Consider the following 56,886-nt stretch of genomic DNA (forward strand, 5'->3'; position numbering starts at 1 on the left):
TTCTTGGGAAGGTGTATGCACAGATTTGACAAGAGCAGTCTCCCCCACCACCTGGCAGTGATTATGGATGGTAATGGACGCTGGGCAAAGCAACAGATGTTGAAAAGAATCGTTGGACATCAGAAGGGCGTGGAAACCGTCCGCCTGATAGTGGAAGAATGCTCCAAGTTGGAAATCGCCTATCTGACGCTGTTCGCCTTCTCAGCCGAGAACTGGTTGAGGCCGAAAACAGAAGTAAAAGCCTCATGGCCCTGCTGAAGAAATTTGTCCGATCCGAACTCGGCCGCATGATGAGCAACAACATCCGTTTCAATGTCATCGGCAACCGGGCCGAACTGCCCGCCGACATCAACGCGGAGATCAGTGCGGCCATCGCCAAGACCGAGACCAACACTGGTATGCTCCTGACTCTTGCCCTCTCCTATGGGGGGCGCCAGGAAATAGCCGGTGCTGCCAGGAAGATTGCCTGTGACGTTGCTGCAGGCAACATCAAGCCCGAGGAAATCGACGAGAATACCTTCAACAATTACCTTTACACTGCAGCCATGCCGGAACCCGATTTTCTTATCAGAACAAGTGGAGAGATGCGGATCAGCAATTTTCTCCTCTGGCAGTTGGCCTATACCGAGCTTTACTTCAGCGATGTGAACTGGCCCGATTTCGACAAAAAGGAGTTGTATAAGGCCTTCCGTCATTATCAATCGCGGGAACGCAGGTTCGGCAAAACCAGCGACCAGCTGCAGACCGGAATGCCTACCGCCTGACAGGCCACAGTAAGGAAGAGGAGTGACATATCAAACGGCTAGCCACTGCAATAGTTCTTTTGCCCCTGCTCATACTGCTCATCGTCAAGGGGACTCCATTCGCCTTCTCCTGTTTCATTATCATTGTCTCCCTCCTGGGCCTTGTTGAATTTTATCAGATGGCACTGCCCGACAGAAAGACGGAGGGACGAGTGGCAGCAATTGCCGGCGCATTGGTCCTGACATCCTTTTTCCCTGCCGATCGCATCGTTATTCTTACCGCCATATCAGCCTTTGTTCTCTGCTTTTCACTTGTCCTTCTCTTCAGGTTCCGGGACATCAGGCAAGCCGCCCAGGAATCGGCGCTGCTGATGATGGGGTTGCTATATGTTCCACTGCTTCTGGGGCATCTCATCCTGCTGCGCAATCTCCAGTTCGGCACACAGTGGATTCTGCTCTTGCTCGTCATCGTCATGAGCGGCGATAGCGCCGCCTACTACTGCGGTTCGACCTGGGGCCGGACCAGGCTCTACCCCGAAGTAAGCCCGAAAAAAAGCGTCGAAGGCTCCCTTGGCGGCCTCTTCGGCAGCATTTTCGGAGCAGTGGCAACAAAACTGATTTTTTTTCCCCAACTCTCGTTTTTGGACTGCATCCTGACCGCCATTCTCCTTGGCGTGCTCGGGCAGTTGGGCGATCTTTTCGAATCCCTTCTCAAGAGGAGCTGCGGGGTCAAGGATTCGGGAACCATTATCCCCGGCCACGGCGGAATACTTGATCGCCTCGACAGCATACTTTTTGCTGCCCCGGCGGCTTTCTTCTACGCCTATTTCATTTTCAGACCATGATTCGTATTCTTCAAAGTGAGGCGCAATGAAAAATCTTACCATCCTCGGTTCCACCGGATCGATCGGCGTCAGCACGCTGGAAATAGTCGCGGCACACCCGGAAAAATTCAAGGTCATTGCTCTTACAGCCGGAGAAAATCTTGATTTGCTGAAGGAGCAGATCAATGCATTTGCGCCGCAGCTGGTTGCCGTCAAGAATGAAGAACTTGCCTTGAAACTGGAAAGAATGCTTTCCGGCAGAAAGACCGCAGTCATGCACGGTGTAGCGGGAATGATCGCTGCTGCAACGGCCTCGGATACTCACATGGTTGTCGCAGCCATCGTCGGTGCGGCCGGATTGCTTCCCACAGCTGCCGCCATCGAGGCCGGCAAGGATATCGCTCTTGCCAATAAAGAGACTCTCGTCACGGCTGGCCGCCTCATCATGGACATGGTCAAGGCCCGTGGCGTCAAGCTCTATCCTGTCGATAGCGAGCACAGCGCCGTCTTTCAGTCGCTGCAGGGGCATCGCAAGGAGGACGTAAGACGGATCATTCTCACCGCTTCCGGCGGCCCGTTCCTCAACCTCTCAGGAGAAAAACTGGCACAGGTGACGGTAAAGGACGCCCTCAATCATCCCAACTGGAGCATGGGACAGAAGATCACCATCGATTCAGCCTCCATGATGAACAAGGGACTTGAAGTCATCGAAGCCCGTTGCTGTTCCACATGCCGGCAGAGAAAATTTCGGTTAATATCCATCCGCAAAGTATCATTCATTCCATGGTAGAATATAATGATGGATGCGTCATGGCCCAGATGGGCATTCCAGACATGAAGGCACCGATCGCCTACGCCCTCACCTATCCCGGCAGGTGCCGACTGGGGTAAAGCCGCTGGATCTTACCATGCTTTCCGGACTTACCTTCTTCAATCCGGATATAGTACGCTTCCCGGCGCTGCAACTGGCTTACCGAGCAATGGAAGATGGGGAGAGCATGCCGACCGTCATGAATGCCGCCAACGAAGTGGCTGTAGCTGCGTTTTTATCCGGCAGAATAAAGTTCACTGACATCGCCCGTTCAATTGAAAAAACCATGGATCTTCATCATCCCCGCACCCTTTCCAGCATCGAAGATGTAATTGAAATCGATCAATGGGGCCGCGAGAGATGTTCGGAGCTTCTCCAATCCTTTTGATTCGCATGTTTGAAAACATGAATTCTACTCCAGCAACATTTTACAGGGGAAACGAATGCAGAGCGTGATATCGGCAATCATCGCCCTTGGGGCTCTTATCTTCATCCACGAACTGGGGCATTTCATCTTTGCCAAATGGTTCGGCGTCGGCGTCGACAAGTTTTCCCTCGGTTTCGGTCCCAAGATAATCGGCAAAAAACTTGGCGAAACTGAGTACCTTCTTTCCGCATTTCCCCTTGGCGGCTATGTGAAAATGGTCGGCGAGGGAGAAGACGCCGAGCTTACCGAAGAGGACAAAGCCCGCTCCTTTGCAGCCAAACCTCCCTTGCAGAGAATAGTCATTGTTGCCGCGGGACCTTTGTTTAACCTTCTTTTTGCCTATCTCATCTTCATCATCGTCTATATGGTCGGTGTACCGGCAGCAACCACCAAAATCGGCGAAGTCGTCAAGGACAAGCCTGCAGCCCGCGCCGGAGTGCAGGCTAAAGACATGGTTACCGCCATTAACGGCAAGGTGGTCAATCGCTGGGAAGAACTTTCCTCCACCATTATCGAAGGAAAGGGACAGCCGGTGGAACTGCAGGTGCAGAGGGAGGGCAAGACTCTCACCTTCCACATAACACCTGAAAAACGAACAGCAAAGAACCTTCTGGGAGACACTGTTACTACGCCGGTTTTGGGAATCGTTTCGGCTGGGGAAATCGTCATCGACCACTTCGGTCCGATTGATGCGTTTACCAAAGGTAGCGCCCAGACATGGAATGTCATCAAGATAACTGTCCTGTCCCTGGTAAAGCTGGTGGAAAGAGCAATTCCGCTGGACACCATCGGCGGACCGATCATGATCGTCAAGATGGCCGGCCAGCAGGCCGCTGAAGGAAGTGCCAGTTTTCTCGCCTTCGTCGCACTTCTTTCGGTCAACCTTGGAATTTTAAACCTGCTTCCTGTGCCGATTCTGGATGGGGGTCATCTTTTTTTCTACCTCTGGGAAATAGTATTCCGGAAACCGGTCAGTCCAAAAGCGCGGGAAATCGCCCAGCAGATTGGCCTGGTATTGTTGATAAGCCTGATGGTCCTTGCTTTCTATAACGATATTGCCAGATACTTCATCGGACAAAATCAATAACTACCGTAACGACCTTTGCAAGGAAGCCACCCATTGAAGCTTCTCACCATCGACACCTCCACCAGCACCTGCAGTGTAGCACTGACCATTGATCAGCGTCTGGCGGGAGAGTACCTGCTCCAGCTTGACAGAACACTGACCAACCGGCTTCTGTCCTGCGTCGATACCCTGCTCAGCGATGCCGGGATTCGGACCTGCGATCTGGACGGATTTGCCGTCGCCCTTGGACCCGGCTCATTCACCGGGGTAAGAGTCGGAGTGGCAACGGTAAAAGGCCTGGCACTGGCCGTAGACAAACCGGTCGTCGGCTTTTCCTCACTGGCCATGTTAGCCGGAAATCTCCCGTGGAGCTCCTTTCCGGTCTGTCCCATGTTCGACGCCCGGAAGAAAGAGGTTTATGCCGGTATATACCGCTGCAAAGAAGTGCCCCATCCACTGGCTGCGGATTGTGTCCTTCCTCCGGCCGATTTTCTGAAAAAGATCAATGGCCCAGCCGTATTCATTGGGGAAGGGTCTGAGAAATATCGCGATCTGATCACCTCATCCATGGGAGCCGATGCCTTCTTCGCCCCCTGGAATGTCCATCAGCCCCGCGCCTCGGCCGGAGCTCTCCTTGCAGCCGACTTGTTCTCCAAAGGCAAATCGGTTCCACTTGCCGAACTTAATCCCATCTATATCAGGCCGTCCGAAGCCGAACTGGCCAAACTTCACAGACACCCCTGAACCCCTGCGCCACCCCACAACGTGTCTTAATTAATACAATTTGGTTGTATATTTGCATTATTTTTACACCTTGAGCCCCTGCCACGGTAATTTTTAGTTATTTTAAGTACTTACTGCCTCCCAGCGACAGTTGAGGCCGCCAATAAGCCATTGTTCCGGCTGATCTTGCCTGTATTTCAGCGGGAATTTTCTATTTAAAAGGTACATGCCGATAGCTCACTCGCGAGATTAAGAATTCATTATAAAGAAATAACATTAAAAGCCCACCTATAGGACAAACTGGCCGTACGGCAACAGCTTTGGCCTGTCAGGCTTGCAGGAGGCAACATGTACGGCACCGTTATAAGGCGGATGACAAGCTGCTTGTGGACATTGATGTTGCTGACTTTGTTATCCGGAACTGCGGCAGCCTCCATTTCCTGTTACGACTGTCACGGCTCTCGCAGTACGCATGATTACCGGCCGTTGATGACACCTACCGCAATATCACCACCGGCGGCTTTCAGGGCAAACACAGGCACATCTTCCCCTGACAGCCGGACCGGCAAGCTGCAGCATCTGCCACCGCGGCAGCCAGGACTATACGTCCTCCCACCGCGATGGGCTGATCAGCCTCACCCCGAATATAAATAATTCCCCTTCGCCAGAACCGGCGCTTTACAGGAACCACACCTCGGCATTCCGCAACTGGACAACACCGTTCCCCCAGACGGCAGAACCTGTCCTCGGCAAGTGCACCAACGTCAATTGCCACTTCGAGGCCGATACTCCCCTATGGGGAAACCCGTTTCCTCAGAATCAGCCTGCCTGCGGCAACTGCCATGGCCTCCCTCCCGCCAACGGCAGTCACCCTGCCACCACTGGTTCCGGGAAGAAACATGGCGACTACTACGGTACTGACGAGAACAGCTGCAGCAAGTGCCATCCCGGCCACAACACCTTTTCCCATGCAACTAGCGCCGGACATCGGCCCATCCTACTTCAATTTACAACGCACCCAAACGGTGGCGGCTCATATTCAGGTGTCATGACGAACATTAATTATCTGCCTTCGCAAAATAAGGACAGAAATGGCACCTGCAGCGGCATCTACTGCCATTCCAACGGCAGTCCTGACGGCAGGGGTACCGTCTCCGGCACCCCCACCTGGGGAGGAAGCGTCACCTGTACCGGCTGCCATGGCGGAAACAGCGATACCTCCTCCATGAGTCCTCGTCACGACAAGCATGCTGGTGATTACCAGTACCAGTGCGACAAATGCCACAGCGCCACCGTCACCGGCTCGACAGCCATTAGTGATCGGAACAGGCATGTTGACGGGCAGAAGGATGTTGCATTAAAAGAGGGTGGCAGTTTCGGTGATTCGACAAAGCAGTGCACCAACACCTACTGCCATTCCAACGCCCTTGGCCGGCAGGGTTTCAGGACACCGGCATGGAACGAAGCTGGACCGTATAAATGCTTTTACTGTCACAAGGGGCTCACCTCCGACTCTACTGCAGCCAATTGCGCCGAGATCGGCGGGGTCTGGGACAGCGAACACGGCGCCTGTACCCCCTTCGTCAATATCTCCACCAATGCCCATGCCAAGCATGTGGGACCCCAGTGGATCCGCAAGTATCCCTGCAGCTACTGCCATAACCAGACAGTGGATGCAACAGGGAGTATCAAGGACATGACCAGACATGCCGATGGTTCGAAGCAGGTGGTAATCGATTCTCAATGGGCAATAGATGGGCGCCCTGCGCCCTCATATAATTCGGATTCCAAGATCTGCAGCAACGTCTACTGCCACTCCGACGGTACGGCCAACCCCCTGGACGAGGAAGTTAAGCAGCCCAATTGGCCCAACAAGGATGGTCACGTTGCAATGCCTGCCATGGCCACCCCATTACCGGAACATGCAACGCCTCCGGCTGTCACGACGGTACTACCCACGACGGCAGAACCTGGGCGGTCTATACCGGCTGGACCACAGGTTCGGAATGGCGTGCTGCGATGCCCATATTCCGCAATGAAGGACCTGGTGAAGTAAGGGCAAACTCCCACCCCCGCCATACCGGAACATCATTCACATGCGGTAACTGCCATACAGCCACTGTCGTCAATGGTGATTGCGAGACCTGCCATGCTGGAGGACTCCCTGCCGGCAACATGGGCGAAATCGCCCATATCAACCCGGCCTATCACGTCAACAAGATCAGCGACGTCTTGTTCAGGCAGGAGGTTCATACAACAGGAGCAGCAAGACGTGCTCGAACACCCGTTGCCATACGGGTACTTCCAATCCGCAGTGGGGGGCATCCATAGATTCCAGCATCATCTGCCTGAACTGTCACGGGACCATGGATACCGATGTCGACACCTTTACCGCCTTCAATAACGGCACCATGGCAAAAGTTAACCTGAGCCAGTGGGTGACCACCGGACATGGCCGTTATTCCACAGCAGGCCGCTATCCCTGGTCCAATAATCCTGCTGCCAATTTCCCCAGTAACCCCTGCTGGTATTGCCACGACAACACCGTCGTCCACGGGGGCGAGGAAAACTATTTCCGACTGAAAAAGCACCCCCAGTACGAGCAGCGCTTCGACAAGGAATGCGCATACTGCCACATGGAACACAAGGATTATGAATGTATCCAGTGCCATGTGAGCCAGACTGAGAGTCTTGCCCCCCAGGCAACCATGAGCGGCATCACGGTAAAACTGAGAACGGGGGAGACGCGCACGGACTGGCCGGATCATGCTGGCTGAATGGCTGCACCACTACCGGCTGCCACGACAGCGACGACGGTCTTTTCTCTTCAGGCGGACACAAAGGGCATTCCACTGGTGCCGGAACATGGACCACCGCCCAGAAAGCGGACATAAAGAATCAGTACGTAATGATGGGTGTCTGCCTGCAGTGCCACGACGACGATTCGGTCGGACAGTGTACATTCTGCCACGCGCCCCCGCCAAGCAACCCCGGCAAATACTCCCTGGGCTACAATCCGGGAACAGGGTTCATCAAACCGAAGCAGGCACGTGCCTCGGCCGCACACTTCGGCAAAAAGCACTGGAATTCCTACCAGACAAACGGCGTCTGGAAAGGGGGCAAATTCTGCTGGGACTGCCATGATCCCCACGGCGACAGCAATATTTACATGATCCAAAGCCAGGTAGCCACCACCACCGATGGCAAGTATGGACGCCCGATTACCAGGGCCGCAGTATCCTTTACCCAAAAGACGAGGGGCCTCGATTATGCCGGGACTCAACCAGACTCTGCAATGTCTGCCACGGACCGGATTCGAAACATTATCTGAGCAATTTCAGTGACGGCCACAATTCCAACAAGATCTGCACCACCTGCCACATGCACCGCTTCGCCGACGGGCACGCCGATTCCCAGCCCTGCAACTCCTGTCACAGCAATGCCAAGCCGGTACCCAAGCACGTGGCCTTCGGTTTGCCGGTTGTCTGCGTCAAATGTCATGCGGGATCCATCGGTAACCGGGGAGATGTGATAGGCCAATTCAACAGCAATTCCCATCATGTACAGGGAGTAACGCTGACCGGCCGCCAGTGCTATGCCTGTCACTGGGAGGCAACCGAGTTCGGCACCATCGATGCCACCTACCATGAAGGTTTCAACTTCAATTCCTACTCCGGAGTGAAAGATGCAAAGGTCGACCTGGTCGTCTGGCAGAAGGAACGGCGTCCCACCTTCTACAGCGCCACTTCAGCCATCCAGTTTATCGCCAACCGCATTGCCACGGTCAATGAGCGAGAGGAGGTGGGTAAACTCAACAACCACTGCATCTCCTGCCATTCAGATCAGAATAATTCCGCTACCCCTTTCAATGACTGCAAGACTCCGCGCCAGTATGCGTGGGATGGGCAATCCATCGCCTCACGCTATCAGCAGAAGGGAACCACCACCTGGGGCAAGGTCAATTCCGGCAGCTGGCCCGACGCCAACCGCAAGGATACCGTCGTCAAGGCATTATCAGCTCACGGCAATGCAACCGCCAACCAGGGGGGATGGGATGCGGCAAACGGCTATGACGCCGCTCCCCCCAATACCAGAGCAAGTTCAATAAATGTTCAGTGTTATGACTGCCACAACTCTCACGGCTCAAAGGTCAACGGAACCACCACCAGCTACGTGACCTTCAACAACACCCGTAACGGGGGAAATCTCAAGGAAACACAGAACGGCAAGGGTGGATATGCCACGACGTACATGGCGCAGAAGAATGCAACGGGCAAGAATGCCTATGAAGCCGGGGCCGGTCAATGCTTCGACTGCCATGAAACCCAGAATGCTTCCTTAACCAGGCCCTGGGGGTATCAGTCCACCTTCAGCGCCAGCCAGCCGATCATGGGCTACGATGACAGCCCCAAATTCGGTGGCGGTACCAAGGGACGCTACACCCGGTTCCCCTACCGCAGCAAGACAACCGTTGCCGGCACCCACTTTTCCGCCTCCAGCTTGCTCAACTATACGACCCATGAGCGCATCAACGGCCTCTGTACACCCTGCCACGATCCCCATGGCGTATCGCTGACAATGGGAGAGCAGATGCCCTATGCTGTGCCGCTGTTAAAGGGAACCTGGATGACCAACCCCTATAAGGAGGATGCACCACCTCCAAATGCCAGCGGTGGCAGGGCAACTCCGCCCAACAGCTGGGGTGGGCCACCTGCCCGGGATTACAGTGTCCCCACAGGTTGGGACGCCAGAAGGCCGACGGTTCCCGTGCTGCTCGGCTGGAACAGTGACCGCAACGCCTTCAATACAAATCGTATTAATGAAACGCCAAAGCAGTTCGCCGGATTGTGCACGCGCTGCCACCAGCAGGAAAAACTTACCGACGGCATCAACAAGAACACCCCCTGGAAATCCCGTGACCGGATCCATGAAACAGTCAAAGGCTGGGGAGCCAATACCGAGCATTCTTTCACCTGCTCAAAATGTCACCAGCCACACTCATCGGGATTGCCACGGTTGATGGTCACCAACTGCCTGGACTATCAGCACCGGGGCAGAGTCTCGTCAGGAGGAAAGGTCGCTGCCACGGACCTGAGTGCCACATACGGGGGAGATGTGAGTGGTGGCCACTGGGGTTATCCCATTGGAGGAAGCATCAACGACAAGATGTTGCCGAGCGATGCCGCCTACAAGGCTGATCCTTATAAATATGAAGCCTTCACCCAATGTCATTTGAGGCGGTCTGATATTATCATTACGCCTCCGTACCCAACCCTTGTAGATGAATTCCAGACAGTCCCGGACCAATGGCCCCAGGAAAACATGTGGAACAATGTAACGCCATGGCCGAGCAGCGTGCCACCCCGCAGCTACAGCAAGTGATGGAGAAATGACATGAAAAAGACCATTCTATCCATAGCCATGCTCCTTTCTTTAGCCTCGACTGTTTTCGGCAGTGGCGGCAGCGATTTGCCCGGTCACCCTCTTCTGGACCAGCGCAAAGGTAAACAGGAAGGGAAGGCATCAGCGTCATTCCTTCCACCGGGGCAATGGTTGTCACCGGATTCCAGAGCCTTGCCAGTGACGGCAATGACGATCTCTATACCGTCAAGTACGCCGCCGACGGCTCAATTATCTGGCGTGCAGGCAAAGATTTTTCAGGAGGAAGTGATCAGGGCACTGCAGTGGTCATCGATAAGTGGGGGGATGCCATTGTCGCCGCCACCGTTATGAATGGCGGCGGTTATGATGTTCATGTGACCAGGTACCATGATAACGGCACAAACATCCCTGCCGAGGTCTGGAGCAAAACATGGTCCGGGTCCGGCGCCATGGCGGATGTTGCCCAGACACTGGCATATGATCCGGTCATGGACCGGGTTTATCTGGGAGGGTACAGCAGCAACGGCAATGATGATGACTATCTGCTTCTCGCTTTCGACAACAACAGAACCGGTGACAATACCCCGCTGTGGACACGTACCCATAACGGCACCGGTAAGGACCGCGCCTACGCCGTGGCCGTCTCCGCCGATGGTGCGACCATTGCCCTCACTGGTGAAACATTCAACGGTACCGATCTGGACATGGCAACGGTCATGTGGCAGGCGGATGGCACCCCCATCGGCGTCTGGCCCAAGGGAGGACTGACTTCATTTAACGATCGTGGGACCGCTCTGGCATTTTCTGCGACAGGAAACGTGGTGGTCACCGGCTACCTTACCAATGGCCGTGGCGGCGATCTCTACACCGCCGAACTTACGTCTGCATCGGCAACACCTGTCTGGGAAGCAAGTCACGATGCCGGTTTCGATGATCAACCGGTAGCGATTGCCATGGATTCGTCGGGTGATGTTTATGTTGCGGCAACCATCGGCACCTTGCCTGCATTTTCGAAGCTCCATGCCATCAAGTATCACAAGAACGGCACACCTGTTCCCGATACCGTATGGAGCACGACCTTCGATACAGGTTCGGCCAATGCCGCCGGCGCAACCTCCCTTACGGTGGACTCTTCCAGCGGCATATTCATTGCCGGGTGGCGCGATTATGCCGGAATCAAAAAAATCGTGACCATGAAATTGAGCCGAAAAAACGGTCGCATCCTCTGGGACAAGGAATGGAGCGGGATAATCGGCAACAGCTCTTTGCCGGTGGGCATAGGTCTTGCCGGACAAGGAGTTGCTGCCGCTGCCTGGACAGACCGTACGCAACCCCTCGACGGAGGCACCCAGGCAGCAACCGGCGGTTCAAAAACGGACCTCCGGAACAGCAGCAAATCCTGGACGCCGAACCAGTGGCTGGATACTCCCTCTACATGGTCAGCAGCCAGAACAAGGACGTTTTCCGCCGCATTCAAGGCAACGACGCCACCACCCTGTTCCTTGCTTCCGCCGAAGCGCTCCCCTATGCGGTTGCTGCAGGAGACCTGTACTACATTTACGACAAGGACGACATCGACCTGCTCATACTGCGCCAGGAAAAAGGACTTCTCGATCCCCCGACAGGTCTGTCCACCGAGGTGCTGAGCAATGCTTCGGTGCGGCTGACCTTTCAGGACAACTCGGAAACGGAAACCAGCTTTCTGGTGGATATCAAGATCGGAGTAAACGGCGCCTGGACCAACAATGCCTATACCATTGCCGCTCCGGACCAGGCAGGGATGAATGCCGTTTCCTATGAAATTTCCGACCTCCTTGCCGATACTGAATACTATTTCAGAGTCAGGGCCTTCGACAACACTACTTACAGCGACTATTCCCCAGAGGCCGCCGCCCTGACGAGAATTGTCAATTTCTCTGCACCTGCGCTGACATATTCCTATGGAGATCCGGCAAACGGGGACGATATGGCCACTGACGCTGCCTGTTACTGGGGAGGAAACGTGGTAGTTACCGGCACGGTATTCTCCGATCAGAACGGTATCAGCACCCCGTCAAAGGACTATTACACAATCAAGCTCAATCGCACTGATTTTGCTCTGAATTGGAAAGATCAGCGTGATGGGGGCTATGACGAGGATGATGAGATCGTAGCCCTGGCCGTAGACCAGAACCGGGAAACGATAGTTACCGGCACATCCATGCAGAATGTGACTGGAGTCGGCAACATCCCTTCCGTCTGGACCCTCAAGTATGCACTTTCACCGGTACTCGACGGCCTGGGTGAAGCTGAGCCTGTGTGGGCAGACCAGTTGAACAGCAGCGGCAGACTCGCCGATCAGTCGGATGTGGTGGCCGTGCAGGGGGTAGCTCCCTACTGGATTGCCGTTGCCGGTCATGGCAACGCCGATCTTACCAACATAAATCTTTTTGTCAGGAAGCTCTCCGCCACCGGTACAGTTCAATTCACCGCCGAAAAGGATCTGGGGGGCAACGAATACCCGGCCGCCGTGGCGGTCGACAGCGTGGGCAATGTCATTGTCGCCGGGCGGGTGGAAAAACCCGGCAACAACAGCTGGTTTACGGCAAAGTTCGACGGAGTGAGCGGTTCAATGGTCTGGAGTGACACCTATGGCGATACGGGAGACAACCGTGCCCTGTCCCTGACTATTGACGCCAATAATGATGTGTATGTAACCGGCTATATCACCGACAGTGCATCAGGGTATACCAGAATGACCACCATCAAATACTGGGGAGAAGCAAACGGCACGGCCGATCGCAGATGGACCAGGACCTATCCCCTCGATGCATCGGCAACCAGTTTCGCTTCCCGCAAAATAGCCTATGATCTTTGCCAATGAAGTAGTCGTGGCCGGAGATGGCTATTCCCATGTCACAGACCGCGATCTTACGCTGCTCCGCTATGATACTGCCGGTACTCCTATAAAGCAGGCTGAGCTGCGCAATCCCGGCAGCGACGATATCCTTACCGGCTTGAGCATCGACCCATCGGGCTATGTATACCTTTCAGCGGACAGCGGCGCATCACCCAACACCAATATCATAGCGGCCATCTATACCGATAGCCTGAACTATGTCAAATCGTTCCTCTATAACGGGGCGGCAGGCAAGGACGATCACGCTGCAACAATCGCCGTCAATAAGTTCGGTGAGGGTTTTGTCGCCGGTTATACCACTTCTGCCTCTGGAGGCAAGGACTTTCTCGCTCTAAAGGTTGTCAACGACTTGGCAATAATGCCCTTTGGAGTGACAGCAACGCCCCAGGCAGATTACACAAAGGTTGGCCTTGCCTGGTCAAACGTTACCAGTGGGGCGACACCCTATGTCATGCGCAGCATCAAGGATTCCGGCGTCTGGGTTGCACCGCCGGGCACGACAAACGGCCAACTGGCAGCCAATGCAACCACCTTCACCGACAGCGGCTTGGAAAAAACCACTGAGTACTGCTGGCGCATATATGCATCTTTCAATTCGGTAACAACCCGTCACACCGAGATATGCTCCACAACAACCCCGGACGCACCTGTGATTTCTTCATATGCCGACATCACCACCACCTCTGCACGCATCTTGTGGTCGAATGTTGCAGGAAATACCGGTTACCGCCTGGAACGCAAAACCGACACCGGCGGCGCCTGGCAAACCATCGCCGATCTGCCGGCCAACACCGTTTTTTATGACGATTCGGTATTGACACCACAAACCACTTATTATTACCGCCTCTCCGCCAGGAATATCAGCGGCTTTTTTTCTCTGCCTTCGCCGGAATTCATGGTGCCGACTATGCCGGAACCCATTACCAGGGGCTGGATTGATTACTATGCCACCGGCGCGTCAACGTTGACATTCGATCATTCAACGCTGCCAACAATGTAACGGATTACCGTGTCGAGCGTAAAACGGGCGCTGGAGGAACATGGTCCACCGTCGGCAATATCGTGGCAATCGGGACTCATCCAAGATTTGACGACAGCGGGCTATTACCGAATACGACCTATTTTTACCGCTATTTTTCGGTCTACAAGGGAATTGAGAACCCCACACCAAGCCCTGAGATATCTGTGACAACGTGGCTCAACCCGCCCACATTACTGACAGCCACAGCCACCAGCACGACCTCCATCAACGGCTCCTGGTCCCAGGTTACCGGCAATACGGGGTATGAATTGAGAGCCTACGCCTGCTACGGTACCGTAAGCGAGATTACTACCAATCCTGCTACCTACTGCAACAACAGCTACCCTAGCTATATTTCTCTGGCAGCCGACGTTACCAACGGCACGGTGTCCCCTTACGGCGGTTACCGCGCCTATAACGTCTCTGTCGGCGCCAAGAACAGCGGCGGGAGCTCTATCGACAGCAACAAGATTCTCATCTTCATGCCTCTTGCCGTAACCCTGACTAACGTGGAAATACCGGCTTCCACACAGTTGAAACTGGTATGGACCAATACGACGGAGGATTATTTCGATGTCCAGCGCCGCCTGCCCCCGGATACCAACTGGACAACCGTCAAGTCGGGACTTGCCGCCAACACCCTCAGCTGGACCGATACGACAGTCACCAACGGCATCGAGTATTGTTATCGAATCAGAGCGTATACAGCCGCCGGTGGCCCGGCAGATGCCTTTTCGGCAGAATCCTGCAATACTGCCCAGGCTCCTCCGGCTCCACCATCACTGACACTCTCAACCGAAACGGCAACAACGATCCGATTTGACTGGAACAATACCAGTTATCCGACTGCCACCAATTTTGATATTTACGTACAACCATACCAGTACTATGCCGGTGGCCTTCCGGAAACTATCCGACCTACTGGTCCTCAGCCAGTCTGGTAACCACTGTCAGCTGCGCGACCCAAAGCTGCAGCTACACTTACACCCCCTCCCGAGGCACAGGCATCATGGGGTCTGTCAAGATGAACTTCTACGGTACAGTAATCGAATCGCAGACGATAAGTCCTGCTGACAAATATGTCCAGACTATGCCCAATCCGCCGGCTGTCTCCTCGGTTACGTCGACAGATTACTCCGCCACCGTAAGTTACAGCCGTATTGATGAGGCGTATTCCTATAACATCTATTACAAGAAAACAGCCGACAGTGCCTGGAGCGGACCACTGTCGCGCCCCACAACTTGACGCCGAATCCTTTGACCATTAGCGCTCTTGTTCCCGGGACCCAATATCAATTAAAAGTCGAGTCAATGGGTAAGTCCACGGAATCCAACAACGCAGCAGTCCAGAACTTCTGGACGCTTTGCACAGCTCCGGCTATCACCTCCGTCTCGGCAGTGACAGCCACCCAGCAACGGTTAACTGGAGCAGTTCTACCGGCGCCACCGGCTACAAGCTGGAGCGATCCACCGATAATGCAACGTGGACACTGGTCAGCAACCAGAATGTCCTAACCTATCCGGACAGCGGCCTCACAGCCGGCGGGAGCTACTGGTACCGTGTCAAAGCAGTCAATGGCGGCGGAGACTCTGTGCCTTCCCCTGCGGTTCAGGTGGTAACGGTGCCCAGCACTCCGGAAGACCCCATGCCCCGCCAGCTCTCCGACACCAGCATGGAAATAGCTTTCCACCTGACAAAGGGGGCCGAATCCTACAAGATCTACCGCCGCGATGGCAGCCTCGCTGCAGGACAGAATTACATAAAGACAGCAGCTTCTCCGTATTTCGAGGATTACTGCGGGTCTGTATATCCGACCATCTCGTGTGCAGCGCCCAAGGCAGGAACCGCCGTGGTAACAGACTCGAATCTCCAGCCGGACACCGTATATTGTTACGCGCTGGCAGCTGCAAATGCTAACGGTGACTCGGCTATCGGGCAGGAACTGTGCGGCCGGACCTCTGCCATGGGTGCCCCGACCGTTACGGTGACAGCGCCAACCCCATTTGCCACCACCGTCTCCTGGACACCGGGGTCTGCAACCGTAACCATCGACGGTCATGTTGTGGAGGCCATCGAGGCTGACGGAACCATCAAGACCCTGGCACTGGTAGCCATGCCGGAACTTACCTTTACCGACAAGAGCGGACTTTCTCCCGGAGCAAACCGCACCTACCGCGTCCGGCCCTATCGCCGCTTCTTCGATGACTTCTCTGCCGGGCTATCCCTCACCGACTGGGCGCCATGGGGCAGACACCGTCACGGCGACGGCAATGAAGATTTTACTACACCGCCGGTTAATGCCACCGATATCGATGGCACGGTGCGGGTATCGTGGGATCCATCGGGCAAAGCAGAGCTTTATACACAAGTCCCAGGTGGCATCGCGGTAAACTCCTACAACTTTGCCCAGCTCGGCTTGAACCGCCTCGATTTCTTTACCGGCGATTTTGATATCAACTATGACTTCGCTATCGATCTGCCAGGTGCTATTCCCGATACCATGAATGCCTACAACGTATACAACCGTTTGCGCATCTATTTCCCCAACAGTGCAGCCGGCACTCTGAGGAATGATGTGGGTTTCGGCTACGACAACAGTACCTATGGGCCATACTTTGACAGTATCAAATGGGTTCGGGGTGTTGGCACTACGATTGGCTCCTGGTATACCGGAGAAAAACTGCAGGCCAGCGGCATCAAGGCCAGCAGACGCGGCAAAACAATGCATTATTACCGCAAGGCTGGCAGCGGCTGGAGCCAGACAACATCCAATGAGGAAACCAGCACCATGACTCCCGACTACGTCTGGCTCGTTACCTTCAACAATCGTACAAACGCTGCTCCAACTGAACTACGCACCCTTATCGACAACGTTGAGGTCATCTCCTACGGAACGGCAAGCACACCGGCAAGCATTGCCATGCCTGGCTTCGACGGAAGCAAAAACTACTGCCCATAACGGAGAAAGGCAGCGACTATGGCAGGAATAACGAAAACTCTGATATGCTCAGTGGCGTTCCTTTTCACTACTGCCACCTCCAGCTTTGCCTATGGCACGATAAACGGGCGACTGCAGATGGAAAAGGAACCCCTGCGTTGCGCGGCCTTTGCCTATACCACTGATAAAGCTCCAACCTCGTCCTACTCCGCACCGTTTTTTGCTGTTCCATGTGGAGCGGACGGTGCATTCTCCATGATGCTCCCCCCAGGGACCTACCTGATCGCCTCCGGCATCAGTATCGGCAACAGCCATATTTTTGCAACACAGCCAGATCCGAAGCGTCGCTTACCGATTGAAGGCCCCCATGCTCAAATTATCACTGTAACTGATAATTCCACCCATACCCTGTCCCGAAGTAATGACAGGAGTGACTTTCCGTTTCATGAAAGCTCTCCCACTGTCAATCAATCCCAAAATGCCGGACTTGCCACGGTAACGGGAACCGTGCGCGACCAGGCAGGCAATCCTGTCTCCCTTGCGGTCGTTAACCTGCTGGCCCCTGATCAACCCAGGGGGGGCAGGAACAAGGTCTACATCAGTACTCCGACTGATGCCAAGGGAGAATACGCAATTGAGATGGTAAAGCCGCAGACTTACCTGCTGCAGGCATTCAGATCGGACCCTTTGCTGGGGTATATGACGAGCCCGGCGGCGCCAGTCGATCTATCCTCGCCCCACAACCCGCTTCGTTACCATATTTCGCTGTCCCCGCCGCGTCCTTCAGCACCTGCACCTCAAGAACATCAACCACCACCGTTGCCGGCGGCCACTGGAAAACCGCAGCGGGCGCCAATCACGGCACCGTTAACCGATCCTGCATCCATGTAGACAAAAGCGTTGTTCAACAACCTGCCAGGGCACTTGTCCGCCACGAATCAATCATTTCATAAACAGGCTTTTCAACATTAAATTGCAGTTATAACGTTATTTTATTGCAGTTGACAGCTGCCGGATAATGTATTATTTTCGATATTCACTTTTTCGTGCAGTCAGGGGTTTACCATGCGTAGCGATATGATCAAGAAGGGACTGGAGCGGACTCCGCACCGGGCGCTCCTCAAGGGCACCGGCGTCCCCCAGAGTCAGATGGAGAAGCCGTTCATCGGCGTTGCCACCAGTTTTACCGATCTGATTCCCGGCCATGTGGGCATGCGGGATCTTGAACGATATATAGAGAAGGGCATTCATAGCGGCGGCGGTTACGCCTTTTTCTTCGGTATTCCCGGAGTGTGCGACGGTATCTCCATGGGTCACAAGGGTATGCATTACAGCCTGCCGACCCGCGAACTGATTGCCGACATGGTGGAATCGGTGGCCGAGGCCCATCGCCTTGACGGACTCGTGCTTCTGACCAACTGTGACAAAATCACCCCCGGCATGCTCATGCTGCTGCCCGTCTGGACATCCCCTGTATCGTCGTGACCGCCGGACCGATGATGAGTGGCCGCGGCGAAGCAGGACGTAAATATTCATTTGTTACCGACACATTCGAAGCCATGGCCCGTTACAAAGCCGGCGTCATCGATGCCCAGGAGCTGCAGGTCTGTGAAGACAACGCCTGTCCCGGCATGGTTCCTGCCAGGGACTTTTCACCGCCAACACCATGGCCATCCTCACTGAAACCCTCGGCATGAGCCTGCCCCGCTGCGGCACCGCCTGGCAGTATCCGCCTGAAGCGCCGCATTGCCTTTGCCTCGGGAGAGCGCATCGTCGATCTGGTGAAAGACAATGTGACACCGCGCAGCATCCTCACCCGGGCAGCATTTGAGAATGCCATCAGGGTCGACCTGGCATTGGCGGATCATCCAATACCGTCCTGCATCTTCTGGCAATTGCCCATGAAGCCGAGGTAGAACTCCCTCTGGAAACCTTCGATATTCTTGCCAAGGAAACGCCGCAGCTGGCATCCATGAATCCGGCCGGCGAGCACTTCATGGAAGATCTTGATACGGCAGGAGGCGTCGCAGGCGTGCTCATGCAACTGGGGGACAAGATAAAGGATAATCCCACGGTTATGGGATTGACCATCAAACAACTGGCTGCAAGCATCGCCAATGTGGACGAAACGGTTATCCGCCCCCTGTCGAATCCGGTCAAGAAAGAGGGAGGCATTGCCATCCTCTCCGGCAATATTGCCCCGAAAGGTGCGGTAGTAAAACAGTCTGGGGTGTCGGCGGCCATGATGAATTTCACCGGCACCGCCCGCTGCTTCGACTCGGAAGAAGCCGCCATGGCTGCCATTATGGAAGGAAGATAGTTGCCGGCGACTGTGTCGTGATCCGCTATGAAGGCCCGAAGGGTGGCCCCGGGATGAGGGAGATGCTGGCTCCAACCGCCGCCATCATGGGACTTGGCCTTGGGGACTCCGTAGCCCTCATTACCGACGGACGTTTTTCCGGAGGCACCCGCGGCCCCTGCATCGGCCATATCTCGCCGGAAGCTGCCGAAGGGGGACCCATCGCCCTGGTGGAAGAAGGGGACCGGATCGAGCTGGATATTCCCGGCCGTCGGTTGCAACTCCTGGTTGATGATGAAACCCTGGCAAAGCGCCGCAGCAACTGGCAGGCGCCGGCACCCAAGATCCGTACCGGTTGGCTTGCACGCTATGCCAAGGTAGTCACCTCCGCCAACACCGGTGCAGTTACTTCTGCAGATTAATTCCAATCAAACTCGGCAAGATGCAGTCTAAAGCTTGTAAACCGCCAGTCGGTTTTACAGTGGCAGGAGATTTATTATGAAAATGAACGGGGCAAGAATTCTTCTGGAATGTCTGAAGCTTGAAGGGGTCGACACGGTCTTCGGTTATCCCGGCGGTACGGTCATCAATCTTTATGACGAGATTTTTTCATTCAAGGAGATCCGTCACATCCTGCCCCGCCATGAACAGGCCGGTGTCCATGCCGCCGACGGTTATGCCCGGGCAACCGGCAAGGTCGGCGTGGCCATTGCCACCTCCGGCCCCGGTGCCACCAATACCATAACCGGCATCGCCACCGCTATATGGATTCCATCCCCATGGTCATTATCACCGGCCAGGTTCCCACCGGCTCATCGGCAATGACGCATTCCAGGAAGCCGACATCATCGGCATCACCCGTCCCTGCACCAAACACAACTTTCTGGTCAAGGATGTGAAGGACCTGGCGACCATCGTCAAAAAGGCCTTCTACATCGCCCGGACCGGCCGGCCCGGTCCTGTTCTCATCGATCTGCCCAAGGATGTGCAGATAGCAACCACAGAATTCAAATATCCCGAAACAGTGGATATCCGCGGCTACAAACCGACGGTCGGCGGCCATCCGAAGCAGGTGGAAAAAGCTATTTCACTGCTTCTGGAAGCAAAAAAGCCGGTTATCTATGTTGGAGGCGGAGTCATTCTGGGAAATGCCGCCGAGGAACTGACGAAGCTGGCCCAGCTGCTTAATGCGCCCGTAACTACAACCCTCATGGGGCTTGGTGCATTTCCGGAGGATGACCCCCTTTCACTGGGGCTCCTCGGCATGCATGGCACCTATTATGCCAACATGGCAGTCTCCCACTGCGATCTACTGATAGCCGTCGGCGCCAGATTCGACGACCGCGTCACCGGGAAGATTGCTTCATTTGCGCCCCATGCACAGATTATCCATATCGATGTGGATCCCACCTCCATCAAGAAAAATGTCCGGGTTGACCTGCCCATCGTCGGCGACGTCAAGGACGTGCTCAAGCAGCTGTTGAAGGTTCTTGCCGGCCAGGCCGAAAAGGCAGCTACCTTCCAAAAGCAAATTGTACCCTGGTTACAGGAAATAGATGCGTGGAAGGCCAAGCACCCCATGACATACAAGAGCAGCACTTCCGTAATCAAGCCCCAGTTGGTCATCCAGAAGCTGCGGGAATTGAGTAAACCCGATGCTATCGTCTCCACGGACGTGGGACAACACCAGATGTGGACGGCCCAGTTTTTCAAATTCAACCGGCCGAGAACGCTGCTGTCTTCCGGCGGACTCGGCACCATGGGTTTCGGCCTTCCTGCAGCCATGGGTGCACAGGCAGCATTCCCCAAGCGGCAGGTGATCGTCGTCTGTGGCGACGGCGGTTTTCAGATGAACATGCAGGAGCTGGCAACCCTGGTTCAGAACCGGCTTCCGGTCAAAATCTGCATCCTGAACAACAATTTCCTCGGCATGGTCCGCCAGTGGCAGGAACTGTTCTTCGACAAGCGCTATTCCCAAACCTGTATGGAGTTGCCCATCGATTTCATCAAGCTGGCCGAGGCCTTTGGCGCCAAGGGCTTTCAGGCAACCAAGCCCGAAGAAGTGGAAGCGGTGATAAAGAAAGGATTCGCTACCCCCGGGCCGGTGATCATGGAGTTCAAGGTCGCCAGGGAAGAAAAAGTTCTTCCCATGGTGCCCGCCGGAGCATCGTTGACGGAGATGGTGCTGGCATCCTGATCCTTACAGATAAAGGCTCCATGAGGGGGAAACAATAGCCCCTCGAAAGTAATCGGAGGGATTCAATGAAACATACAATATCAGTGCTGGTGGAAAATGAATTCGGAGTGCTTTCCCGCGTGGTCGGACTCTTCTCCGGCCGCGGCTTCAATATCGATTCCCTTTCGGTGGCTCCAACCAACGAGGAAACCATTTCCCGCATGACCATCGTCACCCGTGGTGACGAGCAGATACTGGAACAGATATGCAAGCAGCTGAACAAGCTGATCGACGTCATCAAGGTCATCGATTTCAACGAAGGAAATGCCATTGAGCGTGAAATGGCGCTGATTAAGGTCAACGCTGAAGATGACAGTCGCGCCGAGGTACTGAGAATCGTCGATATTTTCCGCGCCAAAATCATCGATGTCACACCCAAGTCATATACCATCGAAGCAACCGGGGCTCCGCTTAAGATTGACGCCATACTGGAGCTGCTCAGGCCCCTGGGACTGAAGGAACTGGTGAGGACCGGGGCTGTGGCCATCGGCCGCGGCGCCAAGGGATGGAAGAGTTAAAAGCAGGAAGCTTCATATAAATCAAACGGAGGACGTACATGAACGTTTATTACGACAAGGATTGTAATCTTGCGATCATCAAAGGGATGAAAGTCACCATCGTGGGGTATGGCTCCCAGGGGCACGCCCATGCCTGCAACCTGAAAGACTCCGGCGTTGACGTGACCGTGGCGCTACGTGCCGGTTCGGCGTCGGTGGTCAAAGCCCAGAACGCCGGCCTGAAGGTAGCGAGCGTTGCCGATGCAGTGGCCTCGGCAGACCTGGTGATGATTCTGACCCCTGACGAGTTCCAGTCAAGTCTCTACCGCGATGAGATAGAGCCGAAGCTGAAGCAGGGCGCCACCCTGGCCTTCGCCCACGGTTTCGCCATCCACTACAACCAGATCGTGCCCCGTAACGACCTGGATGTGGTCATGATCGCCCCCAAGGCACCGGGTCACACGGTCCGCTCCGAGTTCGTCAAAGGCGGCGGCATCCCCGACCTGATCGCGGTGTTCCAGAATGCCTCGGGCAAGGCCCGCGAAGTTGCCCTCTCCTACGCCAGCGCCATCGGCGGCGGCCGCACCGGCATCATCGAAACGACCTTCCAGGACGAGACCGAGACCGACCTGTTCGGTGAGCAGGCCGTACTCTGCGGCGGCGCCGTAGAGCTAGTGAAGGCCGGCTTCGAAACCCTGGTGGAGGCCGGTTATGCCCCTGAAATGGCCTACTTCGAATGTCTGCACGAGCTCAAGCTGATAGTCGATCTAATGTACGAAGGCGGCATCGCCAACATGAACTACTCCATCTCCAACAACGCTGAATATGGTGAGTATGTCACCGGTCCGCAGGTCATCAACGCAGAGAGCCGCAAGGCGATGAAGGAGTGTCTGGCCAATATCCAGAACGGCGAGTACGCCAAGCGGTTCATCCTTGAGGGAATGGCCAATTATCCTGAAATGACCGCCCGCCGCCGCCTCAACGCCGCCCACCCCATTGAGCAGGTTGGTGGGAAGCTCCGGAGCATGATGCCCTGGATCCAGAAGATCGTGGACAAGAGCAAGAACTAAGCTATTCTTTCGTTGCACCGGAGGCCGGATTCGGACCATTTACTCCCATTCGTGAGTTGTGCCCGGACCGGCCTCTTTGACGTTAGACCAATCAAGGACGGGTAATGCGTAATAACAATGTTCCCATTGCTGTGGAAGGGCTGCCGTTTGTCGCTGGGGCGGCCTGATCAGCGCCATTTTCATCATTATCGGCTGGAAAGTAGTTGCCGCCTTCTTCATCGTTGTCACCCTTTTCATCATCTTCTTCTTCCGCAATCCCAAGAGGGTTACGCCGGCAAATGAAAAGGCAGTCGTCTCTCCTGCCGACGGAGTCGTCATCTATCTAGGTCCCGCCCGCGAACCGCATCTTGACCAGGATATGATGAAAATCAGCATTTTCATGTCCGTCTTCAATGTGCATATCAATCGGGTCCCCATATCCGCCAGGGTTGTTGATCAGTTCTACGGCCGGGGAAATTCCTCGATGTTCGCCATGAAAGCGCCACTTTTGAAAACGAGCAGAAAGGGCTGGTTCTTGAAACTGCAAACGGGATCAGGCTGGTGGTCGTACAGGTTGCTGGTCTCATCGCCAGGCGCATCGTCTGCTATCCTACCATCGGCACCATGCTCAGGCGGGGTGAACGCTACGGCCTGATCCGTTTCGGTTCCAGGTTGGACGTATATCTGCCCTTGGATACGGAACTGCAGGTAAAGATGGGGGATCAGACGGTTGCCGGAGAAACCATCCTGGGGGTAACGGCATGAGCAGGGAAAATATGGAGGGGATGCGAAAAGGGATATACATCCTGCCGAACCTGTTCACTGCAGGCAGCCTTTTTGCCGGCTTTTACTGCATGGTCTCCACGCTCAACTATGATTACAAGACTGCAGCACTGTGGATACTGGCCTCTTCCATCTTTGACGGCCTTGACGGCAAAGTGGCACGATTGACGGGCACCGCCAGCAAATTCGGCGTCGAGTTCGATTCCCTTGCGGACCTGGTTTCCTTCGGTGCAGCCCCCGGACTGCTCATGTATGCCTGGGCGCTGAAGCCATTCGGTCGCATCGGCTGGCTGGCTGCGTTCCTCTTCGTCGCCTGCGCTGCCTTACGCCTGGCCCGTTTCAACGTGCAGGTCGAAACGGTCGAGAGCAAGCGCTTCGTCGGCCTGCCGACGCCGGCGGCAGCCAGCATGGTTTCGGCCACCGTCCTGCTTTTCTATCATTTCGGCTGGCCCAGTTCTTTCAAAAAACTGGCCATCCTCCTGCTCATCTACTTCCTGGCCCTGCTCATGGTTTCCAATGTGCGTTACTACTCCTTCAAAGACCCGGAGCTGATCAAGCGCCAGCCATTCGCCTTCCTGGTATTGGCGGTCATTCTTCTCATCGTCATTGCCGCCGAACCGGTGATCATGCTTTTCGTCATCTTCTGCGGCTACATGCTTTCCGGACCGGTCGGCTATGTGCTAACGCTGCCGCGACGACTCCGGCTCAAGCGGGCCATGCACAGGGGGCACGAGGAATTGCGCCCACCCGGCAAAAAATAACACGACAGCAGCAGAGCGTGCTTTGTTTTTACCTAAATCAAACGTAAGTTATAATCGCAAAACTTATGGAAATACTTAAGAAAATCCCTTGACAGATGTTAAGGGATTTTTCTATTATCGGATCAATTCAAAAAGCTGTGAAGAGGAGTAGTAGTCGTTCGATCACCTCAAAGAGAGCTGACGGCAGGTGCGAGTCAGCAGGTGAAGACGATGAACTCGCCTCGGAGCTTCTCCCGTGAAAGGGAATCATCATTCTGATTCCTGTGTAATTGGAGACGTTGCCCGCGTCAAGGGTCAAACAAGGTCTTGAATCGTTGCTGATCGATTCGGGATGAATGAGGGTGGTACCGCGGAGATAGAACCTTCGCCCCTTGTCGGGGCGGAGGTTTTTTTGTTTCCCGCTCGCTTTCCGGAAATGGTGTGGAATAATAACATGGCAAAATAAAAGGGGGTACAGTAATGGCTACAAAGAAATCGGAGCACAAGACAATCAAGATCTTCGACACCACGCTCAGGGACGGGGAACAGTCTCCCGGCGCCAGCATGACCATCAGCGAAAAGCTGCGTATCGCCAACCAACTGGTCAAACTGAAGGTGGATGTCATAGAGGCGGGTTTCCCCATTGCTTCAGAGGGAGATTTCGAAGCAGTGAAAAAAATCGCCCAGACCATCAAGGGGCCGGAAATAGCCGGTTTGTGCCGCTCCAGCTTCAAGGACATAGACCGGGCCTGGGAAGCCCTGCAATATGCAGGAGACAGGGGACGCATTCACACCTTCATCGCCACCTCGGATATTCATATGAAGTACAAGCTGAAAATGTCGCCAAAGGAGGTCCTTGAGTCGGCGGTTAAGGCAGTCAAACGGGCCAAGTCTTATACGCCCAATGTGGAATTCTCCTGCGAAGATGCGGTGCGCACCGAGATCAAGTTCCTTGCCGAGGTCGTTGGCGCGGTCATCGATGCCGGAGCGACAGTGGTCAATATCCCCGACACGGTCGGTTATACCATTCCTTTCGAGTACTTCAACATTATAAAATACCTGAAGGACAACGTGGCCAATGTGGACAATGCGACCATTTCCGTCCACTGTCACAACGATCTCGGCCTATCCGTGGCAAATTCCATTGCCGCCATCCAGGCCGGGGCAGGCCAGGTGGAATGCACCATTAACGGTATCGGCGAGCGCGCCGGCAACTGCTCACTGGAGGAATTCGTCATGGCCATCAAGACGCGCCCCGACATCCTCCCCTTCAAGACCAACGTGGCCAGCGAGCATTTGACCCCGGCCAGCCGCCTGCTGACCACCGTCACCGGTATCGTTGTCCAGCCCAACAAGGCCATTGTCGGCGCCAACGCCTTCGCCCATGAAGCCGGCATTCATCAGCACGGCATGCTCATGGATAAGACCACCTATGAGATCATGACCCCCGAGTCGGTGGGGCTCAAATCAAGCTCGTTGGTGCTCGGCAAGCATTCAGGTCGACATGCCTTTAAAAAGCGTCTGGAAGAGCTGGGTTATGATCTGGACGATGGTAAGCTCAATCAGGCATTCGAGCGGTTCAAGGCTCTGGCCGACCTGAAAAAGGAAGTTTTTGACGAAGATCTGGATGCACTGGTGGCCGACGAGATTATGAGAGCCCATGAAATCTATAAATTGAGCCATATTACTGTCACCTGCGGTTCCTTTGCCGTGGCCACCGCCACCGTACAGATGGAAATCGAAGGCACACCGGTCCGCACCGCCGAACTGGGAGACGGGCCGGTGGATGCCACCCTCAAGGCCATCAAGAAACTCACCAAGACCAAGGCAAAGCTGCAGCAGTATAATGTTGGTTCCATCACCGGCGGCACCGATGCCCAGGGTGAGGTGAACGTTCGTTTGGCCGAGGGCACGCGCACCGTTATCGGCAAGGGCTCATCCACCGACATCATCGAAGCCTCGGCAAAAGCCTACATCGATGCCTTGAATAAACTTCATTTCAAGGTAGAAAGACCAATGGAAAGTCTCTGATCATCTTCACAGTTTTTGCACAAAGAGCCCCTTCTCCAGACGGAGGAGGGGCTCTTATTTTAGCCGTTGCTTTTTCCTCACATCTGAAATATCGTGGGTGCCAGCTTTCCAACGGAGATCACCGATGAAGAGACTATTTGCACCAATCCTGATGCTGCTGGCGATTGCCGGCCTGGCCATGGCCCAGACGACACTATTTCATTTCGACGGCACTGCCTTCCAGGAAGGAGCCAGCACCGGCGTTACGTCCATATCCGCCGTAGATGGCTATCTCCCCTCTGCCGAAAATGAAAAGACACCGGCTAAACCGGCAAAACTGCCGGCTGGCAGCGGTGGCCTCGCCCTGCTCTGCTATGTGCAGCAGTCCGGCGGAAAACTGACCGGCGCGGGGGGTTACCATCCCATTGCCAGCGCCCCTGTTGAAATCAGCGGCCCGCGAATTAAGCTCATGGCCCGTACCGATGAATCGGGATACCTCTTCCTGGCACTGCCGGCCGGGCAGTACGAGGTAAAATACGCGCCATTCTCGAAGAAAATCAGGATCGAAAAAGGCAAAAACACCCTGGCCGCCATAAGAGGCGGGAAAAGGATGGTCGATTGATGATGAAAAATCTTCGTTTGTTGCTGGTTACCCTGCTGGCCCTGTTCCCATCTCTGGTGACGGCAGGAGCTCTTGATACCTATTACCTGCAGCGCTTCGGCGCCCTGTACGGAACTCAGCAGCAAACCGTCGGGGTTGTCTCCAGTCAACCGGCAAGCCCCAGAGAACGCTGCCTTACCCCCCTCCATCATGGCTCTCAAGGGATTGGCCGAAACTGTCCACCGAGACCCAGAAAACCCTGGCCAAATACCTTGCAAAACCCAGCTGGTCAGACGAACAGGTTTACATTTCTACAGGTGGGAATTTTAAGATCCACTATGCAGGAAGCGGGGTGGATGCCCCTCCTTCAACAGCCTGGGTGCAGACGGTGGCCGCCACGTTCGAGGAGGTATATGCGAAAGTTGTGCAGATGGGTTATCGGGCAGCTCCGACGTCAGCCGGGCCCTATGACATATATTTACAGAATATGGGAGTCAGGGCCTTTGGCATAACCGAGTCCGATATCCAGTCCTCTCTTGGACCAAACTCTTTTACCAGCTTCATTACCATCGACAACGACTTCTCTGCCAGCGAATTCGGCACACAGATCACTGAATACACGCCGCTGAAGGCTCTGCAAATCACCGCCGCCCATGAGTACCACCATGCCATTCAGTACGGCTACAATTTTTTCTTCGACATCTGGTACGCTGAAGTGACCGCCACCTGGATGGAAGATGAAGTTTACGATGGGGTCAACCAGCTTTATATTTATATCAACAACTACCTGGGGAAAACCATGCCCCTTGATGCCACCGCTCCAAGCGGCGACACAGCGAATACGGCCGCTGGATCTTCAACCGCTACCTGACTGAACGGTATGTCCAGAGCCTGTGGTGAGGCAGATCTGGGAGCAGCTGGCAACGCAGTCCTCACCGGGCGGAGGCGCCAACATACCGATGCTGCCGGTCATCGATACGGTCCTCAGAGCTAAGGGAAGCAGCCTTGACAACGATTTCTTCTCCTTCAGCAAAAAACTGTACCTGCGGGATTGGACCAGCCACACCAACGACATTGCTCTGATTCATCCGGTCGTACCGAAACAGGCATTTTCAGCCTATCCGGTAAGCAGTGGCACCTCTCCCGGCCTACCCCATTATTCCTTTGCCTTTTACAAGTTCGTCAAGTCAGCCACTGCGCCGCAGGATCTGGTGCTCCGTTTATCCCAATCTCAGGGAATCAACGTTGCAGCCTTCAGAAAGAACACCAGCGGCAGCATCGACCAGTTTTCACAGGCTGCCGACGGCACCATCACCATTCCATCCTTCAATGCCGCCGGAACTGAGGAGGTGATGCTGCTCATCTGCAACGCCAGCTCCTCCGACAACCTCATGGCTTATTTCAACACCGACGGCTCTACGCTCCCACCTGTATCCGGCGGCACCACGACTGCATCGGGGGGAGGTAAAAGCGGCTGTTTCATCGCCACGGCCGCCTATGGCAGTTATCTGCATCCGAAGGTGGCAATGCTTCGCCAATTCCGCGACCATTATCTGCTGACCAACGCGCCCGGCAGGGCCTTTGTCTCCCTCTACTACCGGGTCAGCCCGCCTCTGGCAGCATTCATAGCCGAACATGCCACAACACGAACCCTGTGCCGCGCGGCTCTGACACCGATTGTTTTCTTCGTCGAACATACGGCGATGCTCCCCCTTTTCCTGACCGCGATGGGCGGCATCCTCCTGGCCCGGCGCTCCCGAAAGCACTTTGCCGTTTGAAACAGAAGAGGCGGAACCAATCTCGTTCCGCCTCTTCTACCAATCCTTTTCCATGTTGCCTTCTGCCGCTTCCTTCCCCTGCAGCGCAGCCTTACAACCCACAGGCCTTCATCTCCTTGTCCAGTTTGTCCTTGGTGATCCCCAGGGCACGACAGATGGTATCCCGGTCACATTGATAACGATCCAAGGCCATCAAGAGCAATGCCTTTTTCAGAGAACTGGACAGCTTGTCCATCAGGTTCTCTTTACTCGTTGCCGAAATCAGTGAAAACAGCGGTTCCAGGTTTTTCTCAAAGAGCCTGGCATTCTCATCGATTTTCCTGCGACTGTTCGTTTCCATTCTTATCACCTTGACCATCGTGGCAATTATTTCATCCATATTTTCCTGGACATACCTCAAGGTATCCCAATGATTATCCACAGTCAGAATCTGGCTTGAAGTCATTCCCACGCCAACTGGCCCCTTTTTAACCATCACTACTTCCATGATCCGGAAAGTGCCTTCCCCTGCCTTTTCTTCAGGCGCTACGCATCTGTATCCCATGGCCGTATCCTCCAGTTCGATCAGTTACCTACTCCCCCACCACTCCTACTTGATGTGGCAGGTCAGACAGAGGTTGCTGCGATCATTGCTCGCCACCAGATGGGGTGCTTTCCGGTTCAACGGGTCATGACAGGTCAGGCAGCCAACCCTGCCGTCAACAAGCACCATGTTCGGGTCGATGTTTTCCAGTCGGCGAAGTTGTTCATTGATGTAGCTGCACTGCCGTAGTGGGTGCCGATGGGATGGCTTCTCAGGCCATCTCCCGAAAAGGTCCCGGAATTGGCAGCATTCTTGTAGCTGATATCGTGTGCGGGAGATGTTGATCCGTCGTGGCAGCTCAGGCAGTCGAAGGAAAAGGAATCCACCTCGAAAGTCTCTCCGTCCTTGACGACGGTAAAAGGCTTGTCTGCAAAAAATTCCCCGTATTGAGAAGTGGATGCCTTCCTCACAGCATTGATGCGTCCCCGGAAGTTGTAGTCCTCAACAGGATCCTCAAGCTGCTTTACAAAAGTGCAGGGCTCACCGGTGGATGCGGAAACGTCAATCGAATTTGCAATCATCGCACATGCAAAAAGAACGGCTGCCATGGTTTTCTTTGTTCCCCATATGATATTGATGTTTAACATGGCCTGGCTCCTGGAATGTATTTGATATTTGCCTTTGTTATTACAACCTCCGTACCATTTGGCAGGCCCCGCAACTTTTTTCATAACTACCTGATTTTTATCTGGTATTCTCAAACATGGCTGTCTGTCTTTTTTTTCTGCAAAAAGAAATCGTGTTCAGGTGTTGCACAGAGATCCCGGAATAATTTGAAAATTGACTGTTCTTTCAAAGAGTTACCATCAAAAGAACATTTCTGAACAGCTGATCCCACTTGAACAGCAGCTTTTTAAGCAGCACCAGCCTTGAATCTGCAAGGAGTTATGGTATTATTAACCCTCTTTCAGGGATGACCATCCCTTCACAACACTGCAATGGAGAATACATGGTAGCTGCTTTCAAAGAACGCCTGCAAAGCCTGGATCCGGTTTATATCACCTTCGACTCGTTGCAGACACTGCAGCTTAACCTGGGAAACCTCTGCAACATGTCCTGCCGCCATTGTCACGTAAATGCCTCCCCCCAGGGACGTGAGATCATGGGCAAAGAAGTCATGGACAAGGTAATCGCCTTCCTGTCCCGCCAGCCAGGCATTGCTCTGGATGTAACAGGGGGCTGCCCGGAGATGAATCCCCATTTCCGCTATCTCATGGAGGCAACCGCCGGCCTGTCCCCACGTCGCATCGTTCGCAGCAACCTGACCATTATGGAAGAACCGGAAATGGCGTGGCTGCCCGAGTTTTACAGCAAGCACGGCATTGTCATCACCGCATCTCTGCCGTGTTATCTTGAGGAAAATATCGACAGACAACGGGGGCAAGGTGTCCATGCCAAATCCATTGCCGCACTGAAGCGGCTTAACGAGGTCGGCTATGGCTACCGTCACGAGCTGAACCTGGTCTACAATCCGGGAGAAGCCTTTATCCCCGGCTCGCAGAAAGAGCTGGAAGCGGCCTACAAGGTTGAGCTTTTCGAGCGCCATGGCATTACCTTCGACCACCTCTATGCCATCACCAATGCACCCATAGGCCGTTTCAGGGAATATCTCGAGTCCAAGGGAGCCCTTGATCGCTACCTGAACCTGCTTGCCACCAGCTTCAACCCCGATGCGGCAAGAAACCTCATGTGTCGTACCCTGGTAAGCGTCGACTGGCAAGGCTTTATCTACAACTGCGATTTCAATCAGGCGGTAGGTATGCCCATTACTAATCCTTCCGGGTGCATCCTCAAGATAGATGACCTGGAGCAGACGACAAAACACGGCGCCGAACTTTTCCTCGCCCAGCATTGTTACTGCTGTACTGCAGGAAGCGGCTCCAGTTGTACCGGCGCCACTGCATGACCGAGATAAACAAAATATCTTCCGGAGGGGCTATGAATAAGCTTGAGCTTTGGCAAAGATACAGGAAATACCTGGGGGTATACCCGGAGATCGGCATGATGCTCGATCTCAGCCGAATGAATTTTACGGACGATTTTTTCCAGCTCATGGAACCGCTTATGCAACAGGCCCTTGAACAAATGGCTGAGCTTGAGCGGGGAGGTATTGCCAATGGGGATGAAAAGCGGATGGTTGGCCATTACTGGCTGAGGAACCCGGAACTGGCTCCAACGAAGGAAATATCTTCTGAGATAGGATTCACACTCAGGGCAATCAAAGAGTTCACCGAAAATATCCACAGCGGCGCCATTTCTCCCCCCAACGGCAGCCGCTATACCCGCATGCTCATCATCGGCATCGGCGGGTCTGCACTGGGACCCCAGTTCGTCGCCGACGCCCTCGGTTCGCCAAAGGACAAGATTACCCCTTTCTTTTTCGACAATACCGACCCTGACGGCATGGATCTGGTTCTGGCGCGGATCGGCAGTTATCTGAAGGAAACCCTCACCATCGTCATATCCAAGAGCGGCGGCACCAAAGAGACAAGAAACGGCATGCTGGAGGCAAAGAAGGCATATGAGGACAGAGGCCTTCTCTTCGCCAGACAGGCAGTTGCCGTTACCGGCAGGGACAGTGAACTGGACAGGACTGCTGCCGCAGAAGGCTGGCTGGCCCGCTTTCCAATGTGGGATTGGGTCGGCGGGCGCACTTCGGTAACCTCGGCAGTGGGGCTTCTCCCGGCGGCCTCCAGGGGCTTGACATTGACTGCCTGCTTGAAGGAGCCCGGCTCTGCGACATGGTGACCCGCGTCAGGGAGACGAGGAACAACCCAGCCGCCCTGCTGGCGCTCATGTGGCATTATGCAACCGGCGGCTGCGGCGCGAAAGACATGGTCATTCTGCCATACAAGGACCGCTTGCTCCTTTTTTCCCGCTACCTGCAGCAGCTGATCATGGAATCCATCGGCAAGGAATTTGACCGGAACGGCACCCAAGTCAATCAGGGAATCGCAGTATATGGCAACAAGGTTCCACCGACCAGCATGCCTACGTGCAGCAGCTTCGCGAGGGAATAAATAATTTTTTCGTTACCTTTATCGAGGTGCTGAAAGACAGGAATGGTCGGTCCATTGAGGTGGACCCCGGCGTCACAAGCGGGGATTACCTCAGCGGCTTTTTTCAGGGGACGCGGGAGGCTCTCTATGAAAAGGGCAGGGAATCGATAATTATCACTGTCGATGAGCTTAGCCCGCGCATTATTGGTGTTCTGATTGCCCTGTACGAGCGGGCGGTTGGCTTCTATGCTCCCTGGTCAACATCAACGCTTATCATCAGCCGGGGGTGGAGGCGGGCAAGAAAGCCGCAGGAGTGGTGCTAGAGCTACAGGGAAAGGTGCTGGCACATCTGCAAGAAAAAAAGGGGAGAGGATTTACTGCCGAAGAACTTGCTGCTGCAATTGGAGCCGAGGGGGAAGTTGAAGCTATTTACAGAATCCTTCTTCATGCTGCTGCCAATCCAGATCATAGTGTTGTTGCCGAAGAAGGTCGAACCGTTTTCGACAAGAAATTTTACCATAGGGGCTAGGAGTCTGCCGGACTTAGGGATCGAAGCGAGAGAATGGAAAATCGAGGACGGATATTTGGAAATTTGAGAGCGAATAGTGGACCTATTTGTCGAAAATTTACGGAGATCCGGACCGATTTGCCATTTTCGCAGCCGATTCATTCTAAGTCCGACAGACTCCTAGTGTCCCTTCAGCTTCAGTGCTTCGGTATAGACTTCGCTTCGGGCACGGCCCGTCCGGAGCACCACCTGCTTCACGGCATCCTTCAGGGAAAGCCCTTCACCCGCCATCAGGCAGCTCAACAGTTCGGCAACGGACTCTGTGGCGTCACGCTCAGGGTCCGCAGCCGCAGGGGCAACGAGGATAACGACTTCCCCCTTGATGGTACGATCCTGAAGCTTCTCAATGACGAGGGAACAGCTCCCCCTGATGAACTCTTCGTAGATTTTGGTCAGCTCCCGCGCCACCACCAGTTCCCGTTCCCCGAGCACCTCGCGCAGGTCCGTCAATGTGGCCAAGAGACGGTTCGGCGACTCGTAAAAAATCACCACCCGCTGCTCCCCTTTCACCATTGCGAGCTTCTCCCGGCGTTTCCCCTGCTTGTTCGGCAGAAATCCCTCGAAGACAAAGGCATCCGTGGGCAGGCCCGAAGCGGAAAGCGCCGTGACTGCGGCCGACGGACCTGGCACCGGGACAACGGCAAAGCCTGCCGCCACCGCATCGCGAACCAGTTGATAGCCCGGATCGGAGATGCAGGGGGTCCCGGCATCGGTAATCAGCGCCACGGACACCCCTTCGGCCAGCTGGTCGAGGATGTATCGCCCTTTCAGCTCCTTGTTGTGATCAAAGTAAGAGGTAAGCGGCTTGGAGATGCCGAAATGGGAGAGGAGCTTGCGCGAGTGACGGGTATCCTCGGCGGCTATGAGGTCCGCCTCCCGCAGGATGCGCACCGCCCGGAAGGTGATGTCCTCCAGGTTGCCGATGGGTGTAGCGACTATATAGAGAACACCTTTTGGGGTGAGGGGTGAGGGGTGAGGTTCCATTTTTACCCTTTGCAGCAGAAAATGTGGATTTTTGCGCAAGAACAAGGCAGACAAGGGGCGAGGCGGAGGCGTACATCAGGTACGCCGCACAACGAGCCCCGAAGGCGAACGCAGGTCTTGCCGAAAAGCTGCATTTTCATTTTCCCCAGTCGCGTGAGTAGCGGAAGTCCCTGTCAATAGTCCGATTGGACACCTTGGCAATGACCGGCATCCGCCGTTTGAAGTGCGAATTCTGTACCTTGGCGCTGACCGTATCGATAAAAGTTGCAGCAAATCCCTTGTCCAGAAGCTCCTGCCGATTGCAGCGATGGTCCACCATCCAGTAGAGGAGTTCGTCCACCTCCCGATAGGTGAAGCCCAGTTCCTGCTCGTCGGTCTGCCCTGCCCACAGGTCAGCCGAAGGCTTCTTCTCGATCACCTCCCTGGGCACACCCATTGCTTCGGAAAGCTGCCATACCTGGGTTTTGTAGATATCGCCGATGGCATTGAGGGCGCTGGCCATGTCGCCGAAAAGGGTGCCATAGCCCAGAAGCAATTCGGTCTTGTTGCTGGTGCCGAGCACCAGCGCGCCATGGGCGGCGGAATGGTCATAGAGGATCGTCATCCGCTCCCGCGCCATCTTGTTGCCGCGGCGCATGTTGCTGGCGTCGGGAAACAGCTGGAAATAGGCATCCACCATGGGGGTGATCTCTATGACCTGATAATTGATGCCCAGGTCTTCGGCAATGAGCCGGGCATGGGCTTCGCTTTCAGGATTACTGGTGCGATAGGGCATGGTACAGGCATAGACGTTTTCAGCCCCCAACGCCTCAGCCGCCAGGTAGGCCACCAGCGCTGAATCTATTCCACCGGAAAGTCCCAGTACCGCGCGCCGCACGCCGATCTTCCGTACCTCCTCGCGGATGAAACCAACAAGTACCCGGCGCAGCAACTCCGCATTCACAGTAAGTCCGGCCATCATCGCTCCCTCTCCCGGTCGATCCGTCGCAGCTCCTTCAGGGTGATACTCAGGCTCTCATCACGCATCATGGGGGAGAAAATTCGCTCGCGCCGCAATTCCCCCTCTTCCATCTTGGCCATGACAAAATCCTCTTCCAGAACCCGGCCCCGCTCGATAACGGCACCAGAAGGAGCTACGGCCTCCGATCCTCCCCAGAAGTTGACCCCATCCTCGTAACCGACCCGGTTGCAGTAAAGAACACGGGAATTAAGGAACATGGCGGTGGTGGAGGTAAGTTTCTGCCAGGCAATGGTAGATCCCAGCTTTTCTTCCTCGGTAATCCCGCGTCCCGGGCTGCTGGAAAGGCAAAGCAGAGTAGTTGCACCGTCCATGGCCAGTATATAAGGGGCCGAAAGATGCCACATGTCTTCGCAGATCAGCATCCCCATCCGGCCGAACCTGGTATCGAAGGCACGGAATTGTTCCCCACGGGCCATGTAGCGTTGCTCATCGAACAGGCCATAGGTGGGAAGATAAACCTTGCGGTGCAGATGCCTGATTTCCCCCGCCTCAAGGTAGACGGCAGAATTGAAGAAGCGATAATCAGCCGTGACCTCGACAAAGCCAACCGCTATGGATATCTTCCTGGACAGCTCCCTCAGCCGGCATATCTCCGGCGAACCGACGGCAAGGGCCACCTCCGGCACCAGGTCTTTAAGAAAGTAGCCGGTCAGGGCCAGCTCGGGAAAAACGATCAGGTCGGCCTTTTCATCAATCCCCCTGGCAACGGCAGCCTCCACAAAGGCGCAGTTATCGGTGACACAACCAAGCTTCGGCTTTATCTGGGCCAGGGCAACGGTAAAATCCATGGTCTTCTCCGCATTTTTTCGCTTAGGGTAACACAGCATTGGACGGGAGGCAAATGTTTGGCTCTGAGGACACCTGTGTTTCAATAGGCCAGGTCGAATGCATCCCTGATATGGTCTATTTCCGGCACGGCGTGATCCGGCTGTAAAATGGCAATGACATCGAAGCGGGCGCCGGCATCCTGCAATTTCTTCTGTGCCAGCCAGGTCAGGGCGGTTTTCGATATCTGTCGCTGCTTGAACGGAGTTACTGCCAGTTGCGGCACGCCAAAAGCATTAGTTCTCCGGGTTTTGACCTCGACAAAGACGAGGGTTTTGCCATCCCGGGCGATGATGTCGATTTCGCCGCATTTGCAGCGGAAATTGCGCTCGATAATGGTATATTTCAGCCCTTTGAGGAAGGTCACCGCTATGGATTCCCCCACCTCACCCAAGGTTTTGTTGTCTGATTTTCCTTCACCCTTCACTCTTCACTCTTCACAATTTTTACATGCTCCTTGACGCCGCTGAAGGTCATGCGGTGAATCGGACAGGGACCATGCTCTGCAATGGCTTTAAGGTGGTCCACACAGCCATAACCCTTATGGGCGGCAAAACCGTACTGGGGGAACTCCGCATCATAAGAAACCATCAGACGATCACGATGGACTTTGGCGACGATGGAAGCGGCGGCAATGGAAAGACTGGTGCCGTCCCCTTTTTTGATGGTTTTTTGTGGAATGGTGACGGGAATCTTCGAAATGCCGTCAACGAGGACATAATCAGGCTTGATGAAAAGAAGGCTTAAGGCTTCCTTCATTGCGGCAAGAGTTGCCTGGAGGATATTGATCCGATCAATGACTCCCGCGTCACTTACACCAACACCCACAGCCAGAGCATTGGCCATAATGACTTCAAAGAGTTCATCCCTTTTGCCGGAAGTGAGTTTTTTCGAATCATCCACTTCAGACAGGCCGATCCCGGCGGGGAGAATAACGGCCGCCGCCACTACAGGCCCGGCAAGGGGACCGCGCCCCGCCTCATCAACGCCGGCCAGGCTGGCATAGCCTGACATCGAACCATTGAATCGAATTCCAGCAGAGTAGGTTTTTCGTAGTGGAACAAGTCGAGACTAGACATGGTAAACCCTGAGGTAGCATGATGTTTAAAGTAAAAAAGCCCCGGCAGTGCTGCCGGGGCTTTGAGGTTTACATTCCAGCCACGTATTTCTTTTCCTTGATCCTGGAAGCCTTGCCCCGCAGCTTGCGCAGGTAGTAAAGCTTGGCGCGGCGAACCTGGCCGCGGGTGATCACCTCTATGGCATCGATGGACGGCGAGTGCAGCGGAAAGCTTCTCTCAACGCCGACGCCGTTGGAGATCTTACGCACGGTGAAAGACTCGCGGATACCGCCGTTCTGACGACCTATGACCACACCCTGAAAGGCCTGGATACGGCTCTTGTCACCCTCGACGATCTTAACCTGCACCTTCACCGTATCACCAGGTCTGAATCCCGGAATGTTCTTCTTCATCTGTTCCATTTCAATGGCATCAATCTTGTTCATTTTTTTCTTCCTCCCTTATCTATGCATCAAGTGCGGTATATCGTAACAGTATAACTGCAGACGTATTTATTTCATCCTTGGCAACATTTGCTCATCTGTTGCCGAACAATCTATCCAGAATAATCGCCGCCGCTGAGCGAACTGCAAGGTGATTGTAATCTCCAGGCCCCTTGATGGGACCAAGCACATAATCGGCCTGTTCGAAAACCTCTTCCGTCATGCCCCAGCCGGTACCAAACAACAGCAGATAGGGCTGATCCCGGTTCTGCAGGAGTTGGCCAAGCCGGGAACAATCAATGCTGTTGTCACGTCCCTGGCACCGGTAACGATAACCTTTACCGGCTTGCCGAACTTCTTTTCCAACTGGGCAAGCGCCGTCTGCAGGGAATCGATTACTTCTATGAGTTCAAGGGCCGCCTTTCGCTTCGGATTATAGGCAGCTCCGTAACCTTCCAGCCAGTGAGCTCTGATCCGCTCCGACAGGCTGCGCTGTTCTGCCACCGGCGTAATGACAAAATATCGGTAAAGACCGAAGGTCCTGGCGGAACGGGCAATATCGTGCAGGTCCAGATTAGTTACGGCCGTCGCCACCACATCACGGTTCTTGTTATAGACCGGGTAGTGGAGCAGGGCTATGCTAACGTTAGGAGCCGTCGGGCTGTATTCCTCCACTACCGGACATCCTTGGGCGATTTCTCAAGATATTTCCGGTCCCCATTGGTCAACTTTGCGCTCTGCAGCAGATCGGGGCGTAACAAGGCGGTTGCTTCCAGTGATTTGTGCCGGCGCCACATTTCTATCTCCTGGTGATTGCCGGACAAAAGTACCTTGGGCACCTCCAGTCCTCTGAACTCAGAGGGCCGTGTGTACTGGGGGTACTCCAGGAGGCCATCGGCAAAGGAATCATTGATGGCAGATTCCTCGCTCCCCAACACACCAGGTACCAGGCGCGAGACCGCATCAATAATTACCATGGCAGCCATCTCGCCGCCGGTCAGCACAAAATCGCCAAGGGAAATCTCGTCGTCGACGAAAAGTTCCCGCACCCGCTCATCCACCCCTTCATACCGGCCGCAGATGATGATCAGCGCTTCTTCCCGTGCCAGTTCCGCGGCAACTGCATGACTGAAGGGCCGACCGTGGGGGGTGGTAAGGATGACACGCGCTTCGGGGCTGCCAGCCTGAGCATGCTCAATGCATGCAGCGAGCGGCTCAACCTTCATGACCATACCGGCACCACCGCCATAGGGGTAATCGTCCGTAACACTATGCCGGTCAAAGGCGAAGTCACGGATATTATGGAGAGCCACATCTATCAGCTTTTTCCCTGGCACGTTTCAGGATACTTTCGGTAAGCGGCCCTTCGAACATGCCCGGAAACAGGGTCAAAACATCAAATTTCATAGATCGAGCAGCCCCTCCGGGAGGCTGACTGTCATACGCCCGGCAACCGTATCAACATCAAGCACAACGTCGTCGAGGGCGGGAATAAGTATTTCCTTGTCCCCGCCGCCATGAACCACATAGACATCATTGCTGCCGGTACTGATGATATCCACCAGTTCGCCGAGGATATCTCCGTCCTCGGTCATTACCTGCAGCCCCAACAAATCGCACCAGTAATACTCACCATCGGAGAGTAACGGCAACTGGTCACGCAGGACGTATATTTCACGCCCCACCAGGTGAAGCACATCGTTTATATCGGTGTAGCCCTTGAGACTGAGGATGATCTTTTTGCCATGTGCCTTTGCTTCGGCAACGGCAAGGGTTTCCATCCCCCCACCAGGTTTTTGATCATAACCGATCGCAAGGCCATGAAGCTGTCCATGTCGCCGGAGAAGGAAGTTATTCGTAACTGCCCCCTGACCCCATGGGTTGCCGAGACTTTGCCGATCAGAATTGTTTGGTTACCGCTGGACATCACTCTACTATCTTGAGGACCGCCTTCTTGTTATCCTTTGTCGAAACGGCATTGAGCAGGGTGCGAATGGCCTTCGCCGTGCGCCCCTCCTTACCGATAATCCTGCCCATGTCTTCCTTGGCCACGGTCAGCTTTATAACGGTAGTCTCTTCTTCCATCTCCTCGGTTGCTCTTACCTGACTGGGGTCATCAACAAGTGCTTTAGCGATGGTTTCTACGAGCTCTTTCATGTCGCTGTCCTCTGTGAGTTAAAATGTCCGGCGTACCGGAGGGAAAACAGTATTAAGCAAGCTTCGAGACGAACTTTTCCCAGATACCGGCCTTTTTAAGGATCTGCTTTACGGTATCGGTTGGCTGTGCGCCCTTGCCAAGCCATTCAAGAGTCTTTCCCTCTTCCAGTTTGAAAACGGCAGGATTCTGATTGGGGTCATAGGTACCGACATTCTCGATAAAACGACCATCCCTTTTGCAGCGCTCGTCTGCAACCACAACCTGATAGAAAGGTTTCTTCTTTGCGCCGGCCCGAGCCAGCCTGATTTTTGTTGCCATCTTTTCCTCCTGGTATTATCACGCCTGCGCCGCAACTTGTTTTTATATCTAATTAAAAGGGGAACATCCCCTTGCCCATGCCTTTCATAAGACCTTTCGGACCCAGCTTCTGCAACTGCTTGACCACCTTCTGCGCCTCGGTGAAGCGCTTGAGCAGCTGGTTTACCTCTTGCACAGATGTGCCACTTCCCTTTGCAATGCGCAGCCTGCGGCTGCCGTTTATCATCTGATGATTCGCCCGTTCCTGGCGGGTCATGGAATCGATGATGGCCTCGATGCGCTTCAGCTCCTTCTCGCTCGGCTGAGCCCCCTGCATCTGCTTCATCATTTTGCCCATGCCGGGGATCATCCCCATGATAGATTCCAGAGAGCCCATCTTTTTCAGTTGCTGCAGTTGAGCCTTGAAGTCATCCAGATCGAAATTGCTCTTCTTGAGCTTTTTCTGGAGACGCTCGGCCTCCTTTGTATCGAAGGTAGACTGGGCCTTTTCGATCAGGGTCAGCACATCCCCCATACCGAGAATGCGCGACACAAGGCGGTCGGCATGGAACACCTCAAGGGCATCCAGCTTCTCCCCGAGGCCGACGAATTTGACCGGCTTGCCGGTGACAGCCTTGATGGAAAGGGCTGCCCCACCCTTTGCATCACCATCCAGCTTGGTCAATACCACGCCGGTTATGCCCAATCGCTCATCAAAACCGGCCGCCACGTTGACAGCTTCCTGGCCGGTCATGGCATCGGCAACGAAGAGGATTTCGCGGGGCTCTGCAGCCTCGCGGATGTGCACAAGCTCGTCCATCAGATAATCATCGATCTGATGACGACCGGCAGTATCGAAAATGACCGTATCAAAGCCGGAAAGTTCGGCGTATTTCAGTGCCTTGCTGCAGATATCAACCGGCTTCTGATCCGCATGGGAATCGAATACCTCTATTGACAGCTGCCTGCCCAGGGTTTTCAGCTGCTCGATTGCCGCCGGACGATAAACGTCAGCTGGGACCAGAAGCGGCTTCCTGCGCTGGGACTTCAGCAACTTGGCCAGCTTTCCGCAGCTGGTCGTTTTTCCTGCACCCTGAAGGCCGACCATCATGATCGACACCGGCGGCTTGGCAGCCAGATCGAGACTGTTGTCCTCGCCACCACCCATTAGAGCGACTAACTCATCATGGACTATCTTGACTACCTGCTGGCCGGGTGAAAGGCTCTGCAGAACAAGTGTGCCGACAGCCTTTTCCCGAACCCGCTCGACAAAATCCTTTACGACCTTGAAGTTGACATCTGCCTCAAGTAAGGCCAGGCGCACTTCACGCAAGGCTTCCTTGACATTGTCTTCGGTCATGACTCCCTGACCGCGCAGTTTTTTAAAGACCGATTCTAGTTTATCGGAAAGGGTATCAAACATGAAAACTCTGTCGCAAATTCAGTTAGTTAGGTAGCATTTCAAAACAGCTGACGAAAAAGCGCACTTTGCCACTTGTAAAGGGGTAACTTTAGAGGAATGTCCAGCTTTTTGTCAAGATAAATTTAAACTGCATAACCGTCTGGATAATTCACAGGCGGATTACCGATCGAGCCTTCAGCATGCTTTCGGCAATGGTAAACATATTGGTCACCGAACCGGCAGCCAGCTTGTCCTTGCAGTGGAAAAAATCGAGGCATACGCCGCAGGAAAACACTTCGCAGCCCTGATTTTCCAACTTTTCCAGGACCTCGACGATCTCGGAACCCGCAGTGGTCAAGAGAACACCGGTATTGATGAAAAAGATGCTGTCGGGAAGTTCTTTCACATCAAGCAGCGTGATCATAAAATTTTTCATCAGGAGACGCCCCAACTCCTCAGGCCCATCCCCAAGACGGTCGGAACCCACCAGTATTATTGATTTACCCTCTCCCACCGGAGCATTCGTCTTACCCACCTCCGGGGAAATCCCATTGCCGGACAAAACGAGGGAATATCCACCTTCAACAGGGGTTTCCGCCACCATAAGTCCCCTGTTCGCAGCAAAGCGCGAGACGTTTTCCCGAGGGGCGCCGCCATCCACAAGCACTGTCAGCGACTCGCCCGGGTTTTCTTCCAACGCCCGCTTTACCGTCACAACCGGCTGAGGACACGCCATATTCCTGCAATCAATTGTTTTCAATCCAGAACCTCCACCTTCAATGATATTACTCCAGCACTCTGACAAACTGACCCTTTTGCTTCGCATACAGCTCTGCCGGAAGGAGCCCTTCTTCGGAAAGAACTGCTTCGACCTCTTGGCGCAGAGCCGATTGGTATCTGATTGCCAGTCCGCAATCGGACTGTAGCGCCCTTGGCACAGGAATCAGCAGAATGGCCATCTTCCTCTGCTTCAATATCTTTTCGGCTTTCATGACTCGATGAATGGAATTGAAAACCGCAACATAATCACCGTCCTGAACCACAATCTAATCCTTTCATCAAACTGAATCCCGGAACCAGCAAACCCTGCATACCTGCCGGTATCACAATAGTTTTTCAATAGCTGTCAAGCACGTTGACAAAGATTATCGAAATCCATAGTATACCGGGGTGAGGTAAAGAATGCATCTCATTTTGACATTCGGCGGTCTGCTGGCCTTTGCCCTGCTCATCAACGTGCCCTTCGGCTACTTGCGGCAGAATTACGAGAAGTTCACCTTCGGCTGGTATTTCTACGTTCACATTTCCATCCCCATCATCATCTATCTGAGGATAAAATCGGGCCTCAGCTGGAAATTCATTCCCTTTACACTTGGCAGCGCCATCGTGGGTCAGATAATCGGCGGAAGAATTCGCAGAAGGAAAACCATTGACTGACAAACGACCAAGGATGAAACGGCCGGCAGCAATCGCCGATCTGCTTGCCGAAATCTTTCAGGATAAGCCCGCCGGCAAGCGCCTGAAGGAGGGGAAAATCTGGCTGGTCTGGGAGAGATCGGTCGGAGAACAGATAGCCGCCCGCGCCAGACCGGCAGCATTCCGTGATGGCACGCTGACCGTATCCGTTGACAATGCCCCATGGATGCAGCAGTTGACCTATCTTAAAGAAGAGATCATTGCCAGGCTCAATAAAAATATCGGCGAAGAACTGATAACCGATATTTACCTTAAAGCAGGAAGCAGTTCAATACCCGTAGCTGAACGCCCCCCGACCACCACTCCATGCAGAATCATCTCCACTGAAGAACAGCAACTCATCCAGGACCACACCGCATCCATCTCCGACCCCGAGCTGAAGCTGCTCATCTCCAGCCTGATGGGTAAACACCTGGAAAGAAACTAGTGTCACGTGCGGTTAAATCTTTCTGATAATTTCGGGTCTTTTGGCCCCCGGCTGTGTTGTTGCTCCTCGGCTTAGGGTGCTAGGCCTGCGTCGCCGCGCCTTGCCGGGAACCAAAATCCCTCGAAATTCTAGCAGAGAACTAACCGCACGGGACACTAGTGCCCTTGGGGCTTGTCCACCGCAAATTAAGGGATTTTGGCGCGACGAGCAGACATAGCAGGGACCTAAACCGTAGAGACCTGATACCGCCAAGCAAAAGCCCAAGAATGTAAGGAAGGAACCAGACGTCAGGCACACCAGTGCTTGCATCAGTTTACCAACCGATAAAAAGCAACGGCGTAGTTCCGCGTCTTTGACCTGTAAAGTCCCTCAAAAGCCAGCCCGGGAGGCGGCATCATGATCTCTTCATCGGAATATCTCTCTCCCACCATCTCCTTTACCACCAGATCAACTTTGTTCTGTCTGGCAAACTGCAGTAACCGGGGAGGATCTGCCACAGGTTCCGGCGTCCATAGTCCGTCGAGATGATAGATAAGCTTGCTCCAGGCAACCATGTAGTTCTTTCCCGGCCCGAATCTATCCACAGCCCACTTGCCAGCCATGGCCAACTCGCCGGTGTACTCTGCACGTATCCGGTTATATTGTGATTGTTGCTGCACCTTCATTTCCTTCACCAGAATAAACCGGCTGCAGATCAAAACTGTGGCAATGGCAACTGCCATACAAGCAACACGTTCTTCTGCTCCTTCTCTTCCTCTTATCCGCCAGAGTCCTGCAACGGCAAAAACAGCCCCCCGCACAGCCAGAATAATCAGCAATGGAGCATAGGGAACCAGATATTTCCACCATCCCTCGGTAAAAACCGGCAGAACGAAGAGAATTAAAAACGGGGCAAAGACTATGGCCTTTTTCTGCCGAGACAATGGCCCCCAGGGAAAAAAGAGAGCCAACAGCGCAGGCACGGCAAAATAAATGGGAAAGACCTGCGGGTAATGCTCCATTCCGCTGCCGTTGGGGATGCGTCCCGGCACCATTGCCGCAAGGTTCTGCAGATAGATCTTGGCGCTTTTACCGGGATGGCTCATGAGGTAAACTACCAGATCCCCCGCTCCTTGCGGCTTTTGCCACCCCAACTTCCCGTCGGCGGTCACCCCCCACAGCTCATCGTTAAATATCTCACCCTTATCGTTATCGTGATAGGTCCGGCTTTTCATCCACGTCATCACGTAGGAGGTCTTCGGGCTGATCACCCATGCACCGTAATGCTTATGCAAAAAAAGCAGGTATGGGGATGAAACAACGAAGAAGACAACAAGTACGGTGCAGCAAAGCTTTGTCAGTCGCCCTCGTTCCATGGAACTGCCGCTACTGATAAGCAGCAGGCAGATAAAGAGCAGGATAAGAAAGCCTTCAGACCTTGAAAGATATGTGCCTGAGAAAGAAACCCCAGTGAGGGCCGCCCATCCGAAGGATTTTTTCTCGATGCACAGGATAAACAGCCCCAGTGAAAGCACGAGAAGCAGCGTATAAAGAACTTCAGCCTCAGAGGAAAAAGAAATGGACAACAGGTGGGGAAAGCATGCCGTGGTTACCGCCGCACAGAGTGCCGTTGTGCGGTCGAAAAGCCTGGCGGCAAGAAAATAAACCGCAAGTGCCAGGAAAAAACCGGAAACTGCCGAAACAATGCCGGCTGCAACAACAAGCTCCCTAATGCCTGCAACATATGAAACTGCAGCAATGACCATGGAAAACAATGGTGGGAACCATAGTGCCTGCCAGCCCAGTCCCTCGCCCAAGAGTAGGTTTCTGGCGATCTGAAGATAAACGGCCCCATCCGCGCTTACCCCCGGTACGTGATAATTACGAATAAAGACAACCAGCACCGTGACAAGTACAACAGCGGAAATTATGAACAATTTGGTACGCATGACGATGTCCTATATGTGGAATATCCGCCCCTTGCAAAGCCCGGCCTTTGCCAGTCGGAACTGCAACGACGTCTTCAGGACTCCTAAGCCGTAAATGACACTCCGCCGGAAATTAATGGAAGATGCTTCCTCAAAGTACTTGGTCGGGCAACTGACCTCGCCGATGCGGTAACCGAACCAGACGATTTGGGCCAGCATCTGGTTGTCGAAGACGAAATCCTCCGAGTTTGCATGCAGGGGAAGCCTTTCCAGAACTTCGCGGGAAAAAGCCCTGTAACCGGTGTGGTATTCGGAAAGCTTGTGACCCAGCATCACGTTTTCGAAGAAGGTGAGAAAGCGGTTGGCAACGTATTTGTAAAGGGGCATTCCCCCTTTCAAGGCGCCTATTCCCAGAATGCGCGAGGCGAGCACCGCGTCGAACTCGCCGTAGGCTATCATGGCGGCCATGGCAGTAACCAGTTTCGGCGTATATTGATAGTCCGGATGCAGCATGATGACAATATCCGCCCCCAGATCGAGTGCTGCCCTGTAGCAGGTCTTCTGATTACCGCCATATCCCCGGTTGTTCTGGTGAACAATGGTCCTGATGCCCAGGCGACGGGCAACGTCGGCAGTGTCATCGCGGCTGGCATCATCCACAAGGACCACCTCGTCGACACACTCGAAGGGTATCTCCCGGTACGTTATTTCCAGTGTCTTCGCCGCATTGTAAGCAGGAAGCACTACCGCAATTTTTTTACCATTCAGCATTCACCCCTCCTTTTCCTCTGCAGGCTCAATCCCCATCACCTTGCACATTTCCGCAGTGTAACGGCCCTCTGCATCGCGGACGATGAACGGAGGATCTACGATCAGGTCCCCCCTGCGCCCTTTGGCCAGCTCCACCATGAACATTCCCCCCCCGGATTGGGCGGTGTCATGGACCAGCCGCAGGCGAAGCGGGGCAAGTTTCAGGGGCACGGCTTCCGCAAAAAGCTCTGCCAGCTTGATACGTGGTAAATGAAGCAAATCCTCCCCCCGGGCTTGACCAGATACTTGGCAATGGCCATGAAATCCGCCAGGGTTGCCGTAGTTTCGTGGCGTGCCTTGTCCCGCCCCTGTTTCGGACTTATTCGACCGGTGGAGGGCTTGCGGTAAGGGGGATTGGACACCACCAGATCGAAGGACGACACGGGAAAGAGCCTCCTCAGGTTGCCGATGTCCTCGGCGACTACCGACACTCTGTCGGCAAGTCCGTTCAGGGAGGTATTCTGCCGCGCCAGTTCGGCCATCGATTCCTGGAATTCGACGCCGACGACCGTAACGCCTTTCCCTTGCCCAGCCAAAAGCAACGGCATGATGCCGCACCCAGTCCCCAGGTCGGCCACCCTCGCCCGATCCGGGACGCCGGCAAAGGCACAGAGGAGGAGCGGGTCCAGAGAGAAGCGGTAGCCGTTGGCCGGCTGGACTATTTTCTGTCCATGCAACTTGAGTTCATCGATGGTGACCCCGTTCTCCCCCTGATGCTGTGCCCGCTCAGTGCATCGTTCCTTCATGGAACTCCCGCTTCCTACGCCGATACAATTCTGTTACCGCCAGGGCAGCAATAAAGACAAAGGAGGCCAGCGTCAGGTATTTGCCGATCTTGAACGGCAGCGGATCGAAGCGGAACTCGACCCGGTGCTGTCCCGGCCCCACATAGACTCCCCGCAGGATGTGATCGACCGGATAAATTTCCTCCCGCTTCCCGTCCACCATGACATGCCACCATTTGTAGTACTTTTCGCCCAGCACCAGCAGGGCATTATCGGATGCTGTCACATTGACGACAATCCGGTTCGGCTCGAAGACCGCCACTTCGGCATTGCCGGTAAGGTTTCCCTGCCCTTTCGGAGCCAATCCGGCGGGGGGCGGGGTCTCCACCAGGGCGGTCCGGGCCGGGTTGAAATAGGGACTTCTCATCATTACCAGCTGCTGCTCTGGATTTGCCACCAGCTGCACCTCGGGGACCAACCAGGCCTTGGGCAGCACCTGCCTGTTTTCCAGCACCACGGAACCGTTCTGCGAGTCGAAGACCGGTTGGTACTGGTCTGCCAGGTTTTGCTTCTCCTCCTCATACTGGCCGCGCGGCATCACCAGGTACTTGAGATTGACCAGGTTGGGCATTGCACCGGTGAGGGAAAAGGCATCGAGGAACTCCCGGTAGCGTTTTTCGCTGACCGTTACATATGCGGAAATATTGGCCAGGCCGAAATCGGCATAGTAGGCCGAGGACTGTTCGTTGATGGGCTGCATGCGGTATCGGTCAATATTCTTCTCCAGAAACGCCACCACATCGGTTTTCGTCTTCGTCTTGTCGGCCACCGGCGGAGCGGTCAAGACGAAGAAATTGGTATTGACCCGCCACAGATCTCCCAGCAGGAGAATGACCAAAACGGGCAGCAGCAGACGAGTCGGCAGCCATCTTCTGGTCCAGACAAGAAGAACCGCCAGATAAACGAAAGCAACACCGAAGGCGATGCCTGCTTCGCGCACGGCATTGCCATAACGGTCAGCGGCCAAACCCGCCCCCCACTGGTACCGGGTCGGTTCGCCGATGGTAGCCGGCAGAAACCGCACGGCCGATTCTGCACCGAAGGCAAGCCAGAGCCACAGGAGACCGATGAAGGTGACGAAGAGGCCACTGCCGGCCAACCAGTACTTCAACGGGCGCGACTGGGGAGTTGCCTCGGCGAGAATGCCCATGCCCCGACCGGTAAGCACGGCGACGGCAAAGGCAAAGAGAAAGAGGATCATCTTCGGCACCCGGAATGTGGAAAAGCCGGGCAGGTGATCAAACATGAATTGATAGACGAAGGTATATTTGCCCAGAGCCATCAGTAACGTGGCCCCCATGAGAAACAGAAAGAACCGGTCGGCGAGCTCCCTGCGTCGGGTGAAGACAAGCGGCACCAGGAACCAGGGCAACAGCCCCAGATAGTCATTGGTCTGGGTAAAATGCATCCTTCCCCAGTAAAAGACCTGGCCGGGGGCGGGCACATCCCCCCCCTCCTGGCGGGACAGGCCGAAGAAGCCGGGAACGGCATAGGTAAGGATCTCCTCGGGGGGCATGGACCAACTCATGCCCTCCTCCTGGCTCATCCCCCCCCCCGCTCCGATTGCCGCGACCAGCTGAAGATAGGGGCAAAGGACATGGCGATGGTGGTGAAGAAGAGCATTACCATGACCACAGCAAGGGCAAGATCCTTGCGGAACGCCGGCAGGTATCCCTTTCCTTTAGAAACGAATGCCTCCCCCACGTGGAAGAACCAGTAAGCGCCAACCGCCAGGCAGGTGTAAAAGGATATCTGCCAATGCATGTTGAAAAACTGCACCGCCAGCATCAGGGAGGTCATGGCATAGTGGAACAGCCTGCCGCTCCTGATCGCCCGCTCCAGGAAATACAGCACCCACGGCAGCCAGCTGATTCCTTCAATTTTTTGAATATGCCCGGCATTGATCAGCGAGGCGGTCTCCGTCCCCAGGGAAAAGATGAGCCCGGCGGTAAAGGAGCCAAAACGGCCGATGCCGATCAGACGGCAATAAAAATAGGTTCCGATCCCCCCCACAAAAGGGAGAGAACCGCCAGCCAGGCGATGCTGGAGGGGAACGGGAAATAATGCTGAATCAGGAAACGGTGGAAAAGAAGGCCTATGGCATTCCACCCCCCCTCCAGGGTCCGACCGCCGTCCATGAGTGGCTCCCATGAGGCATGAAACAGGGTGGGAATGGAGGCAAGATACGCACCGAGCGGCTGGTTTTTAACCTCTTTCGCCCCCCAGAAAAACTGGGTAATGACGTCCGAAGCGCGGATGATCTGCTCAGTAAAGAGCAGCCTGTTGCAAAAGGCGATGACGATCACCGCCATCAGTCCCACATAGAACCAGTCTTTTTCGAAAATGCCCTTTTTCTCTTTATGCATAGGTGTGCTACCCCCCAGCTATATCCGATGTTTTAGACACGAGCCGCCAGACCGCCCAGCGACCTCGCATACTAATCAGCAAGTGCCTCTCTGTAATAGGCAACAGTACGTGTTACCCCTTCCGCAATGTTGGTAGAAGGATGCCATCCCAGCTCCCGGGCGGCCGATGAGATGTCGGAGCGGAAATCGCCGGTTTCTATGGCTCGATACTCCTCTGGCCACGGCACCGTGACGATTTCTCCCCTCCCCGCAGTGGCCACTGCCAGCTGAGCCAGTTCCATCAGGTGACAGTGGCACTATCACCGATATTGTATATTCTGCCGCGGGCAGCTTCAGTACAACCCGCCTTTACAAGAGCCTCCACCAAGTCGTCGATGTAGAGGTAATCGCGGCACTGTTCCCCTTGACCAAACAGAGTGATCTTTTCACCGCGCACCGCCGCCTGGATAAATCGGTTCGCTATGCCGTATGCACGCGCATCCCCCGCCTGCAAGGGCCCATAGGGGTTCGAAATGCGCAGCACCGTGGCATGGATGCCGTAAAGACGGCCATAGATCAGATGATAGTTCTCCACGGCAAGCTTATGAGCGGCATAGATGGATTCCGGCGCAAGGGGATGCCGCTCGTCGACCGGCAAGTACTGTGGCTTGCCGTAGACCAGGCGGCTGCTGGGAAATACTATGGTGACCCTGGGATTGAAGCGCCGGCAGGACTCAAGTATGGTCAAGTGGCCACGGCAATTGATGTCCAGGTCGTTGAGAGGCGCTTTATTGCTATCTGCTGCACCGGATTTCCCTGCAAGGTTGAAGATAACCTCTTGCTCCCGTACGACACGCTCCACCTTCTCCTCATCCCGCATGTCCGCAATGGCAATCTTGAGTCGGGAACGAACTCCATCGAGCATCTTGTCGGCAGGGGGCATGAAGTTGTCCAGCACCGTCACCTCGGCCCCCAGCTCCAACAGTCGGGAGCAGGTATTCAGCCCGATAAAGCCCAGACCTCCGGTAACGAGTACTTTTTTCCTTTTATAGAACCAAGCTGTATCGCCGTTCACCGTTTCCCCTTCCGTATCACATCCAGGTATATATCTTCCAGTCGGCTCATCATCCTGTCGGTGGTGAATTGGCCAATGAACTCTCTTCCCCGTGCTACCAAGCGTTCGGATACCTCTCTGTCGGTCAGGCAGGTCACGATCCGGTCAGCTTGCAGGTCATAATCGTCAAGAGGCACTATGAAACCTGTCTCCCCATCCAGGACAATTTCGGGGTTCCCCCCCGCATCGGAAAGGACGGGTGGCACTCCGGCCATGGTTGCCTCGGAGGAAACCAGTGGTATTGCCTCGATCTCCGAAGACATAACGAAAACCTTTGCACGGCCGTATGTTTTGTACAACTCGTCGCGAGGCATGCCGTAAATGAACCGGACTGGAAGCCACGGGCCAGAAATCGGGCAAGCAGTTTCACATACCAGTAGTCGTTGCCGATAACCATCAGTTTTGCATCGGGAACCTTTTCCAGGACTTTCGGCAGGGCCCGCAGCAATCGATAGATTCCCTTGCGGAAGAAGTCTCCCCCCACAAAAAGGATCAGGTTCTCTTTTTCTTCCCAGGGACGGGTCTTGATCTCACTGTAATCGAGCCCGTAGTAAAAGTTCAGGTACTTGTTGGATGATCGTAAAGATCAAAGACGTACCGCCCGTGCAAGATGATGCCGTCTATAAATGTGAATAGCCTTCTATACTTGAAGGCCCGGTATTTCTGTAGCAGAAAACGAACCGGAAAATCGGGACAGAAGAAGTGGTAATAGCGAACCCAGTAATAGTCATGGCTGTCCACCACCAGCGGGCAGCGGACCTTCGCGGCCACCTTCGGCGACAGGTGCTTCAGGTTCAGACAGTGGGCGATATCCCACTCCTCCTCAAGATCCGCCTCCGACTGGTAGATCCTCACCTCGTGCCGCCGCCTGAGTTCGCGCAGCACGTTGGCCTGGTACGTGCCGCCGCCGGTGAGGGATTCCCGCTGATTGGCAATTATCAGGACCTCATCAGCGGGCCCCCTTGTTACGGCTCGGGCATATCATCATTTCCTGCCTTTTTTCCGCATAAAAGTCCTGATCGGCGATTCGTAAGGGGAGAACAGGTTCATAACCTGTTCGTCTGAAAGCTTTTGCCCGCCCTGTATCTTTTTTCTTTTCCGTAGCAGCGTTGGCATATGGCGCGGCAGATCGAGTCTCGCCTTCAATGCACTTACCCCTTGGCCACGCATAACGGCAAGTATCAGCGCAGCGACGTCGTAAAAAAGCACCTTAGGCAGGTATCGTATCAGAACCGCTGTCGGCCAGTTTTTGATAATGACATACCATTTGTTGCGATGGGTATGGAATACCTTGAAAGGGCTCCACTCGCCGCTGGTGGCAGAATGGATATGATAGACCACAGCGCCAGGTGCGGTCACCGCTTGCCAGCCGGCCAGGCGGCATCTCCAAGCGAGGTCAAAATCTTCATAATAGGCAAAAAAATCCCCATCGAAAAACCGGTTTCCGACAACATCGCACGCCGATATAGAGCAGCTCCTCCGCATGGGCCGAAAACCGGCGCAGGCTCTTTATACTGCCCGCTGTCAACTTCGGCAATCCCTTTATTGTAGCCGAGCCCATTGCTGGCGATCATCAACCCTACGGAGTCTATGGTGTCTGGTTTATAGTAGTTCAACATTTTCGCCGCCACCAAGCCGACACGCTCATTGGCCTGGGCCGCAGTGACCAGCACCGAAAGAAATTCCGGATAGATCTTGGTGTCGTTATTCAGGGTAACGATGAATTGCCCCCGGCAATGCTCGAGCCCCACATTGTTTCCAGCAGCAAAGCCTATGTTCTGCGGTAATGCCACGACCCTTACCGCAGGATACTTTCTACGGATATAGTCAGGGGAGCCATCAGAGGACCCATTATCCACCAAAACGGTTTCGAAGTCCGTATAGGATTGTCGTAAAAGGGAATCGAGGCACTCTTTGAGGAATCGTCTGCCGTTCCAGTTCAGGATTATGACCGAGACCAGCGGGTTCAAAAGCGCCCGCCATACTTACCCGTTTTGCCCAAAAAGCCGTCGATGATCCCACCAATGACAGCACCCATCTTGGCGCGTGATTCTGCCTCAAAAAACAGTATACCGGTAAGTTCCCGCACGAAATTCATCAGGTCTTTGAGCATCCAACGGGGAAATTTCAATCCATACCGCCGGTAGACGAAGATCCGATTCCTGGCATTATAATACCGGCGCAGCGGACTGTGATTGAATGCCTTGAAGGTTCTGCCAAAGGCCCTGTGCAGGGTCATATGCCCCAAACTGTGCACCAGCAACGCATCGCTGACCTCAATGATTCTGTACCCGTTACTCCGCAGCCGCAGGCAAAACTCATGGTCGACGCAGTCCATGAAGAAAGCTTCCGGAAAAAAGCCGACCTTGCTAAAGACCTCTGTCCGCACCAGATTCCCAGAAGTCATGGTAGTAAAAACTTCAGTGTAAGGGCCGTCATCGCCCTCGGCATAGCTGCTGATTCTGCCGTATGCCGGTCCTTGTACCGTGGGCCGGCCAGAGCGACCTGACTGCGGAAGGGGCAGCCATTCAAAGCCGCCAGCATTGCCTCAATAAAGCCCTCTGGCGCACAGCTGTCCTGATCGAAGGTGGCAATCCAGGGATAGCCGCGGTCGCGGGCGAAGCGCACCCCCATGTTCAGGGCGGCGGCAATACCCAGGTTGTCCGTGTTGCTGATCAGGCTGACACCCTCAAGCTTCGTCGCCTCGGCCAGGACCCGTCTCCCCTCAGTACCAGAGGCATTGTCGACGATAACAATCTCCGCCACCTGTGGGGCCAGGGCTGCGATGTTTCTCAAAAGCTGCGGAGCGGGATTATAGGTAACGATAACGGCGCAGACCTCCTGCGCCCGGATCGTGGTCGTCTCAGCGTCCACCCTGACCATCCCCGTCGGACTTGCGGATAATAAAGATATTCTCTTCGATATTGAAGACAAAGGTTTCGATATCGAATGGATGACGCTGCTGCACCATAAGCAACATCTCCAACATCTCTCGTTGTGTCCAGCTGTGAAAGTGAATGCTGTACTCCATTGCCATGAGTTTTTCGACTTCTTTGACACATGCAGCCTCATCCTCTATTTTGCTCACATGACGGACCCATTCCTCGTAATGAGCTTTCCGAGACCCTTCGCCACCTGAGGCAAAATCAGCCAGTAAATGTTCGATGGTTGTAGCCGGACGCTCTGCGTCAAAAGTAAAGCGCTTGTCGGGTACGGCAAGATAGAGAATCCCCAAAGGTCTGAGAACGCGTAGCATGCTGTCCAGTGCCAGCAGCGGGTTTTCGCAATGTTCGATGAAGTGGTTGGCAATAATGAAATCCTGTGAAGCGTCAGGCACCGTTGCCAGGAGTTCGCCGTCATCGACAATATCCACATGGACCAGTTTTTCCCGCCGTAATTCGGGATAATGGCGGCGCAAGTCATCCACCTTCATCCGGTCCACATACCTGACCCGTGCCGAACTGGGAACTTTCAAGGGATTATGCAGGGCGCCGATTTCTATGCCGGTACCTCGCAGATAGCGGTAGGCGACTCTTCTGCGCATGGATCGAAGGCCATGCAGGCGACGTATTTTAGCTATCTTGAGCCTGATTGCTGCTAGTGCCGACACTAAATTAACTCCCTCCACTAATGTGGTCTGTTCCAGAGTGCCCCCCTTCACGGCGCAAGAAGGGTATCGACCGCCATGATGACTTCTTCCACCGGGATGGTGGTTATATCGGATGTCTGTTCGCCCCCCCCGGTACGTGTTACCGACTCGGCATGTTTGAACCCTGGGGGGTAAAGGGCTTGGGTCCGGGTAAAGACCTCGGCCGGATACGGACCAAACCTGCCGTAATGGCGCCGGTGAGCAGATAGACAACGGGTGTGCCCACCGAAACTGCAAGATGCACGGCAACCGTGTCGTTTGAAACCAGGAGCCGGGCACGGGACAGATATCCGGCTAATTGCGCCAGAGAGGTCCGTCCGGACATATCCACCAGGTCGATCCCCGGTGCCAGTTCGCGCACCCGCGCCGCTAATATACGTTCAGCGGGAGCCCCCGCCAAAACTACCGCCAGCCCATAGCGGGAGGCAAGGTGCCGGGTAACCTCAGCGAAGCCCTCGGGCCTCCAACGTTTCGCCGGCACGCTCGCCCCGGGGAAGACAACGGCATAGGGACGATCAATCTCCTCCGGCAATGGGACGGAACCACCATCAAAAGATGGACAGGTTATCGGCAATAACTGCCCCAGCAGCGCCTCGAAGAACTCCTTGTTCCGCAGAAACTCGAACGTGACCCCGGGACTCGTTGGCAACAGGTGCGTATAATAGCCGTCGGAGATCCGCTTCTGCCAAAGCGGAATGTTGCTTGTTCCACCGGAGCTGCCGATTCGTTCCACTGCCCCTGTTGCCCTGACAATCGCATCACCGAAATAGAATTCCCGGGAAAAGGCAGGTTGCACTGCAATCTCAAACCCCCTGCAGCGGATTTCCCTCAACAACCTAAACCGGTAGGCAGATTGTTCAGCAGTTTTTTTCTCTCCACCCAGATACAGTCACTGAAACAATCGCTGTCGAAGCTTTCCACAAGGGGGCGGATCTCCTCGTTGGCGCACAAGGTGATCCGGTAATCGCCATAACGCTCGTGGCTCTTCATTATGCGGACCAAGTTGCGCACGAGGATATAATCGCCGATGTGGTGCAGGTGTACCAGCAGCAGCGTCTTTGTTCGCACCGGTACCCGGCAGCCAACGGCCAGCAGATCCAGCGGCATGGTCAGCAAAAACCGAAGGGCCGCACCAACCGGTGTCCGTTTCATTTTCCTGCCCCCTGCAGAGCCTGCTTGCACTGCCTGAGCAAAAGATAAGCCCAGGTAGGCGCCAGCAAAAGCGGCACGAGCCGAAACCAGCAAGCCGGAAAGTCCCAGAAATGCCGCAGGTACAACCCCAGGACCCTCACCCGTACCAGCAGCCCCCGCCGTGCCGTATGTATATCCTCAGCATATCCCCGCAGGTGGGTGCCGATCACCTGGTTAACGATGCTCCGATACTCTGGGGAGCCTGTGCCGAAGAGTCGTGCAGCAATCCGGTCATAGCCGAGAACGTCGATCCTGATCCTGCAAGGTACTTCAACTCATTCAGGAAAGAGTCGTTGTTGGCCCGCCAGCCGACCAGCGGCCTGCTCAAATACATGACAGCACCGCTGCAATCGCGGATCATAGCCAACAGCTTGTAAACGTGCACGTAGGCAGAACCTATGAATTCTTCGTGGCCCGCCACCTGCAGCCAGCATGCACGCCGGAAAACCAACACCGAAAGATAGCCCAGTTCATAGGTGATATGATCGATTGCCTGTCGAGCGCCGGAGAAACGGACATCATTGGTGAATGCCCGCCTTAACGGCTGCCGGATCGGCAATAGGCTTCCAAAACTGCAATCGTAGTAGTTGCGCGACAGGATGGCAACATTGAGATCGGAGTTGTCGTCGATCCTTGCCAGCAGGACATCTATGGCACCCGGCTCCAGCCGGTCGTCGCTTCCCATCAGCCAGCAAAAATCACCTGAGGCAATGGCAACTGCTTGCAGATAGTTCCTGTCAGCGCCCAGATTTTCACTGTTTTTGTGGTAGACCAGATTGACCGGCAGATGGCTCTGCCAGCGCGCCACAACTGCAGCGGTGTCATCAGTGGAAGCATTATCACTGACACAGACCTCCAGTAAGGGTGTGTGCTCGATTGAAACCTGTGAAGCAATGCTTGCCAATAGCTCATCGAGGAAAACCGCTCGGTTATATGTGGGGATACAGATGGAAAGTCGCATACCTAGAGTGCCTGCCCCTTTTTGGGAACAATGCTGCGAAATATCCTTTTCGCAAAGCTTAAGACGCTAGCCGGCACCACAAGTAGCGGAAATATCTCCCGCCAGAACCGGCAAAACCGCCAGTAATGCCGCAGATATAACCAGAGCACTTTCCATTGTATAAGAGCGGTCGGTGCAGAGTATTTCAGATGATACACCAACTGCTTCCCTTGTACCTGCAGGACCCTGTTGATGATCGCCCGATGTTCTGCTGAGAAGTCGCCAAACACCGCTGCCCCGATCCAATCAAAGCCTTCCACATCAATCCTGATGCGGCCAAACAGTTTCAGCTCTTCTCCAAAGCTGTCATTGCCGGCCCGCCACCCAACCACCTCCTGCCTAACGAACATGACTTGGGCACCTTTCTTCATCATCGCCAGAAGCTTAAAAACATGCACGTAAGCAGATCCGATGAAAGGTTGATAGCCATCAATAGCGTCCCAGCATTCCTTTTTGAATACAAGAATCGATAAATAACCCAGGGCATGAGTCACCATGTACAACGCTTCCCGCGTGTCTGGGAACAGGAAATCACCCTTGAGATCATCAATCAGAGGATTTCCTAAGGGCGTTATCCGTTGAGTGAAATCAAAATTATAATCGTGGCGAAGGAAAACAAAAATCCCCGCATCCCGGTACTTTACAATGGAATCCAAGACTTTTTCGATTCCACCCGGTTCAATACGGTCATCGCTTCCAAGAAACCAGCAAAATTCGCCTTCCGCCATCTCGATGCTGCGGAGGTAGTTTGCATCAGCACCCAAGTTCCGTTCATTTTTGCGGTACATGATCGGGATCTTCAATCGTTGGCGCCATGAATCCACAAGCTGTTCGGTATTGTCCAGAGAGGCATTGTCACTTATGCAGAGTTCCACAGCTCCCACCATATCATCGCTGACCTGGGATGCTATACTGGCAATGGCTTCGTCTAAAAAACCGGCGCGGTTGTGTGTGGGAATGCAGATTGATAATTGGATGCTCATCAAGCCTCCATCCGGGCAGTTTTCATACGGCGA

At 54.5% G+C, this 56,886-nt stretch carries 58 protein-coding genes, 13 pseudogenes and 1 other annotated feature; of the genes and pseudogenes, 31 read left to right on the forward strand and 40 right to left on the reverse strand.

Features of this window, described 5'->3' with window-relative positions:
* The first annotated feature begins 15 nt into the window (after nt 1-15).
* From uppS to JCM15764_RS21380, 6 genes and pseudogenes are all read left to right on the forward strand, one after another.
* Nucleotides 16-764: pseudogene (gene uppS, locus JCM15764_RS02800) on the forward strand (undecaprenyl pyrophosphate synthase).
* Nucleotides 765-793: 29 nt separating this feature from the next.
* The gene (locus JCM15764_RS02805) at nt 794-1,588 is read left to right on the forward strand and encodes a phosphatidate cytidylyltransferase (protein ID WP_054692360.1); all 795 of its coding nucleotides are present in this window, start codon (nt 794-796) and stop codon (nt 1,586-1,588) included.
* A gap of 25 nt (nt 1,589-1,613) precedes the next feature.
* Nucleotides 1,614-2,766, forward strand: a pseudogene (locus tag JCM15764_RS02810) (1-deoxy-D-xylulose-5-phosphate reductoisomerase).
* Nucleotides 2,767-2,821: 55 nt separating this feature from the next.
* Entirely contained in the window at nt 2,822-3,892 is a 1,071-nt protein-coding gene (gene rseP / locus JCM15764_RS02815; protein WP_054692363.1) for an RIP metalloprotease RseP, read from the forward strand.
* Nucleotides 3,893-3,925: 33 nt separating this feature from the next.
* Nucleotides 3,926-4,615, forward strand: a complete 690-nt coding sequence (gene tsaB / locus JCM15764_RS02820; RefSeq protein ID WP_054692366.1) for a tRNA (adenosine(37)-N6)-threonylcarbamoyltransferase complex dimerization subunit type 1 TsaB — start codon at nt 3,926-3,928, stop codon at nt 4,613-4,615.
* Nucleotides 4,616-5,240: 625 nt separating this feature from the next.
* A pseudogene (locus JCM15764_RS21380) lies at nt 5,241-5,435 on the forward strand (hypothetical protein); the annotation flags it as partial.
* Here the strand turns inward: JCM15764_RS21380 and JCM15764_RS21385 are convergent.
* A complete protein-coding gene (locus tag JCM15764_RS21385; RefSeq protein WP_243688222.1) occupies nt 5,388-5,582 on the reverse strand; it encodes a hypothetical protein in 195 nt (64 codons plus the stop codon). The pseudogene JCM15764_RS21380 and the gene JCM15764_RS21385 sit on opposite strands and share 48 nt — an antisense overlap.
* Nucleotides 5,583-5,642: 60 nt before the next feature.
* Between JCM15764_RS21385 and JCM15764_RS02825 the strand changes: the two genes are divergently transcribed.
* The 21 genes and pseudogenes from JCM15764_RS02825 to JCM15764_RS02920 all read left to right on the forward strand — a co-directional run bounded on the left by JCM15764_RS02825 (nt 5,643) and on the right by JCM15764_RS02920 (nt 28,828).
* Nucleotides 5,643-6,650 (forward strand): CxxxxCH/CxxCH domain c-type cytochrome, encoded by a 1,008-nt coding sequence (locus JCM15764_RS02825; RefSeq protein ID WP_054692369.1) that lies wholly within the window; start codon nt 5,643-5,645, stop codon nt 6,648-6,650.
* A 79-nt stretch (nt 6,651-6,729) separates the two neighbouring features.
* A pseudogene (locus tag JCM15764_RS21390) lies at nt 6,730-6,918 on the forward strand (hypothetical protein); the annotation flags it as partial.
* Between the two features lie 42 nt (nt 6,919-6,960).
* The gene (locus tag JCM15764_RS02830) at nt 6,961-7,371 is read left to right on the forward strand and encodes a hypothetical protein (protein WP_054692374.1); all 411 of its coding nucleotides are present in this window, start codon (nt 6,961-6,963) and stop codon (nt 7,369-7,371) included.
* Between the two features lie 131 nt (nt 7,372-7,502).
* Complete coding sequence (locus JCM15764_RS02835; RefSeq protein WP_054692377.1) at nt 7,503-7,925, forward strand: hypothetical protein; 423 nt, start codon at nt 7,503-7,505, stop codon at nt 7,923-7,925.
* 50 nt (nt 7,926-7,975) lie between these two features.
* Nucleotides 7,976-9,976 (forward strand): hypothetical protein, encoded by a 2,001-nt coding sequence (locus JCM15764_RS02840; protein ID WP_054692380.1) that lies wholly within the window; start codon nt 7,976-7,978, stop codon nt 9,974-9,976.
* Nucleotides 9,977-10,143: 167 nt separating this feature from the next.
* Nucleotides 10,144-11,622: an NHL repeat-containing protein gene (locus tag JCM15764_RS02845; RefSeq protein ID WP_054692384.1), complete on the forward strand. Its 1,479-nt coding sequence runs from the start codon at nt 10,144-10,146 to the stop codon at nt 11,620-11,622.
* Nucleotides 11,623-12,822: 1,200 nt separating this feature from the next.
* A complete protein-coding gene (locus JCM15764_RS02855) occupies nt 12,823-13,875 on the forward strand; it encodes a fibronectin type III domain-containing protein (protein ID WP_054692391.1) in 1,053 nt (350 codons plus the stop codon).
* Between the two features lie 62 nt (nt 13,876-13,937).
* Nucleotides 13,938-14,840: a fibronectin type III domain-containing protein gene (locus tag JCM15764_RS02860; RefSeq protein WP_243688223.1), complete on the forward strand. Its 903-nt coding sequence runs from the start codon at nt 13,938-13,940 to the stop codon at nt 14,838-14,840.
* 80 nt (nt 14,841-14,920) lie between these two features.
* Nucleotides 14,921-15,142: a hypothetical protein gene (locus tag JCM15764_RS21395; RefSeq protein WP_243688224.1), complete on the forward strand. Its 222-nt coding sequence runs from the start codon at nt 14,921-14,923 to the stop codon at nt 15,140-15,142.
* Nucleotides 15,143-15,260: 118 nt separating this feature from the next.
* On the forward strand, nt 15,261-16,856 hold the full coding sequence (locus tag JCM15764_RS02865) for a fibronectin type III domain-containing protein (RefSeq protein WP_054692396.1): 1,596 nt from the start codon (nt 15,261-15,263) through the stop codon (nt 16,854-16,856).
* An 18-nt stretch (nt 16,857-16,874) separates the two neighbouring features.
* On the forward strand, nt 16,875-17,726 hold the full coding sequence (locus JCM15764_RS02870) for a carboxypeptidase-like regulatory domain-containing protein (RefSeq protein ID WP_054692399.1): 852 nt from the start codon (nt 16,875-16,877) through the stop codon (nt 17,724-17,726).
* A 321-nt stretch (nt 17,727-18,047) separates the two neighbouring features.
* Nucleotides 18,048-19,556, forward strand: a pseudogene (gene ilvD, locus JCM15764_RS02875) (dihydroxy-acid dehydratase).
* Nucleotides 19,557-19,632: 76 nt separating this feature from the next.
* A pseudogene (ilvB, locus tag JCM15764_RS02880) lies at nt 19,633-21,331 on the forward strand (biosynthetic-type acetolactate synthase large subunit).
* 65 nt (nt 21,332-21,396) lie between these two features.
* Entirely contained in the window at nt 21,397-21,888 is a 492-nt protein-coding gene (gene ilvN / locus JCM15764_RS02885; protein WP_012646596.1) for an acetolactate synthase small subunit, read from the forward strand.
* A gap of 38 nt (nt 21,889-21,926) precedes the next feature.
* The gene (gene ilvC / locus JCM15764_RS02890; RefSeq protein WP_012646595.1) at nt 21,927-22,937 is read left to right on the forward strand and encodes a ketol-acid reductoisomerase; all 1,011 of its coding nucleotides are present in this window, start codon (nt 21,927-21,929) and stop codon (nt 22,935-22,937) included.
* Between the two features lie 104 nt (nt 22,938-23,041).
* A pseudogene (locus JCM15764_RS02895) lies at nt 23,042-23,681 on the forward strand (phosphatidylserine decarboxylase family protein).
* A gap of 20 nt (nt 23,682-23,701) precedes the next feature.
* Nucleotides 23,702-24,460 carry a CDP-diacylglycerol--serine O-phosphatidyltransferase gene (pssA, locus tag JCM15764_RS02900; RefSeq protein ID WP_054692543.1) on the forward strand — a complete coding sequence of 253 codons (759 nt, stop codon included), beginning with the start codon at nt 23,702-23,704 and terminating at the stop codon, nt 24,458-24,460.
* A 128-nt stretch (nt 24,461-24,588) separates the two neighbouring features.
* Nucleotides 24,589-24,835 (forward strand) — a binding site (T-box leader).
* A gap of 84 nt (nt 24,836-24,919) precedes the next feature.
* Nucleotides 24,920-26,470: a 2-isopropylmalate synthase gene (locus tag JCM15764_RS02905; RefSeq protein WP_054692404.1), complete on the forward strand. Its 1,551-nt coding sequence runs from the start codon at nt 24,920-24,922 to the stop codon at nt 26,468-26,470.
* Between the two features lie 124 nt (nt 26,471-26,594).
* Complete coding sequence (locus tag JCM15764_RS02910) at nt 26,595-27,071, forward strand: peptidase associated/transthyretin-like domain-containing protein (protein WP_054692407.1); 477 nt, start codon at nt 26,595-26,597, stop codon at nt 27,069-27,071.
* A gap of 331 nt (nt 27,072-27,402) precedes the next feature.
* Complete coding sequence (locus tag JCM15764_RS02915) at nt 27,403-27,921, forward strand: MXAN_6640 family putative metalloprotease (RefSeq protein WP_054692412.1); 519 nt, start codon at nt 27,403-27,405, stop codon at nt 27,919-27,921.
* Between the two features lie 25 nt (nt 27,922-27,946).
* Nucleotides 27,947-28,828, forward strand: coding sequence for a CFI-box-CTERM domain-containing protein (locus JCM15764_RS02920; RefSeq protein ID WP_243688225.1), 882 nt, complete (start codon nt 27,947-27,949; stop codon nt 28,826-28,828).
* A 91-nt stretch (nt 28,829-28,919) separates the two neighbouring features.
* Here the strand turns inward: JCM15764_RS02920 and JCM15764_RS02925 are convergent, their stop codons facing one another.
* From JCM15764_RS02925 to JCM15764_RS02930, 3 genes are read right to left on the reverse strand one after another with little or no spacing between them, the layout of a single operon-like run.
* Nucleotides 28,920-29,372, reverse strand: coding sequence for a hypothetical protein (locus JCM15764_RS02925; RefSeq protein ID WP_054692418.1), 453 nt, complete (start codon nt 29,370-29,372; stop codon nt 28,920-28,922).
* 45 nt (nt 29,373-29,417) lie between these two features.
* On the reverse strand, nt 29,418-29,540 hold the full coding sequence (locus JCM15764_RS21400) for a cytochrome c3 family protein (protein WP_243688226.1): 123 nt from the start codon (nt 29,538-29,540) through the stop codon (nt 29,418-29,420).
* Entirely contained in the window at nt 29,507-29,998 is a 492-nt protein-coding gene (locus JCM15764_RS02930) for a hypothetical protein (RefSeq protein ID WP_054692422.1), read from the reverse strand. The genes JCM15764_RS21400 and JCM15764_RS02930 overlap by 34 nt, the downstream gene beginning before the upstream one ends.
* A 362-nt stretch (nt 29,999-30,360) precedes the next feature.
* On the opposite strand from JCM15764_RS02930, the gene arsS reads away from it, so the two are divergent.
* Both arsS and JCM15764_RS02940 read left to right on the forward strand, forming a co-directional pair.
* Nucleotides 30,361-31,317 carry an arsenosugar biosynthesis radical SAM (seleno)protein ArsS gene (gene arsS, locus JCM15764_RS02935; protein ID WP_054692545.1) on the forward strand — a complete coding sequence of 319 codons (957 nt, stop codon included), beginning with the start codon at nt 30,361-30,363 and terminating at the stop codon, nt 31,315-31,317.
* Between the two features lie 32 nt (nt 31,318-31,349).
* Nucleotides 31,350-32,939: pseudogene (locus JCM15764_RS02940) on the forward strand (glucose-6-phosphate isomerase).
* A 159-nt stretch (nt 32,940-33,098) separates the two neighbouring features.
* Here the strand turns inward: JCM15764_RS02940 and rsmI are convergent.
* From rsmI to JCM15764_RS03010, 14 genes and pseudogenes are all read right to left on the reverse strand, one after another.
* On the reverse strand, nt 33,099-33,962 hold the full coding sequence (rsmI, locus tag JCM15764_RS02945; RefSeq protein ID WP_054692425.1) for a 16S rRNA (cytidine(1402)-2'-O)-methyltransferase: 864 nt from the start codon (nt 33,960-33,962) through the stop codon (nt 33,099-33,101).
* Between the two features lie 136 nt (nt 33,963-34,098).
* Nucleotides 34,099-34,920, reverse strand: a complete 822-nt coding sequence (locus tag JCM15764_RS02950; protein ID WP_054692547.1) for an NAD+ synthase — start codon at nt 34,918-34,920, stop codon at nt 34,099-34,101.
* Nucleotides 34,920-35,771: a nitrilase-related carbon-nitrogen hydrolase gene (locus JCM15764_RS02955; protein ID WP_054692551.1), complete on the reverse strand. Its 852-nt coding sequence runs from the start codon at nt 35,769-35,771 to the stop codon at nt 34,920-34,922. The genes JCM15764_RS02950 and JCM15764_RS02955 overlap by 1 nt, the downstream gene beginning before the upstream one ends.
* Before the next feature lie 80 nt (nt 35,772-35,851).
* A complete protein-coding gene (locus JCM15764_RS02960; protein WP_054692428.1) occupies nt 35,852-36,235 on the reverse strand; it encodes a YraN family protein in 384 nt (127 codons plus the stop codon).
* Nucleotides 36,232-36,830 (reverse strand): annotated as a pseudogene (gene rnhB, locus JCM15764_RS02965) (ribonuclease HII). Before rnhB ends, JCM15764_RS02960 begins: the two are co-directional and overlap by 4 nt.
* 125 nt (nt 36,831-36,955) lie before the next feature.
* The gene (gene rplS, locus JCM15764_RS02970; protein ID WP_012646580.1) at nt 36,956-37,312 is read right to left on the reverse strand and encodes a 50S ribosomal protein L19; all 357 of its coding nucleotides are present in this window, start codon (nt 37,310-37,312) and stop codon (nt 36,956-36,958) included.
* Nucleotides 37,313-37,403: 91 nt separating this feature from the next.
* Nucleotides 37,404-37,984, reverse strand: a pseudogene (locus JCM15764_RS02975) (RNA methyltransferase).
* Nucleotides 37,984-38,716 (reverse strand): annotated as a pseudogene (gene trmD / locus JCM15764_RS02980) (tRNA (guanosine(37)-N1)-methyltransferase TrmD). Before trmD ends, JCM15764_RS02975 begins: the two co-directional pseudogenes overlap by 1 nt.
* Nucleotides 38,713-39,164 (reverse strand): annotated as a pseudogene (gene rimM, locus JCM15764_RS02985) (ribosome maturation factor RimM). The pseudogenes trmD and rimM overlap by 4 nt, the downstream one beginning before the upstream one ends.
* 71 nt (nt 39,165-39,235) lie before the next feature.
* A complete protein-coding gene (locus JCM15764_RS02990; protein ID WP_012646576.1) occupies nt 39,236-39,466 on the reverse strand; it encodes a KH domain-containing protein in 231 nt (76 codons plus the stop codon).
* Nucleotides 39,467-39,518: 52 nt separating this feature from the next.
* Nucleotides 39,519-39,785 (reverse strand): 30S ribosomal protein S16, encoded by a 267-nt coding sequence (gene rpsP, locus JCM15764_RS02995; RefSeq protein WP_012646575.1) that lies wholly within the window; start codon nt 39,783-39,785, stop codon nt 39,519-39,521.
* Nucleotides 39,786-39,837: 52 nt separating this feature from the next.
* On the reverse strand, nt 39,838-41,187 hold the full coding sequence (gene ffh / locus JCM15764_RS03000; protein WP_054692434.1) for a signal recognition particle protein: 1,350 nt from the start codon (nt 41,185-41,187) through the stop codon (nt 39,838-39,840).
* A gap of 148 nt (nt 41,188-41,335) precedes the next feature.
* On the reverse strand, nt 41,336-41,926 hold the full coding sequence (gene yedF, locus JCM15764_RS03005; protein ID WP_054692439.1) for a sulfurtransferase-like selenium metabolism protein YedF: 591 nt from the start codon (nt 41,924-41,926) through the stop codon (nt 41,336-41,338).
* Between the two features lie 25 nt (nt 41,927-41,951).
* A complete protein-coding gene (locus JCM15764_RS03010) occupies nt 41,952-42,209 on the reverse strand; it encodes a putative Se/S carrier protein (protein WP_012646572.1) in 258 nt (85 codons plus the stop codon).
* Between the two features lie 139 nt (nt 42,210-42,348).
* On the opposite strand from JCM15764_RS03010, the gene JCM15764_RS03015 reads away from it, so the two are divergent.
* Nucleotides 42,349-42,603, forward strand: a complete 255-nt coding sequence (locus tag JCM15764_RS03015) for a hypothetical protein (RefSeq protein WP_012646571.1) — start codon at nt 42,349-42,351, stop codon at nt 42,601-42,603.
* Nucleotides 42,596-43,069, forward strand: a complete 474-nt coding sequence (locus JCM15764_RS03020; RefSeq protein ID WP_054692442.1) for a DciA family protein — start codon at nt 42,596-42,598, stop codon at nt 43,067-43,069. The genes JCM15764_RS03015 and JCM15764_RS03020 overlap by 8 nt, the downstream gene beginning before the upstream one ends.
* 308 nt (nt 43,070-43,377) lie before the next feature.
* On the opposite strand, the gene JCM15764_RS03025 is transcribed toward JCM15764_RS03020, so the two are convergent.
* The 22 genes and pseudogenes from JCM15764_RS03025 to JCM15764_RS03100 all read right to left on the reverse strand — a co-directional run bounded on the left by JCM15764_RS03025 (nt 43,378) and on the right by JCM15764_RS03100 (nt 56,853).
* On the reverse strand, nt 43,378-44,997 hold the full coding sequence (locus tag JCM15764_RS03025) for an ArnT family glycosyltransferase (protein WP_054692444.1): 1,620 nt from the start codon (nt 44,995-44,997) through the stop codon (nt 43,378-43,380).
* Between the two features lie 9 nt (nt 44,998-45,006).
* On the reverse strand, nt 45,007-45,747 hold the full coding sequence (locus tag JCM15764_RS03030) for a glycosyltransferase family 2 protein (RefSeq protein WP_054692447.1): 741 nt from the start codon (nt 45,745-45,747) through the stop codon (nt 45,007-45,009).
* The gene (locus JCM15764_RS21410) at nt 45,748-45,957 is read right to left on the reverse strand and encodes a hypothetical protein (RefSeq protein ID WP_243688229.1); all 210 of its coding nucleotides are present in this window, start codon (nt 45,955-45,957) and stop codon (nt 45,748-45,750) included. It abuts the gene before it with no gap.
* Nucleotides 45,948-46,532, reverse strand: a complete 585-nt coding sequence (locus JCM15764_RS03035) for a tRNA1(Val) (adenine(37)-N6)-methyltransferase (RefSeq protein ID WP_243688230.1) — start codon at nt 46,530-46,532, stop codon at nt 45,948-45,950. The genes JCM15764_RS21410 and JCM15764_RS03035 overlap by 10 nt, the downstream gene beginning before the upstream one ends.
* Nucleotides 46,513-48,099 carry a YfhO family protein gene (locus tag JCM15764_RS03040; RefSeq protein WP_243688231.1) on the reverse strand — a complete coding sequence of 529 codons (1,587 nt, stop codon included), beginning with the start codon at nt 48,097-48,099 and terminating at the stop codon, nt 46,513-46,515. Before JCM15764_RS03040 ends, JCM15764_RS03035 begins: the two co-directional genes overlap by 20 nt.
* A 14-nt stretch (nt 48,100-48,113) precedes the next feature.
* Entirely contained in the window at nt 48,114-48,584 is a 471-nt protein-coding gene (locus JCM15764_RS21415) for a hypothetical protein (RefSeq protein WP_243688232.1), read from the reverse strand.
* On the reverse strand, nt 48,548-48,937 hold the full coding sequence (locus JCM15764_RS21420; protein WP_243688233.1) for a hypothetical protein: 390 nt from the start codon (nt 48,935-48,937) through the stop codon (nt 48,548-48,550). Before JCM15764_RS21420 ends, JCM15764_RS21415 begins: the two co-directional genes overlap by 37 nt.
* 71 nt (nt 48,938-49,008) lie before the next feature.
* A complete protein-coding gene (locus JCM15764_RS21425; RefSeq protein ID WP_243688234.1) occupies nt 49,009-49,218 on the reverse strand; it encodes an NAD-dependent epimerase/dehydratase family protein in 210 nt (69 codons plus the stop codon).
* Complete coding sequence (locus JCM15764_RS03045; RefSeq protein WP_243688235.1) at nt 49,218-49,991, reverse strand: SDR family NAD(P)-dependent oxidoreductase; 774 nt, start codon at nt 49,989-49,991, stop codon at nt 49,218-49,220. Before JCM15764_RS03045 ends, JCM15764_RS21425 begins: the two co-directional genes overlap by 1 nt.
* A complete protein-coding gene (locus JCM15764_RS03050) occupies nt 49,988-50,479 on the reverse strand; it encodes a glycosyltransferase family 4 protein (RefSeq protein WP_369412227.1) in 492 nt (163 codons plus the stop codon). Before JCM15764_RS03050 ends, JCM15764_RS03045 begins: the two co-directional genes overlap by 4 nt.
* A pseudogene (locus tag JCM15764_RS27725) lies at nt 50,404-50,592 on the reverse strand (glycosyltransferase); the annotation flags it as partial. The gene JCM15764_RS03050 and the pseudogene JCM15764_RS27725, both read right to left, overlap by 76 nt.
* Nucleotides 50,589-50,915: a hypothetical protein gene (locus JCM15764_RS03055; protein ID WP_054692453.1), complete on the reverse strand. Its 327-nt coding sequence runs from the start codon at nt 50,913-50,915 to the stop codon at nt 50,589-50,591. The pseudogene JCM15764_RS27725 and the gene JCM15764_RS03055, both read right to left, overlap by 4 nt.
* A 99-nt stretch (nt 50,916-51,014) precedes the next feature.
* Nucleotides 51,015-51,497 (reverse strand): glycosyltransferase family 2 protein, encoded by a 483-nt coding sequence (locus JCM15764_RS21430; RefSeq protein WP_243688250.1) that lies wholly within the window; start codon nt 51,495-51,497, stop codon nt 51,015-51,017.
* Nucleotides 51,386-52,000, reverse strand: a complete 615-nt coding sequence (locus JCM15764_RS21435) for a glycosyltransferase family 2 protein (RefSeq protein ID WP_243688237.1) — start codon at nt 51,998-52,000, stop codon at nt 51,386-51,388. Before JCM15764_RS21435 ends, JCM15764_RS21430 begins: the two co-directional genes overlap by 112 nt.
* Nucleotides 51,997-52,437 (reverse strand): glycosyltransferase family protein, encoded by a 441-nt coding sequence (locus JCM15764_RS03065; protein ID WP_054692456.1) that lies wholly within the window; start codon nt 52,435-52,437, stop codon nt 51,997-51,999. The genes JCM15764_RS21435 and JCM15764_RS03065 overlap by 4 nt, the downstream gene beginning before the upstream one ends.
* Complete coding sequence (locus JCM15764_RS03070; protein ID WP_243688238.1) at nt 52,434-52,904, reverse strand: glycosyltransferase; 471 nt, start codon at nt 52,902-52,904, stop codon at nt 52,434-52,436. The genes JCM15764_RS03065 and JCM15764_RS03070 overlap by 4 nt, the downstream gene beginning before the upstream one ends.
* Entirely contained in the window at nt 52,894-53,640 is a 747-nt protein-coding gene (locus tag JCM15764_RS03075) for a methyltransferase domain-containing protein (RefSeq protein ID WP_243688239.1), read from the reverse strand. Before JCM15764_RS03075 ends, JCM15764_RS03070 begins: the two co-directional genes overlap by 11 nt.
* Nucleotides 53,641-53,779: 139 nt before the next feature.
* On the reverse strand, nt 53,780-54,475 hold the full coding sequence (locus tag JCM15764_RS03080; protein ID WP_243688240.1) for a glycosyltransferase family 9 protein: 696 nt from the start codon (nt 54,473-54,475) through the stop codon (nt 53,780-53,782).
* 32 nt (nt 54,476-54,507) lie between these two features.
* The gene (locus tag JCM15764_RS03085; RefSeq protein ID WP_054692466.1) at nt 54,508-54,831 is read right to left on the reverse strand and encodes a hypothetical protein; all 324 of its coding nucleotides are present in this window, start codon (nt 54,829-54,831) and stop codon (nt 54,508-54,510) included.
* Nucleotides 54,828-55,040, reverse strand: a complete 213-nt coding sequence (locus tag JCM15764_RS03090) for a hypothetical protein (protein WP_054692469.1) — start codon at nt 55,038-55,040, stop codon at nt 54,828-54,830. Before JCM15764_RS03090 ends, JCM15764_RS03085 begins: the two co-directional genes overlap by 4 nt.
* Nucleotides 55,037-55,831 (reverse strand): glycosyltransferase family 2 protein, encoded by a 795-nt coding sequence (locus tag JCM15764_RS03095; protein WP_054692472.1) that lies wholly within the window; start codon nt 55,829-55,831, stop codon nt 55,037-55,039. The genes JCM15764_RS03090 and JCM15764_RS03095 overlap by 4 nt, the downstream gene beginning before the upstream one ends.
* Nucleotides 55,832-55,833: 2 nt before the next feature.
* Nucleotides 55,834-56,853, reverse strand: coding sequence for a glycosyltransferase family 2 protein (locus tag JCM15764_RS03100; protein WP_054692476.1), 1,020 nt, complete (start codon nt 56,851-56,853; stop codon nt 55,834-55,836).
* Nucleotides 56,854-56,886 lie beyond the last annotated feature (33 nt).

The sequence above is a fragment of the Geotalea toluenoxydans JCM 15764 genome (assembly GCF_001311985.1).
Taxonomy (GTDB): domain Bacteria; phylum Desulfobacterota; class Desulfuromonadia; order Geobacterales; family Geobacteraceae; genus Geotalea; species Geotalea toluenoxydans.

Coding starts and splice junctions, on each gene's coding strand:
- rseP (WP_054692363.1), top strand. CDS start 2,822: ATGCAGAGCGTGATATCGGCAATCATCGCCCTTGGGGCTCTTATCTTC.
- JCM15764_RS21385 (WP_243688222.1), bottom strand. CDS start 5,582: ATGTCCGGCGCTAGTTGCATGGGAAAAGGTGTTGTGGCCGGGATGGCA.
- JCM15764_RS02825 (WP_054692369.1), top strand. CDS start 5,643: ATGACGAACATTAATTATCTGCCTTCGCAAAATAAGGACAGAAATGGC.
- JCM15764_RS02830 (WP_054692374.1), top strand. CDS start 6,961: ATGGATACCGATGTCGACACCTTTACCGCCTTCAATAACGGCACCATG.
- JCM15764_RS02835 (WP_054692377.1), top strand. CDS start 7,503: ATGATGGGTGTCTGCCTGCAGTGCCACGACGACGATTCGGTCGGACAG.
- JCM15764_RS02840 (WP_054692380.1), top strand. CDS start 7,976: ATGCACCGCTTCGCCGACGGGCACGCCGATTCCCAGCCCTGCAACTCC.
- JCM15764_RS02845 (WP_054692384.1), top strand. CDS start 10,144: ATGGTTGTCACCGGATTCCAGAGCCTTGCCAGTGACGGCAATGACGAT.
- JCM15764_RS02855 (WP_054692391.1), top strand. CDS start 12,823: ATGATCTTTGCCAATGAAGTAGTCGTGGCCGGAGATGGCTATTCCCAT.
- JCM15764_RS21395 (WP_243688224.1), top strand. CDS start 14,921: ATGAACTTCTACGGTACAGTAATCGAATCGCAGACGATAAGTCCTGCT.
- JCM15764_RS02870 (WP_054692399.1), top strand. CDS start 16,875: ATGGCAGGAATAACGAAAACTCTGATATGCTCAGTGGCGTTCCTTTTC.
- ilvN (WP_012646596.1), top strand. CDS start 21,397: ATGAAACATACAATATCAGTGCTGGTGGAAAATGAATTCGGAGTGCTT.
- ilvC (WP_012646595.1), top strand. CDS start 21,927: ATGAACGTTTATTACGACAAGGATTGTAATCTTGCGATCATCAAAGGG.
- pssA (WP_054692543.1), top strand. CDS start 23,702: ATGCGAAAAGGGATATACATCCTGCCGAACCTGTTCACTGCAGGCAGC.
- JCM15764_RS02905 (WP_054692404.1), top strand. CDS start 24,920: ATGGCTACAAAGAAATCGGAGCACAAGACAATCAAGATCTTCGACACC.
- JCM15764_RS02910 (WP_054692407.1), top strand. CDS start 26,595: ATGAAGAGACTATTTGCACCAATCCTGATGCTGCTGGCGATTGCCGGC.
- JCM15764_RS02925 (WP_054692418.1), bottom strand. CDS start 29,372: ATGGGATACAGATGCGTAGCGCCTGAAGAAAAGGCAGGGGAAGGCACT.
- JCM15764_RS21400 (WP_243688226.1), bottom strand. CDS start 29,540: ATGGTGCTTGTTGACGGCAGGGTTGGCTGCCTGACCTGTCATGACCCG.
- JCM15764_RS02930 (WP_054692422.1), bottom strand. CDS start 29,998: ATGTTAAACATCAATATCATATGGGGAACAAAGAAAACCATGGCAGCC.
- arsS (WP_054692545.1), top strand. CDS start 30,361: ATGGTAGCTGCTTTCAAAGAACGCCTGCAAAGCCTGGATCCGGTTTAT.
- rsmI (WP_054692425.1), bottom strand. CDS start 33,962: ATGGAACCTCACCCCTCACCCCTCACCCCAAAAGGTGTTCTCTATATA.
- JCM15764_RS02950 (WP_054692547.1), bottom strand. CDS start 34,920: ATGGCCGGACTTACTGTGAATGCGGAGTTGCTGCGCCGGGTACTTGTT.
- JCM15764_RS02955 (WP_054692551.1), bottom strand. CDS start 35,771: ATGGATTTTACCGTTGCCCTGGCCCAGATAAAGCCGAAGCTTGGTTGT.
- rplS (WP_012646580.1), bottom strand. CDS start 37,312: ATGAACAAGATTGATGCCATTGAAATGGAACAGATGAAGAAGAACATT.
- JCM15764_RS02990 (WP_012646576.1), bottom strand. CDS start 39,466: ATGAAAGAGCTCGTAGAAACCATCGCTAAAGCACTTGTTGATGACCCC.
- rpsP (WP_012646575.1), bottom strand. CDS start 39,785: ATGGCAACAAAAATCAGGCTGGCTCGGGCCGGCGCAAAGAAGAAACCT.
- ffh (WP_054692434.1), bottom strand. CDS start 41,187: ATGTTTGATACCCTTTCCGATAAACTAGAATCGGTCTTTAAAAAACTG.
- JCM15764_RS03015 (WP_012646571.1), top strand. CDS start 42,349: ATGCATCTCATTTTGACATTCGGCGGTCTGCTGGCCTTTGCCCTGCTC.
- JCM15764_RS03025 (WP_054692444.1), bottom strand. CDS start 44,997: ATGCGTACCAAATTGTTCATAATTTCCGCTGTTGTACTTGTCACGGTG.
- JCM15764_RS03030 (WP_054692447.1), bottom strand. CDS start 45,747: ATGCTGAATGGTAAAAAAATTGCGGTAGTGCTTCCTGCTTACAATGCG.
- JCM15764_RS03035 (WP_243688230.1), bottom strand. CDS start 46,532: ATGAAGGAACGATGCACTGAGCGGGCACAGCATCAGGGGGAGAACGGG.
- JCM15764_RS03040 (WP_243688231.1), bottom strand. CDS start 48,099: ATGAGTTGGTCCATGCCCCCCGAGGAGATCCTTACCTATGCCGTTCCC.
- JCM15764_RS21420 (WP_243688233.1), bottom strand. CDS start 48,937: ATGCATAAAGAGAAAAAGGGCATTTTCGAAAAAGACTGGTTCTATGTG.
- JCM15764_RS21425 (WP_243688234.1), bottom strand. CDS start 49,218: ATGGAACTGGCTCAGCTGGCAGTGGCCACTGCGGGGAGGGGAGAAATC.
- JCM15764_RS03065 (WP_054692456.1), bottom strand. CDS start 52,437: ATGACTTCTGGGAATCTGGTGCGGACAGAGGTCTTTAGCAAGGTCGGC.
- JCM15764_RS03085 (WP_054692466.1), bottom strand. CDS start 54,831: ATGAAACGGACACCGGTTGGTGCGGCCCTTCGGTTTTTGCTGACCATG.
- JCM15764_RS03095 (WP_054692472.1), bottom strand. CDS start 55,831: ATGCGACTTTCCATCTGTATCCCCACATATAACCGAGCGGTTTTCCTC.
- JCM15764_RS03100 (WP_054692476.1), bottom strand. CDS start 56,853: ATGAGCATCCAATTATCAATCTGCATTCCCACACACAACCGCGCCGGT.